This window comes from Bacillus sp. HMA207 (assembly GCF_003402455.1).
GTDB lineage: Bacteria > Bacillota > Bacilli > Bacillales > Bacillaceae_G > Bacillus_A > Bacillus_A cereus.
Map to the genome: position 1 here is coordinate 391,428 of NZ_BEZT01000001.1, position 57,671 is coordinate 449,098.

The following is a 57,671-nucleotide window of genomic DNA, read 5'->3' on the forward strand; positions in this document are numbered from 1 at the left end:
TATTTTAATTAGTTCAACTGGTGCATCTGAGTATGTCATTACGAAAGAGATGATGACAAAGGTGGAGAAAATGCGCTCTGGTCGTCCATTATTTATGGTTGACATTGCAGTGCCGCGTGATATTGATCCAGCGATTGATGAGCTAGAAGGTTCTTTCTTGTATGATATTGATGATTTACAAGGAGTAGTGGAGGCAAACCGTGCTGAGCGTTTGAAAGAGGCAGAGAAAATTCAATTTATGATTGAAGAGGAAATTGTTCTATTTAAAACGTGGTTAAGTACACTTGGTGTTGTTCCATTAATATCAGCTCTTCGTGATAAGGCACTTGCAATCCAAAGTGAAACGATGGTAAGCCTAGAGCGAAAAATACCAAACCTTAGTGATCGTGAGAAAAAAGTTATTAGTAAGCATACGAAAAGTATTATTAATCAATTATTAAAAGACCCAATTTTAGTAGCGAAAGAAATAGCTGCTGAAGAGGGAGCGAGCGAAAAATTAGCGTTATTTGCAAAGATTTTTGATTTAGAAACGGAAGAAGTAGAGAGTCGTGCGGAAGAAGTAGAACATAAAAGAGTGTGGACACCATCCGTTCCATCTTTATAATTTGGAAGGATGATCGGATGAGTTTTTTAAATAACAGTATTATTTATCATATTGCAATTATTTTATATGCTTGTAGCATTAGTTTATATTTTATAGATTATTTCCAAAGTAACCGAAAGGCGAACCGATTTGCTTTTTGGTTACTTGCGATTGTATGGGTCCTGCAGTCTATTTTTATGTTGCTTAGAGCTACAGATTCAGAAACGAATCCTATTTTAACTTTATTATCAGGGATTTATTTTTATGTTTGGTTATTGATTACGATGTCGTTAGTTATTAATCGATTTATGAGAATTGACTTTTTAGTCTTTTTTACAAATGTTGTAGCATTTGGCGTAAGCGCTTTTTCTATTTTTACACCGCTCGGAAAGATGTCGCCAGTACTTGCGGAACAATTAGTTTCAGAACTTGTATACGTGCATGTCGGTATGGCAATTATTTCTTACGCAACGTTTACTGTATCGTTCATTTTTTCTATTATGTATTTACTGCAATATCGCCTATTAAAAAAGAAAAAATGGAATGCGAGATTAAGAAGGTTAGGGAATTTACCGAAGCTAGAATCTATGTCTTACGGATTAAATTTATTTTCTGTTCCATTTTTCTTACTAGCAATTTTATTAGGATGTATATGGGGATATACAAAATTGGATAATTTCCATTGGTATGATACGAAAGTAATCGGATCTTTTGTCGTTCTATTTGTGTATTGCACAGGTTTATATTTACGAGCGGCAGATGTGTTGCAAGGTAAGAAAATTGTACAGTGGAATATCGGATCGTTTCTCGTAATGCTAGTAAACATTTTTCTATTAAGCAGTTTGTCCAATTTCCACTTTTGGTATTTATAATGAGGAGAGAGAATTATGCGCAAAATTATTGTAGGATCACGAAAGAGTAAACTAGCATTAACGCAAACAAACTGGTTTATTGATCAGTTAAAAGCCCTAGGTCTACCATATGAATTTGAAGTGAAAGAAATTGTCACAAAAGGTGATGTTATTTTAGATGTTACTCTTTCAAAAGTAGGCGGAAAAGGCTTGTTCGTTAAAGAAATTGAGCATGCGTTACTTACGAAAGAAATCGATATGGCTGTACATAGTATGAAAGATATGCCAGCCGTACTTCCAGAAGGTTTAATGATTGGCTGTACACCAAAGCGTGTTGACCCTCGTGATGCTTTTATCTCAAAAAATGGAGCATCGTTTAAAGAGTTAGCGGAAGGTGCTATTTTAGGTACGAGTAGTTTAAGACGTAGTGCACAGCTACTCGCTGCGAGACCAGATTTACAAGTGAAGTGGATTCGCGGGAATATCGATACACGTTTACGTAAATTAAAAGAAGAAGATTACGATGCGATTATTTTAGCGACAGCTGGATTACAAAGAATGGGCTGGGATAATGATGTTATTACAGAACATTTAGATGATACGTTATGTGTACCTGCTGTAGGACAAGGTGCATTAGCGATTGAGTGTCGTGAGGATGATAAGGATTTATTGCAGTTGTTAGCGCATATTAATGATACGATAACAGAAAGAACAGTGGCAGCGGAGCGAGTATTTCTTCATAAACTTGAAGGTGGATGCCAAGTTCCAATTGCTGGATATGCAACCCTTACAGAAAACGATGCAATCGAATTAACAGCTCTTGTCGGCTCTATGGATGGCTCTGTTTTATTAAAAGAGACAGTAGTGGGTACTAATCCTGAGGAAGTAGGGTTAGAGGCCGCGGACCGTTTAATTAAACAAGGCGCCAAAGAACTCATTCTTGCTGCAAATAAGGAGCAACAATAAATATGAACGCTCTCGCTGGAAAAACGGTATTGATTACACGTGCCCAGCATCAAGCGAAACAAATGAGTGTAGCAGTGAAAGAAAAGAGCGGAATTCCATTGGAAATTCCGCTTTTGCGTATGGAAGGTATGTCTCATAGGCAAATTCAACATATTGAAGAGCAGCTACATTCATACGACTGGGTTATTTTTACGAGCAGAAATGGTGTAGCTTTTTTTCTAGATAGTTTAAAAAAGAAACTACCGCTAACCATTAGAATCGCTGCGGTAGGTGTGAAAACAAAATTAGAGTTAGAAAAAAGGGGCTATCAAGTTCATTTTGTTCCGACTTCATTTGTTGCAGAAGCATTTGCAGAAGAGTTTCTAAAAGAATTAAGTGGAAACGAACGTATTTTATTTCCGAAAGGGAATTTAGCAAGAGAGGTAATTCCGGTTGCACTTCGGGAAATTGGTGTTTCTCTAGATGAGCTAATCGTATACGGTACGAAAGTGAATATAGAAAAAAAGCAAGAACTTATAGCAGCATTGAAGTTAGGGAAAGTAGACATTATTACATTTACGAGCCCTTCAACTGTTACTAGTTTTGTTCGTTTACTTGAGGGTACAAACTGGAGAGAATGGACAAAAAAATGTACAATTGCTTGTATAGGACCTATTACGGAAAAAGAGGCAAGTCTTTATTTTCCGTCTGTTATTGTGCCGAAAGAGTACACTGTAGAAGCATTACTACAATATGTTTGTGAATCTATAAAATGAAAGAATGGGGATAGAAATCTATGAACTCTTTACAATTTAATCGTCATCGTCGTTTAAGACAAAGCGGGGGCATGCGTGCACTTGTGCGTGAAACGTTTTTACATACGGAAGATTTTATTTACCCTATTTTTGTATTAGAAGGTGAAAATGTTCGTAATGAAGTTCCTTCTATGCCGGGCGTATATCAAATGTCTTTAGATTTATTGCAAGCTGAAATGCAAGAAGTTGTTGATTTAGGTATTCGTTCTGTTATTGTATTTGGTTTACCTGCTGAAAAGGATGAAGTTGGATCATCAGCATATTGTGATCATGGAATTGTACAACGTGCTATTCAGCAAATTAAAGGTAATTTCCCTGAGCTAGTAGTAGTTGCAGACACGTGTTTATGTCAATTTACAAGCCATGGTCATTGCGGTGTAATTGAAGATGGGATTATTTTAAATGACGAGTCTCTTGCAGTTCTTGCGAAAACAGCTGTAAGTCAAGCGAAAGCAGGAGCGGATATTATTGCGCCATCAAACATGATGGACGGCTTCGTAACAGCAATTCGTCATGCGTTAGACGAAAATGGTTTTGGACACGTGCCAGTTATGTCGTACGCTGTGAAATATTCATCAGCATTTTATGGACCATTCCGTGATGCTGCGCACGGTGCACCGCAATTTGGTGACCGTAAAACATATCAAATGGATCCGGCAAACCGTATGGAAGCATTCCGTGAAGCAGAATCAGATGTAATGGAAGGTGCAGATTTCTTAATCGTAAAACCAGCTCTTTCTTACTTAGATATCGTTCGTGATGTGAAAAATAACTTTAATTTACCAGTTGTCGCTTATAATGTAAGTGGTGAATATTCGATGATTAAAGCGGCAGCGCAAAATGGTTGGATTAATGAAAAAGAAGTTGTTCTTGAAAAATTAATTAGTATGAAACGTGCAGGGGCAGATTTAATTATTACGTATCATGCAAAAGATGCAGCAAGATGGTTACAAGAAGGAGGCGCTAAATAATGAAAAAGTTTGATAAGTCAATTGCAGCGTTTGAAGAGGCGCAAGACTTAATGCCTGGTGGCGTAAATAGCCCGGTTCGTGCCTTTAAGTCTGTTGGGATGAATCCGTTGTTTATGGAGCGTGGAAAAGGCTCTAAAGTATATGATATCGATGGGAATGAATACATCGACTACGTATTATCATGGGGGCCTTTAATTCATGGTCATGCAAATGATCGTGTTGTAGAAGCGTTAAAATCTGTTGCTGAAAGAGGTACAAGCTTCGGTGCACCAACAGAAATTGAAAATAAATTAGCAAAACTTGTTATTGAGCGCGTGCCATCAATTGAGATTGTGCGTATGGTTAACTCTGGAACGGAAGCAACAATGAGTGCACTACGTTTAGCTCGTGGTTATACAGGTCGTAATAAAATCTTGAAATTTATTGGTTGTTACCACGGTCATGGTGATTCGTTATTAATTAAAGCTGGTTCTGGTGTGGCGACTTTAGGTTTACCAGATAGTCCTGGTGTACCAGAAGGTGTAGCGAAAAATACGATTACAGTAGCTTATAACGATTTAGAAAGCGTAAAATACGCGTTTGAACAATTCGGTGATGATATTGCTTGTGTAATTGTAGAACCAGTAGCAGGAAATATGGGGGTTGTTCCTCCGCAGCCTGGATTTTTAGAAGGTCTTCGTGAAGTAACAGAAGAAAACGGTGCATTGCTTATTTTTGATGAAGTAATGACAGGGTTCCGAGTAGCTTATAATTGTGGCCAAGGTTATTATGGCGTAACGCCTGATTTAACATGCCTAGGTAAAGTAATCGGTGGTGGTTTACCGGTAGGAGCATACGGTGGTAAAGCGGAAATTATGCGCCAAGTTGCGCCAAGCGGACCGATTTACCAAGCTGGTACTTTATCAGGTAACCCACTTGCAATGGCGGCAGGTTATGAAACGTTAGTACAGTTAACGCCAGAATCATATGTAGAATTTGAGCGTAAAGCTGAAATGTTAGAAGCTGGATTACGTAAAGCAGCTGAAAAACATGGCATTCCGCATCATATTAACCGTGCAGGCTCTATGATTGGTATTTTCTTTACAGATGAACCCGTTATTAATTACGATGCAGCAAAATCTTCAAACTTAGAATTCTTTGCGGCTTACTATCGTGAAATGGTAGAACAAGGTGTATTCTTACCACCATCTCAATTCGAAGGTTTATTCTTATCGACAGCACATAGTGATGCAGATATTGAAGCGACGATTGCAGCAGCTGAAATTGCAATGTCAAAATTAAAAGCGTAGTGTATTAGAGAAAATCGCTCTCCATAAGGGGAGCGATTTTTTTTATTCATAAAGTAAGCTTCCCACACATAAATCTGTAATGACATATAGTTTGGGAGGGGGAAAAGAAGTGGCTACAGATCATTCATTACGATTTTCATTAAAAGAATCTGTGTGGTTCCAAAAAGGACAGGAAGTCGAAGAACTTTTGTCAATTTCGTTAGATCCAGACGTTGAGATAGAAGAGCTTGATCATGAAGTAATCGTGAGAGGACAATTAGATTTAACGGGAGAGTATGTTGCACGAAAAGATGATTCCGCGTATTCATTAAGAGAACTATCGCCAGCAAAGTCAATTGATTATGTAGAAACAAGAGAAGATGGGGTTAATGAACTTGTTCATTCCTTTCCACTTGAAATATCAATTCCGAGAAATCGAGTGAAAGTAATTGAAGAGCTATATGTATCAATCGAGGAATTTGATTATGAATTAAAGGGAAATGGTTGCTTACAATTATTAGCGGATATATCTATTACCGGTTTGTGTGATGAAGAGAGAAGCGAGGATGAAGTTGAAGAGGAAGAAACGGTGTATGCTGAGTTAGAAGAAGATTCAGCGCAAGAGGATGAAAATAGACCGGCGCCGCATGTAGAAGAACCAGCATATAAGGAATCAGATGAGTGGGAAGATTACGCGTTTGAACCGTTCCAATTAGAGGAAAGAAAAGAGCAGGAATTAGAAGAAGAGAAAATAGAAGAACATGAATTTGTGGAACGTGAAGAGGAGCAAGAAACAACGCCGCAATTTGAACTGTTCGGACGAAAAGATTTCAAGAAAGAAAAAGCGAAAAAGCAGGAAGAACAAGAAGAAGAGTACTCACAGCGAGATGAAAATGCGCTTTATTTAACAAAACTATTTACGAAAGAACCGGAAGAAGAATTTACAAAGTTAAGAATGTATTTCGTGCAAGAAGGGGATACAATTGAATCTATTGCAGACCGTTATGAAACGTCTGTACAAAATTTATACCGTGTCAATCAAACAGAAGATATATTTTTAAATACGGGGCAAATTATTTATATTCCCGTTTCAAGGGTAAAGGCGAAATAAGGAAGTGAGTGTTTTCACTCACTTCCTTTCTTAGAGGCTATGTTTTGAATAGAAAGGGTTATTCGTATGGATATTGAGTTGCGAAATCACTATGAACCTATCGTGAGGCAATATAGATTGGATACGCAGCATATGGAAGAGCACGGAAATGTAATGAAAATTTATACGAATCAAGGTCCATATGCACTCAAGAAAATAGAAGGCAGAAAGTTAGAGCGGAATAACTTTCTGCATCATATTCAATATTTGAAGGAGAAAGGTTTTTCAAATTATGTACCTATATATCATGCGACGGATGGAAGTTATATTTTAAGTGACGGGACGTATAATTATTATTTAATGCCTTGGTTAGAACGTGCAGAAGGAAACGGTGAGGACAATGATCAATACCATAAAATGTTTCAGACACTTGGAACGTTGCATCAAAAAACTGTGAAGGAAGAAACGTATACGGAAGAAGATTTAGAAAAACATTATACAAGTATATCCGATCGTTGGGAAAATGATGGTGAGATGTTAGAAGAGTTTCTCGTAGAATCTGAATCAAAATGGTATATGTCCCCGTTTGAATTGCAATATTGTACGTACTATCATCATGTAATGAGAGCGCGTGAATTTGCAACGAAGCAATTAAATGAGTGGAACGATGCGATGAAAGAAAAAGAGAAAACGCGTATTACTTTTGTGCATGGTAATGTGTCACTGAATCATTTTTTATTTGACTATGAGCGGAATGGCTATTTTATTAGTTTAGAAAAATCGAAGTTTGCAACGCCTGTGCAAGATATAGTAGGTTTTTATTCACGGTCTTTAAACACATATCCAATCGCAAGAAGTGATCGGTTTGAATGGTTTCAAATGTATCAAAAAAATTTCCCTTTTACGAAAGAAGAGCAACTACTTATGTTTGCGTATATGACGTATCCATCACAATTTATTCGGCAAATCCAGTCTTATAAGAAAAGAAGAGATAATCGCAACGAGGAAAATGAACTGCGCGGAGTAAAGAGTTTGCAACAATCGCATTGGCTCGTTAGCAATATAGAATATTTCCTGTCGCAATTACAAGCTGCCCAGCAAGGGAACGGATAAAGTAAACATTCCCCGCTGATGATTAGCCTTCACCAATTGGGCGTTTACGGGCAGCAGGGCTCCCATCTAACTTCTTTGCTTCAGCTGAGTTTTGAGGTGGAGGTCTTACTGCCCACAAATAGCGTGGTAAAGAAGATAAGTAGAGGATTCTACTTATCTTCTTTTTGGCACGAAAAGCTGTAGTTTTAAATTTATCTTGACGAATAAGGTTTCGTTTTTTACACTATTGTATATAATAATTAACAATCATATAAATGCCTTGAAGGGGAAGAGTATAACATGAAACGTCTTCAGAGAGGAGAATCATTAGCTGGGAGATTCTCTAGATAGTTATGTTAGAAGGTAGCCCTGGAGCATCTTTTCTGAACAGAATAGTTCTTATTAGGAAAAGACGGATTTGTCCGTTATCAAATTAAGAGTATAAGCAAATTATGAATTTGTTTGTAAATAAAGGTGGTACCGCGATGTCCCTCGTCCTTTTTGGATGAGGGACATTTTTTATTTTAAGGAGGGAAAATAATGTCAAACACGGAAAAGAATTTACCAACTAAATATGATCATATGTCCGTTGAAGAAGGCCTTTATCAATGGTGGCTTGAAGGCAAATATTTTGAAGCAACAGGAGACGAGAAGAAACAACCGTATACAATTGTAATTCCACCTCCGAACGTAACTGGTAAGTTACACTTAGGTCATGCTTGGGATACAACTCTTCAAGATATTTTAACTCGTACGAAGCGTATGCAAGGATACGATGTACTATGGCTTCCAGGAATGGACCATGCTGGTATCGCAACACAAGCGAAAGTAGAAGGAAAACTTCGTGAAGAAGGTATTTCACGTTACGATCTTGGCCGTGAAAAATTCCTTGAAAAAGCTTGGGAGTGGAAAGAAGAGTACGCTTCTCACATTCGTCAACAATGGGGGAAAGTTGGTTTAGGACTAGACTATTCTCGTGAACGTTTCACATTAGACAAAGGTTTATCAGATGCGGTTAATAAAGTATTCGTTCAATTATACGAAAAAGGCTTAATTTACCGTGGTGAATATATCATCAACTGGGATCCAGCTACACGTACAGCTCTTTCTGATATTGAAGTAATTCATAAAGAAGTTCAAGGTGCATTCTACCATATGAACTATCCGTTAACAGATGGTTCTGGTCATATTCGTCTTGCGACAACTCGTCCAGAAACGATGCTTGGTGATACAGCAGTAGCAGTTCATCCAGAAGACGATCGTTACAAACATTTAATCGGAAAAACAGTTACACTTCCAATCGTAGGCCGTGAGATTCCGATTATTGCTGATGAGTACGTAGAAAAAGATTTCGGAACGGGCGTTGTAAAAATTACACCAGCTCATGACCCGAATGACTTTGAAGTAGGTAACCGTCATGACTTACCACGCATTTTAGTAATGAACGAAGATGGAACAATGAATGAAAAAGCTGGTAAGTATAACGGTATGGATCGTTTCGAATGCCGTAAAGAATTAGTAAAAGACTTACAAGAAGCTGGCGTATTAGTAGAAATCGAGCCACATATGCATTCAGTAGGTCATAGTGAGCGTAGCGGTGCAGTTGTTGAGCCTTATTTATCAACGCAGTGGTTCGTAAAAATGGCTCCACTTGCTGAAAAAGCAGTAGCGCTTCAACAAAAAGAAGAAGAAAAAGTAACGTTCGTACCAGAGCGTTTTGAAAACACATATTTACGTTGGATGGAAAATATTCATGACTGGTGTATTTCTCGTCAATTATGGTGGGGACACCGTATTCCAGCTTGGTACCATAAAGAAACTGGTGAAGTATACGTAGGTACAGAAGCACCAGCAGATATTGAAAACTGGAATCAAGATAACGATGTACTTGATACATGGTTCAGTTCAGCGTTATGGCCATTCTCAACACTTGGTTGGCCAAATGAAGATTCAGCAGACTTCAAACGTTACTATTCAACAGATGCACTAGTAACGGGTTATGATATCATCTTCTTCTGGGTATCTCGTATGATTTTCCAAGGTTTAGAGTTTACAGGCGAGCGTCCATTTAAAGATGTATTAATTCACGGTTTAGTTCGTGACGAGCAAGGTCGTAAAATGAGTAAATCTCTTGGTAACGGTATTGACCCAATGGATGTTATCGAGAAGTACGGTGCAGATGCAATGCGTTTCTTCTTATCAACAGGAAGTGCACCAGGTCAAGATTTACGTTTCAGCATGGAAAAAGTAGAATCTACTTGGAACTTCATTAATAAAATTTGGAACGCATCACGTTTCGTATTAATGAACATGGATGATATGAAGTATGAAGAAATCGATTTAACTGGTGAAAAATCAGTTGCGGATAAGTGGATCTTAACTCGCTTAAACGAAACAATCGAAAGCGTAACACGTAACATGGATAAATATGAGTTCGGTGAAGCTGGTCGTTCATTATACAACTTCATTTGGGACGATTTCTGTGATTGGTATATTGAAATGGCGAAACTTCCACTATACGGTGAAGATGAAGCAGCTAAGAAAACAACTCGTTCTATTTTAGCTTACGTATTAGATCAAACAATGCGTCTATTACACCCATTCATGCCATTCGTAACAGAGAAAATTTGGCAACATTTACCGCATGAAGGAGAGTCTATTACAGTAGCTGCTTGGCCAACAGTTCGCGAAGATTTACAAGATACGGAGGCTGCGGCAGAAATGCACCTTCTAGTTGATATCATTCGCTCTGTTCGTAACATCCGTGCAGAAGTAAATACGCCAATGAGCAAAAAAGTTCAAATGCAAATTAAAGCAAAAGATGAGGCTGTACTTGCTCAACTTACGAAAAATAGCTCTTACATTGAGCGTTTCTGTAACCCAAGCGAATTAACAATTCAAACAGACTTACAAGCGCCAGAAAAGGCAATGACTGCAATCGTATCAGGTGCAGAGTTATTCTTACCGTTAGCTGATCTTATCAATCTTGATGAAGAGAGAGCTCGTCTTGAGAAAGAACTTGAGAAGTTCGATAAAGAAGTAGAACGTGTACAGAAGAAACTTTCTAACCAAGGTTTCGTAGCGAAAGCTCCTGCAGCGGTTATTGAAGGAGAGCGTGCGAAAGAGCAAGATTACCTAGAAAAACGCGAAGCAGTTCGTCAACGTCTAGCAGATCTTGAAAAGTAAAAATGTTTTTAGAGACTCACTATATTGGTGAGTCTCTTTTCTTTGCGTATAATAGAACTATGAAAGTTGTCTTTTGAAAGGGGAAAAACATACGTGATACATACATACGAAGAAGCGATAGGGTGGATCCATAGCCGATTGAAATTTGGAATTAAGCCAGGATTAGAAAGAATGAGATGGATGTTAGAAGAACTTGGAAATCCAGAGCGTCATATAAAATGTGTTCATCTTGCTGGTACAAATGGAAAAGGTTCAACGTTAACATATATGCGTTACATGTTAGAAGGCGCGAAATATAAGGTAGGAACGTTTACCTCTCCTTACATCGAATCATTTAATGAACGCATTAGTGTGAATGGAACACCAATTGCAGACGAAGAGATTACTGAACTTGTAAAGCTGGTAAAACCAGTCGTGGAAAAACTAGATGAAACGGATTTAGGGGAAGCGACAGAGTTTGAAATTATTACTGTTATGGCGATTTGCTATTTCGGCAAATTCAATTTCTGTGATGTTGTTTTATTTGAAACAGGGCTTGGTGGACGTTTTGATTCTACCAATGTTATACACCCTGTTCTCACGATTATTACGAATATCGGTCACGATCATATGCATATTTTAGGAAATACACTAGGAGAAATTGCATATGAAAAGGCGGGGATTATTAAGTCTGGCGTGCCGGTAATTACTGGTGTACAAGATGAAGAAGCTGTGCAAGTCATTCAAAATGTTGCAAAGGAAAATCATGCAAACTTATACGAGATGGGCAACCATTTTACAGCATTACATAAACAGTCTAGTGAAGATGGAGAACAGTTCGATTTCACTTGTCCTTTCGCCTCTTTTGAAGATGTGCGAATCACAATGAAAGGCAGCCACCAAGTAGGAAACGCAGCACTTGCGCTTATGGCAGTCATGTATGTAAAAACATACTTATCATTTTTAATTGAGGAAGAAGAAATAAGAACTGGATTACAGGAAGCGTATTGGGTGGGGCGCTTTGAAAAACTGCAAAGTAATCCAGATATTATTATAGATGGTGCTCATAATCCAGAAGGTATCGAAAGCCTTGTGAAAACAGTAGAAGCGCATTACAAAGATAAAAATGTAATAGTGTTATTTACTGCCCTTGGTGATAAACAATTACATAACATGGTAGGCCAATTAGCAACCATTGCAGATGAAATTATTTTTACAACATTCGCCTTTGATCGTGCTATTTCTGCTGATAAGCTTGCATCATATTCACAGAAAGAATCAAAATTAGTTTTTGAAAATTGGAAAGAGGCAATTGATACAAAAGTTGAAATGATAGCAGAAAATGATGTTTTTATCATAACAGGTTCTCTTTATTTCATTTCTGAAGTACGAAAATATATTCGCGAGAAAAACTAGATAGTCTTTGCTATCTAGTTTTTTTGTTCTACAAATGAAGTCAAATGCATACATATAAGATAAATATATAGGGTTATTTGGCGAATTCCTCTGACAAATATCTCGTTTTTTTATGAAATGAATATGATATGATGCGGACAACGATAAGAGGTGAGGTGTGAGTGTATGGACAAGCAATCACGAACGATCTCAGTGAAAGTGAATGGAACAGAAGCGAAGTATGAGGAAAAAAAGAAAGATGAATTTGAATGGATGGTAGTAGAAAGTGAACGACCGAAAAATGTTGTTCCGTTTCAAAAAGCGAAATCAATGTCTGTGGAAAAATACCGAAAGAAGTGGAGTAATACATTAATTGTAATCGTTGCAACTGCAATCATTATCGGTACGGCGTTTGGAATGGGGATGCTTCATTTACTTACTGGACAAGGAACGACAGGAGGAAGTGAAGTGACAGCTTCAAGGCCGACTGGAAATGGAGAATCAAAGGTGGGTGGAACGGCAGAACAAACACCAGCACCGAAAGAAGAAAAACAAAAAGCACAGGCAGGAACGTCATTGGATCCGATGAAATTATTTTTTGTTCAAGGGGGGCTTTATTCTTCTGAAGAAAAGGGACAGGCAGCTCTTGAAGAATGGAAAGGCAATGGGGGCATTGGTGCTTTGAGACCAAGCGGTGATAAGTATGCAATAGTTGTTGGTATTGCTAGCGATGAACAGTCTATAAATCAATTAATGACTAAGTATAAAAATGATGGTGTCCCCGTTTTAAAAAAGAACTGGGATATAACAGATAAAGCATTGCTGAAAGATGATAAAGAAGTAGGAACATTTTTAACAAAAGTGCAGCCATTATACACTCATTTAGCAAAATATGCTTCTAGCGTACAAGTTGGTGGAAAAAGCAGCGCAAAAGATATAGAAGCAATTGAAAAAGAATGGAAAAAGGTTGAAAAAGAAGGGAAAAGTATGAAACAAGAAGAAGCAAAGAAACTGTATATGTATACGTCGGTAGCTGTACAAACAGTAAAAGATGGGAAGATGGATAAGGAATCTTTGGCGAAATTAAATCAAGTTATTATTGATGGTTTACTCTCGTATGAAAAAATTGTTTCGTAGAAAGTGAAATGATAGGATAATAAAATGAGTAAGAAAGAAGTACATGTACTTCTTTCTTTTCTTTTGAATTTAGAGCAAAGTGCTTTCTCTATGACAGGAATATAATCGTATGCAATAAAGAAGTGTTATTTTAGTTAGAGAAATTAATATTTCTTTCATTTGTGGGCAAACTATTCCTTTGATACGATTAATATAAATTGTTCTGCTTCATGTGAGAAAGGAAGGAGAAAATATGAGAAAAATAATTTTAGCTTCAGGGTCACCTCGGAGGAAGGAATTGCTTGAGTTAGCTAGTGTGCCATTTGAAATCGTTGTAAGTGAAGTAGAGGAAACAATTGGTGCATATTCATCGCCTTCTGATATTGTAATGTCGCTTGCCTTGCAAAAAGCATCAGCGGTGGCAGAAAATAATAGTGATCACATTGTGTTAGGTGCAGATACAATTGTTACATATGAGTCGCGTATTCTTGGTAAGCCTTCTAATGAGGATGAGGCGAAAGAAATGTTACAATTACTATCAGGGAAAACACATGAAGTGTATACAGGTGTTGCGATTATAGCAAAAGAAAAAACGGTTACTTTTTATGAGCGTACAGAAGTTACATTTTGGGAGTTAACAGAAGAGGAAATTGATACATACGTCGCGTCGAAAGAACCTCTTGATAAAGCCGGTAGTTATGGGATTCAAGGTAAAGGATCTATTTTCGTTCAAAATATTCAAGGGGACTACTATAGTGTAGTTGGCTTACCAATTGCACGTCTCGTTCGGGAATTAAAACAATTTGATATTGATGTAACCCATGCGTAAAATTGCATGGGGTTTTCTTTGAGAGAACAAATAAAGGGGTGGAGAGATGAACGGTATTCGTGATGTTGTAAGAGAAGAACAGCCACGGGAGCGTTTATTGTTAGAAGGTGCTGGAAGTTTATCAAATCGAGAGCTTCTCGCAGTGTTACTCAGAACAGGTTCTAAAGAAGAAACAGTTTTAAAGTTGTCAGATAAAATTTTACATCAATTTGATGGCTTACGTATGTTGAAAGATGCAACATTAGAAGAGCTAATTAGTATACATGGTATTGGGATTTCAAAGGCATCGCAACTTATGGCAGCCTTTGAACTAGGCAGAAGAATGGTACGTTTAGAATATCAAAATAGATATAGTATTCGAAGTCCAGAAGATTGTGCGAAATACATGATGGAAGAAATGCGTTTTTTACAACAAGAGCATTTTGTTTGTTTATATTTAAATACAAAAAATCAAGTTATACATAGGCAAACGATCTTTATTGGAAGTTTAAACACGTCAATTGTACACCCGAGGGAAGTTTTTAAAGAAGCCTTCCGTCGTGCAGCAGCCTCTATCATATGTCTTCATAACCATCCCTCAGGAGATCCCACGCCGAGCCGTGAAGATATTGCAGTAACAAAACGCTTAGTAGAATGCGGCCAGATTATCGGAATTGAAGTGCTTGATCATATTATAATAGGTGACCATAAATTCGTGAGTTTAAAGGAAAAAGGTCATATTTAAGACTATGCTTTTTACTTATTTTGTTTTATAATGTGATTTATGAGTTTTTTGTAGAAATTTATCTACAAAAAGGATAAAGATATAAAAAACGTACTGTTTTTATAATATAAAGTAAGAAAAAATGAGTCCGTGAAAACAAGAAAGGAAGATAAATAATATGTTTGGATTTGGTGGATTTACTCGCGATCTTGGAATAGACTTAGGAACTGCGAACACGCTTGTATATGTAAAAGGAAAAGGTGTAGTTTTACGTGAACCTTCAGTAGTTGCGTTACAAACTGATACGAAACAAATCGTTGCTGTAGGTAGCGATGCAAAACAAATGATTGGTCGTACACCAGGGAACGTTGTGGCACTTCGCCCGATGAAAGACGGTGTAATTGCTGATTATGAAACAACTGCAACAATGATGAAATATTACATTCAACAAGCTCAAAAATCAAACGGTTTCTTCTCACGTAAGCCGTATGTAATGGTATGTGTACCATCTGGTATTACAGCTGTAGAAAGACGTGCAGTAATCGATGCGACTCGTCAAGCGGGTGCTCGTGATGCTTATCCTATCGAAGAGCCATTTGCAGCAGCAATTGGTGCAAACTTACCTGTTTGGGAACCAACTGGTAGTATGGTTGTTGATATCGGTGGCGGTACAACAGAAGTTGCAATTATTTCTCTAGGTGGTATTGTAACAAGCCAGTCAGTCCGTGTTGCTGGTGATGATATGGACGATTCAATCATTCAGTACATTAAGAAAAGCTATAACTTAATGATCGGTGAAAGAACAGCTGAAGCATTAAAATTAGAAATTGGTTCTGCAGGCGAGCCAGAAGGTATCGAGCCTATGGAAATTCGCGGTCGTGATTTAGTAAGTGGTTTACCAAAAACAGTACTAATTCAGCCAGAAGAAATTGCAGATGCATTAAAAGATACAGTAGATGCGATTGTAGAATCAGTTAAAAATACGTTAGAAAAAACTCCACCTGAATTAGCGGCTGATATTATGGACCGCGGTATCGTATTAACAGGTGGCGGGGCATTACTACGTAATTTAGATAAAGTAATTAGTGAAGAAACGAAAATGCCAGTTCTTGTTGCAGAAGATCCATTAGATTGCGTAGCAATTGGAACAGGTAAAGCATTAGACAATATCGATCTTTTCAAAACTGCTGCTCGATAATATTGCAAAATAAAAATCAGTGAAATTAAGAGGGTGTGAACGTGCCACAGTTTTTCTTAAACAAAAGATTAATTGTTTTGTTGGTTAGTATTATTCTTCTCGTGGCATTGATTGGAATCTCATTGAAAGAACGGAACAGTTTAACATGGCCAGAGCAGTTTGTTAAAGATACTGTCGGTGTTGTAGAACGTGTATTCCAAAAGCCAGCGAAATACGTAGCTGGATTCTTCGAAAATGTAGAGGATGTAAAGCGCACGTATGAAGAGAATAAAGAATTAAAAGCAAAATTAGATAATTATGCAGGTCTATCAGGGAAAGTAAAACAATTAGAAGATGATAACAAGAAGTTACAAGAGCTAACTGGTAAAAAAGAGTTAAATAGCGGGTATACTGAAATTCCAGCTACTGTTGTTTCTCGTAATCCAGATAAATGGTACGATTTAATTGGAATTGATAAAGGGGCACAGCAAGGAATTAAAAAAGATATGGCTGTAGTAACTTCACAAGGGTTAGTTGGAAGAGTGAAAAGTGTATCTCAATTTACATCATCAGTAGAATTACTAAGTTCTATGAGCCGAACAAATCGCGTTTCTGCTATTGTACAAGGGCAAGAGAAAATCTTTGGATTGATTGAAGGTTATGACAAAGAAAAGCAATTACTTCTTTTCACAAAGATTGGCTCTGATGCACCGGTAGAGAAAGATCAACTAGTTGTAACATCTGGACTGGGTGATATTTTCCCGAAAGGTCTTGTAATTGGAAAAATCGTTGAAGTTCAGCCGGATGCATATGGCTTAACAAAAACAGCTTATGTAAAACCTGCCGCTGATTTAAATGACGTAGAGCATATTACGGTTGCTAAACGTGCAACACCTTCAGCGCCATTAGAATAGGAGGAGAAGAAGAGATGATGAAGATATTAAAAAGAGCAGCTCTTCCTCTTTTGCTCCTTTTTGTGTTTCTATTTGAAAATATGTTTGCTACTGTTGTTCCAACGGATGTGTTTTGGAAAGACAGCATAGCAGCACCGCATTTCTTTATAATCGTCTTATGTTTTATTACAGTGTATTATAGTCCGGTCCAAGGGATTTATTACGGACTATTATTTGGCTTCTTATTTGATACCGTATACACAGAACTTGTCGGGATATATATTTTTGCTTATCCGATTTTAGCTTATTTAGTATATAGTGTGATGAAAGTACTACAATTGAATTTATTTATTGTTGTTTCTATCATATTAGCTAGCGTTGTAGCACTAGAGTATTATGTGTATGGATTCTTAACTTTATTAGGACGTACTCATATGCCAGCGTATGTCTTTTTCACAGATCGTCTCCTTTCTACTTTATTGTTAAATGCTATTTTCTTATTGATAGTTTGTTTCCCACTGAGACGATATATAGTGCGTCTTTCAAAAGCGATGGAAGAAAAAGAAAAAAGGATTTTCTAATTTTATGTCGAATTGAATCGGTGGGGTGAACTTTAGTGGAAGAAAAAAAGCAACAAAATGTAACGATAAAAGGGACAAAAGATGGGATAACGCTTCATTTAGATGATTGTTGTTCATTCTCAGAATTATTGATGGAATTAGACGAAAAACTTTCTACACATTACTACGATGGTGATGGGCGCTCTTTAATTGAAGTGCATGTGAAAGTAGGAAATCGTTATTTAACAGAAGTCCAACAAGAAGAGATTCGTACGTTAATTCGTAATAAAAAGAATCTTGTTGTGGATTCAATTGAAAGTGATGTTATCACTAAAGCAGAAGCAATAGCTTGGAAAGAAGAAACAGAAATTGTCCCGATTTCCAAAATTGTTCGCTCTGGACAAGTTTTACATGTAAAAGGAAATTTGTTGTTAATTGGAGATGTTAATCCAGGCGGAACGGTTATCGCTGGGGGGAATATTTTTGTCGTAGGATCATTAAGAGGAATTGCACATGCTGGGTATTATGGGGATTCGGATGCTGTAATCGCTGCATCTGTTATGAACCCGATGCAACTTCGAATTAGTGATGTGGCAATGCGGGCTCCGGAAGAGAAAGAAGACGGAGCGGAGGCGGCAGAATGTGCGTATATTAATGAGAACAATCACATTGTTGTCGATCGCCTGCAACTTCTCACTCATCTTAGACCTAATTTAACAAAGTTAGAAAGGGGAATTGTATAGCTGTGGGAGAGGCAATAGTAATTACATCTGGAAAAGGCGGAGTAGGTAAAACTACTACATCTGCGAACATTGGTACGGCCCTAGCGTTATCTGGAAAGAAAGTGTGCTTAATTGACACAGATATCGGTCTTCGAAATTTAGACGTAGTAATGGGGCTGGAAAATCGTATTGTATTTGATCTTGTTGATGTCGTTGAAGGGCGTTGCCGTTTACCTCAGGCTCTTATTAAAGACAAACGTTTTGATGATCTTTATTTATTACCTGCAGCACAAACGAGTGATAAATCAGCGGTAACACCTGAACAAATGGATGAATTAATACAAGTATTACGTCAAGATTATGATTACATATTAATTGATTGTCCTGCGGGGATTGAGCAGGGATTTAAAAATGCGGTAGCTGGTGCGGATAAAGCAATCGTTGTTACGACTCCAGAAGTATCCTCAATGCGCGATGCGGATCGTATTATTGGGCTTTTAGAAAAAGAGGATATTGAACCACCCAAACTTGTTATTAACCGTGTACGTAGTCATATGCTTCATGAACAGGATATGTTAGATGTTGATGAAATTGTACGTACATTGTCAATCGAGCTTCTTGGTGTTGTCGAAGATGACGATGAAGTTATTCGAGCTACAAATACAGGTGAACCTGTGGCGTTGCAACCAAGCGGAAAAGCAGCGTTGGCTTATCGTAATATTGCAAGACGCTTGTTAGGTGAGAATGTACCATTACAAGCATTTGAACAAGAAAAGGTATCGGTATTTGCAAAGGTGAAAAACTTCTTTGGAATCCGTTAAGAGCACTTCGCACATATGCGAGGTGCTTTCTTTTTTCTTCATACGAATATCTTTCTTTCTTAGCTCATACATATGTACAAACTGTATACAACTGTTTCTAAATGAAATTAGCTTAACGAAAGAAAGGAGACAGTATGAAGAATAGACGCGTAGAAGAAATTAAAAAGCGGATTGCAAAAAGGAAGGCCGAGCAAGAAAGGATGGAGGAAGAGCAGTATTTTAACGGAGGGAATTTTGATAGTGAAGCAGTATTTATTGAAGATGGAGAAAAGGAAATGCATCCCTTATTTCGAAAGGAAGTCTTTTTCTTCAAAGTTTTATTATCAGCAATATTAGTTCTTTCGGTTGCTATTTTATATAAGAATGCTCCTTCTTCATTCAATGGAGCTAAAGCTGTTACAGAAAAAGTGATGAAAGAGGAATTTCAGTTTGCTACTGTAGCGAAATGGTACGAAAAGCAATTTGGAAAACCGCTTGTATTCTATTCGCCGAACGAGAAAAAAGAAGGAAGTATTCAGCAAAAAGATTATGCAATTCCTGCTTCTGGAAAGGTAATGCAAGGGTTTCAAAAAAATGGCCAAGGTGTATTTGTCCAAACAGCTACAAATGCAAAAGTGGAGTCAGTAAATGAAGGGTTAGTTGTTTTTGCAGGCAAGAAAGAGGAACTTGGAAATACAGTTCAAATTCAACATGCAGATGGTACGGAGTCATGGTATGCAAACTTAAATGATATGTCAGTGAAATTATATGATTACGTTTCAAAGAAACAAAAAATTGGAACGGTGAGTAATGATACAAATGATAAAAATGGAAAGTTTTATTTCGCGATAAAAAAGAATGAGAAATTTATTGATCCGATCCAGGTGATATCATTTGATTAAATATAGGGACGTTTTAACGAAAATTTCCGTGCATCCATTATTTTGGGTTATTATTGTCATTGGTATTTTTACTGCGCGTTTTAAAGAGTTATTACTGTTATTTTGTATTGTTCTTATTCATGAACTTGGGCATGCTATTGCAGCAGCACACTATAATTGGCGTATAAAAAGAATTCAGCTTTTGCCGTTTGGTGGCGTGGCCGAGCTTGAGGAACATGGTAATAAGTCATTGAAAGAGGAACTTGTTGTCGTAATTGCAGGGCCGATTCAACATGTTTGGATGATGCTGGTAGGTTATATGTTGTTTGAAGCCGGTTGGTTGAATGCAGATTTATATTATTTCTTTATGTGGAATAATATAATTATTTTAGCGTTTAATTTACTCCCTATTTGGCCGTTAGATGGCGGGAAAGTATTGTTTAATATACTATCATATCGTTTTCCTTATTTACAAGCACATGAAAAGATGATGAAATTGTCATGTGTTTTTTTTGGTGTAATATTAGGATGGCAGTTGCTCTGGAATAGTAACAATATTATGATGTGGGTACTACTCATATTTTTGGCAGTGTCGTTATATCAAGAGTGGAAACAAAGACGGTATGCATTTATGCGTTTTTTATTAGAACGTTATTATGGAAATAAAAGAGGGATTGAAAAGATTGCACCTATTGAAGTGCAATCAGAAGATCATTTATATAAGATATTCACAAAATTTCGTAGAGGATATAAGCATTCTATTATCGTCCGTGGAAAATATAAAGAGCATTACACATTGGATGAAAATGAATTGCTCTATGCATATTTTACTGAAAAACGAACAACCTCATCAGTTGAAGAATTAATCGGTTAGTGTTGACGATAGCACTAACCTTTTATTATTGTAAAAGCAAAGAAGATTATAAAGTGAGGAAATAATTTTGAAAACGTTATATGTGAATTACGCTGGTTCGGAAAAGCGCGTTGCAATTGAAGAGAAGAAAAAGATTGTTGAGTTTTTATGGAAACGTAATGAAGAGCAAGAGATTGTTGGGCATATTTATGTTGGACGTATCGTAAGAACAATTGCTGGAATGAACGCAGCTTTTGTAAATATAGGTTTAGAAAAACATGCGTATCTTTCATACGATGATGTACCACCTTCTTATCGTATACATGAAGGGCAAGCGATACTCGTACAGGTTGTGAAAGAGGCAATTGATACGAAAGGGCCTAAATTGACAGCGAATATAGAATTTACCGGGAAATATGTCGTTTATATGCCGTTTGATGAGATGCGAGCTGTTTCTCGGAAAATAAAAAATAATAAAAGAAGACAACAGTTACTTGAAATTGAAGTAGAAGGAACGGGAGGTTACATTTTCCGCTCTGCTTCTGAAAAAGGGGGAATTGAAGAAATACAAGCTGAAATGCAAGGGTTACAACAGTTGTATGAAGAGTTAAAAAGAAAAGAGGATCAAGGAAAGGCGCCGTTATTACTTCATCGACCGGCGACCTTTTTAGATCGTGTATTTCAAGAGAACCCAATTGAAACAATTGAAAAAGTAGTTGTAGATACAAGAAGTATAGTAAAAGAGTTAGAAGACAAAGTTGGAAAAGAAAAAGTATCTTTTTATAATGAAAAGTCTTCGATGTTTAACCATTTTGGAATAGAGCGTGAAATTGAGAAAGCACTCCAAAAAATTGTGTGGCTTCCAAATGGTGCTTATTTAATTGTAGAGCAAATGGAGACGATGACTGTAATTGATGTGAATACGGGCAAGTTTACTGGAAAACAAAATTTACAAGATACAGTACTTCGCACAAATGAGATGGCAGCTGAAGAAATTGCACGCCAATTAAGACTTCGTGATATTGGTGGTATGATATTAATTGATTTTATTAATATGAAAAAAAGAGAAGATAAAGAAAAGGTAAGAGAATGTCTCATAGCTGCTATGAAAGATGATCGTACTTATACAAGAATACTTGGATTTACTGAGTTAGGAATTTTGGAGATGACACGAAAACGTAAAAAACATTCTTTACGTGACGTATTACTAGAAGAGTGTGTATCTTGCAAAGCGACGGGTTATGTGATGTCGCATGAAACAATTGCGTATGAGTTAGAGAGAGAACTAATCACATATGGCAATATAGAAGATGAAGCGGTATTAATCGCTGCGCCTAAAGAACTGCAAAAACAATTTTTGCAAAAAGAATTACAAAAAAATATTCCATTTGAAATTTATTTCAAAGATGATATTATCGAAAAGTACGCTATTATCCGTTTTGGAAGTAAAAAAGAAATTGTAGAACGGAAAAAATAGTTAGTAGAAGATTCATTGACAATACTCAATGAATTATGGTAACATCTTTATGTTATAGTTTATAGCACCTAAATGGCTATATGCTACAACCGCACAAGACAGGTTCCCTAAAGGCATTTATGTCTACCTCGTTTTTGGCGAGTCTTAGTAATTAAGAGGAGGTGCAAGTATGTACGCAATTATCGAAACAGGTGGAAAACAAATTAAAGTTGAAGCTGGTCAAGCAATCTACATTGAAAAATTAGATGTTGAAGCTGGTGAAACTGTTACTTTTGACAAAGTTCTTTTCGTTGGTGGCGAAAACGTTAAAGTTGGTAGCCCAGTTGTAGAAGGTGCAACAGTTACTGCGAAAGTTGAAAAACAAGGTCGCGCTAAGAAAATTATCGTTTTCAAATACAAAGCGAAAAAGAACAATCGTAAGAAACAAGGTCATCGTCAACCTTACACTAAGCTAGTTGTTGAAGCTATCAACGCTTAATTCTGGTTAACATGATTAAAATTACGATAAGTCGCACGAAATTAGGAAGTATCCAATCATTTAAAATGACTGGACATGCCGATTATGCGCCACATGGACAAGACCTTGTCTGTGCTGGAACTACAGCGGTTGTGTTTGGTTCTATAAATGCAGTGGAAGAACTTTGTAATGTGCAAGCAACTATTGAACTCGGAAGTGATGGCGGATTCTTAACGTATGAATTGCCTAATGATTTAGACGTTCATGCAGCAGAAAAAGCACAAACCCTTTTAGAAGGATTAGTTGTTTCGCTTAAGACGATCGAACTTGATTACGGAAAGTATATCCGTTTAATAGAAAAAGTGCAGGAGGTGTAACGTATGTTAAGATTAGATCTTCAGTTTTTCGCATCTAAGAAAGGTGTAGGTAGTACAAAGAACGGTCGTGACTCTCAGTCAAAACGTCTTGGTGCTAAACGCGCAGATGGTCAAACGGTTTCAGGTGGTTCAATTCTTTACCGTCAACGCGGTACAAAAATTTATCCAGGTGTTAACGTTGGTCGTGGTGGCGATGACACTTTATACGCGAAAGTTGACGGCGTAGTACGCTTTGAGCGTCTTGGCCGTGACCGCAAACAAGTGAGCGTATATCCTGTTGCTCAAGAAGCATAAGAACTCACGGAAAACTCTAACCTGAGTGCAGGTTAGAGTTTTTCTATATTAAGGGGTATCTAAATGAATGAAAAATGGACAATTATAGATGCATTGCGCCATTCAAGACATGATTGGCTCAATCGTATGCAGATGGTGAAAGGAAACCTTTCACTTGGAAAAGTGGAAGAAATTCATAGTCTCATCGATCGTTTTGTCCAAGAAGCGAGACAAGAATCCAATCTGATGGGGCTATCAATGCCTTTATTTTCAGAGTGGATTTTAACATATAATTGGAAACAGCAGCCGTGCTTATTGGAGTACGAAGTATTAGGGAAATTACATAACTTATCTCACTTGGATGAGACTGTATGTACATGGACGAATCAATTTTTCTCAATGCTTCAGCATAGTTTAGACGTATATGTTGAAAATTATGTTTGTATCACAATTGAATGTGACGCGGAGAATGCTCGTTTCTTTTTTGATTTTCGTGGTAAGCTAACGAGTGTAGAAGAACTACAGAATTGGCTTGCGACCCAAAACAATAAATGGTATTCCATTTCTTATACAGTGCGAGACGAAGAAGTCTCAGTTATATTACAACCAATTGAAAAAAGTGTGGTGAAATAATGTTTGTAGATCAGGTCAAGATATATGTAAAAGGCGGCGACGGTGGTAACGGTATGGTTGCGTATCGTCGTGAGAAGTATGTTCCTAAAGGTGGCCCAGCAGGTGGCGACGGCGGTAAAGGTGCAGATGTTGTTTTCGTAGTTGAGGAAGGCTTACGTACATTAATGGACTTCCGCTACCAACGTCATTTCAAAGCTGATCGCGGTCAGCACGGAATGAGTAAAGGTCAGCACGGACGTAAATCTGAAGATTTACTTGTAAAGGTTCCGCCAGGAACAGTAGTAAAAGATGAAAAAACTGGTCAAATTCTTGCCGATTTAGTAACGCATGGACAAACTGCTGTAATTGCAAAAGGTGGCCGTGGTGGCCGTGGTAACTCACGTTTCGCAACAGCTACGAACCCAGCGCCAGAAATCGCTGAGAACGGGGAACCAGGTCAAGAGCGTGATGTCATTCTAGAACTTAAAGTACTAGCAGACGTTGGACTTGTTGGATTCCCAAGTGTAGGTAAATCTACATTATTATCTGTTGTATCATCAGCGCGTCCGAAAATTGCAGAGTATCACTTCACAACAATCGTTCCGAATCTTGGTGTTGTTGAAACTGGTGATAACCGCAGCTTCGTTATGGCTGACCTTCCAGGACTAATTGAAGGCGCACATGCTGGCGTTGGACTTGGACACCAATTCTTACGTCATATTGAGCGTACACGTGTAATCGTGCATGTTATTGATATGTCTGGTTTAGAAGGCCGTGATCCATATGAAGATTACGTAACGATTAATAATGAATTGAAAGAATACAATCTTCGCTTAACTGAGCGTCCACAAGTTGTTGTTGCAAACAAAATGGATATGCCAGATGCAGAAGAAAACTTACAAGCATTTAAAGAGAAAGTGGGAGACGAAGTAAAAATCTTCCCAATCTCAGCTGTAACAAGACAAGGTGTTCGTGACTTACTGTTTGAAGTAGCAAACTTAATAGAAACAACACCAGAATTCCCAATACATGAAGTTGCGGATGAGTCTGATACAAGTGTAATGTACAAATTTGATACTGAAGGTGTTAAATTTGAAATTACACGTGAAAGTGATGGCACGTTTGTTATCTCTGGTTACGATATCGAGAAAACATTCAAGATGACAGACTTCTCACGTGATGAATCTATACGTCGTTTCGCTCGTCAAATGCGCGGAATGGGTATTGATGAAGCGCTTCGTGCACGTGGTGCAAAAGACGGAGATATTGTAAAAATTCTTGAATATGAATTTGAATTTATCGATTAAGACTGCCGAAATACGGCAGTCTTTTTTTATATCGTAAAAATCGGATTTATATAGGAAAAAATCCCCACTAATTAAATTTTCAATTTATAATGGAAAAAGGAGTAAATGTAGAAGAATTCTTTTATGGGGAGAAAAAGAACATGTATAAAATATTAATTGTAGAAGACGATGAGAAAATTGCGGGAATATTAGAGGAGCATTTAGAAAGGTATGGCTATCAATCATTTAGAGCAAGTGATTTACGTCATATAAAAGATGAGTTTGTAAAAATAAATCCTCATCTTGTGTTACTTGATATTAATTTACCGTACTTTGACGGTTTTTATTGGTGTCGTCAAATTCGTACTGTATCGAATGCGCCGATTATTTTTGTTTCTGCAAGAACAGGGGAAATGGATCAAGTAATGGCGATTGAAAATGGCGGCGATGATTATATTACGAAGCCATTCCATTTAGATATCGTAATGGCAAAGGTGAAGAGTGCGCTTCGCCGTGGCTATGGAGAGTATGCCTCTGCTGCTGAGAGTGATTGTTTAGGTGTAAATGGACTGTTGTTATTCCCGTCCCAGCATATCGTTGAGTGGCAGGGACAACAAACTGAACTGACAAAAAATGAGTTTTACTTATTAGAGTGTTTAATGAAACAGGTGAATCAATATGTAACGCGTGAAGAACTGTTAGAAGCTCTATGGGATGAAGTAGCATTTGTGGATGATAATACATTAACCGTAAATGTAAAACGTGTAAGGAAGAAACTAGAAGAGCTAGGCATTAAAAATGCAATTGTAACGAAACGTGGATATGGTTATGCGCTTCTTACAGAGTGGGGCGAAGGGCATGAAGGTTAAAAATTACCTCATGGACCGCTTTTCTTTAATACTTTCTTATATTGTTAGCCTTTGTTTATTTGGGCTTGTTTTGCAGTTGCAAAGTCTTTTAGAAAAGAAATCCATTGATTGGAGTACGTGGTTATATGGACTTTTATTAGGAACAGTTGTGTTTACTGTATACCTCATTTACGATTACCGAAAACGGAGTGTGTTTTTAAAGAGGATCGAAAAGTATGTTACTGGTGGAAATACATTACATGACTCTTTACTTATTGATGAATCTTATACATCAGAGCAAGAAATGGTCGTTGAATCTTTTACGTTATTAAGACAGCAATATATGAATGAAGTTCATAAACAGCATGCGAAAGAGCAACAGCAAATGATATTTATGAACCAATGGATTCACCAAATGAAAACACCAGTATCTGTTATTGAATTATTGCTGCAAAAGTTTGGCAAAGAGCATCGTGAGGCAAGAGCAACAGTTGAAAGTATTCGTGAAGAAAATAACCGTATACTAAATGGTTTAGATTTAGCGTTACATATGGCAAGACTAGAGCAGTTTGCGAAAGATTATAAGGTAGAAGTAGTAAATGTTATAGATGTCGTGCGAGGTATTATTAATGAAAATCGAAAATCCTTCATTCAATCGTCTGTATTTCCGAAAGTGATGTTTGAAGAAGATACTTGTATGGTTGCCTCTGATAGAAAATGGCTAAGTATTGCTATAGGTCAAATTGTTGTAAACGCAATTAAGTATACAAAAATTTCAGCGGCAGAGAAAAAAGAAATTCAATTTCAAATTGAAGAGAAAGACCAAAAGGTGTTATTACATATTAAGGACAATGGAATCGGTATTCCAGAGCAAGATGTAAAGCGCATATTTGATCCATTCTTTACGGGGGTAAATGGCCGTAAAACGAGAGAAGCGACTGGAATGGGTTTATATATTACGAAGGAAATTTGCGATAATTTACATCATGGAATGTATGTCCAATCGGCTGGAGGAGAAGGGACAACATTCACGTTCCAATTTGCAAAAGATGAAGAATATCATACATTGATGAGAAAAATGACAAAACTGTAAGATAACAAAACGTTTTGTAAGGGAAATCACTCGTTTCTTTTTCTTATTTTTCTTATAGTAAATGTAAGAAGAAAACACGTAGGGGGATTAGAAATGAGTGTTCTTGAAGTAAAAGGATTAACGAAGGTGTACCAATCAAAAGGTTCAGTAGCGACGACTGCTTTAAACGATATAAATTTTAAAATAGAAGAAGGCGAATTTGTAGGGATTATGGGTCCTTCAGGAAGCGGGAAAACGACGCTTTTAAATTTATTAGCAACAATTGATAAGCAAACTTCAGGTCATGTGCTTGTAAATGGTGAAGAAATTAATCAAATGCGTGCTGCAAAATTAGCGGAGTTTCGCCGTACACATTTAGGGTTCATCTTTCAAGATTTTAATTTACTTGATACGTTATCCATTAAAGAAAATATTATTTTACCACTTGTAATGGCGAAGAAATCTGTAAATGAAATCGATGCGAAAGTACTGGAAATTGCGAAGTTTTTAAACATCGAAGAAATTTTAAATAAAAAAGTATACGAAGTATCTGGGGGACAACAACAACGTGCAGCAGCAGCGAGAGCAATCATTCATGAACCGACGTTAATTTTAGCAGATGAGCCAACTGGAAACTTAGACTCGAAGTCAGCGAAATCGCTAATGGGCGCTCTGCAAGATTTACACGAGCAAAAGAAAGTAACGATTGCAATGGTTACGCACGATCCAGTAGCGGCTAGTTATTGTGAACGTATCCTTTTCATACGCGATGGGGAAATTTTCTCGGAAATACATAAAGGAAGAACGAAACAAGCCTTTTTCCAAGAAATTCTGGACGTACTTGCGATGCTAGGAGGAGAATATCATGAACTTTCGCCAGCTCGCGCTTAATAACGTAAAAGGAAATTGGCGTAACTATAAAGCGTTTCTTATTAGCAGTTGTTTATCGATTGTCGTATTTTTCATGTATGCTTCTTTTATTTATCATCCAGATGTTGTAAGCGGTAATATTAGTATGAGAAAGATGATCACAAAAGGATTAGAATCGATGAATTATATTGTGGTCATCTTCTCGGCACTCTTTATTTTATATGCAAATTCAACGTTTTTACGAGCAAGAAAAAAAGAGTTTGGTCTACTAACATTAATAGGCGGAACGAAATCGCAGCTCGGCCGAATGATTATATTAGAGCAACTGATGTTAGGTAGTATTGCAATTGTAATTGGTGTTGGGATTGGAATGCTTTGTTCAAAATTATTTTTCCAAGCGTTAAGCGTATTATTGAAAATAGATAAGACACTTCCACTTGTTTGGAATAGTAAAGCAGTTCTTATTACAGCTGGCGTATACTTTATCCTATTTTTAATCCTATCATTGTTTAGTGTTTGGACAGTAGGACGCTTGCAAATTATTGATTTATTAAGAGAAGCTAGAAAGCAAAAAGTAGAGCCGTTTGCATTTACATGGTTATGTGTAGTTGGTATAGGATGTATTATTGCTGCATATGTACTTAGCTTCCAAGTAACGTTTCTGAATTTCCTCATCCTCTTTTTACCGGTGGTAGGACTGACAATTGGCGGAACGTATTTATTATTTACACAAGGTAGTACAGTTGTATTAAAAGCATTACAAAAAAGAAAGCAATCTTTCTATACGTATCCAAATATGTTTGTTCTTAGCAATCTTATTTATAAAATGAAAGATAATGCTCGTTTTCTATTTGTAATTTCTATTATTACGGCGGTAGTATCTTCAGCAGTAGGTACACTGTACGTATATTTTGAAAATATGAGTGCGAAAACGGTAGAACTTACACCACATGCTATTTCATATGAGGAAAAGGGGTTAAATACGCATAATCTTATTAATGAAGAAAAGGTACAGGAGCTTGTGAAGAGACACGGGTTTGAAGATGCGCGAAAAGTAACCTACGTTAAACTACCGGCAACACAGAAAATAACGTTGTTTAATAGTGAACATGAAGTACCGATGACGATTATTTCAGAAAAAGAATATAATGCAGAAGTGCGCAAACAAAAGGGAGAGCAACCTACAGAAGTTCATAATGCACCAGGTAGTGCAACGATGGTTATGGTTGATATGTCAAATGAACTGATGAAGATAGATCGTACGAAACCGTATGAATTTACAATTAACGGGCAAAAGCAGTCTGTTCAATTAAATAATCCAACGCAGTATTCTGTTTTTAATGATAGTGAATATCTTATTGTAAATGATCAAGATTTTGAGAAATATGAAAAACTCGTACCAGATGAAGAAAAGACGAAATATTACGGTTATTATATCGAGGATTGGAAAAATACAGAAAATCTTGTATTAGATTTGAAAAATGAAATTGCACCAGAAAAGCAAGGAGAATTGAGAAATTCAGTGTTTGCGTATAAGGATATAAGAGAAGGTGGAGCAATTACAATGTTCATCGGTTTCTTCGTAGCGGTACTGTTCTTCTTCTTCGCTTGTAGTATGACATACTTTAAATGGTTTAACGATAAAGAACAAGATCGTATTCAATTTAAATCGTTAAAGAGAATCGGTATGACAGATAAAGAAATTCGCAAAATTGCGATTCGACAAATGGGAGTTATCTTCTTTATCCCAATTTTAATCGGTTCCATTCATAGTGGAGTTGCTCTTCATACGTTAGGGAAAATGCTTTATATTGATTTATGGAAATCAGGTGCGCTTGTAATTGGAGCATACATTTTAGCTTCTGCCATTTACTTTATGATCGCGCAAAGAGGATATTTAAAACACGTAAAAAGCTAGGGGAACCTCTAGCTTTTTACCTATGTAGTAAGTTACAGGAGGACGATAGATGAACATTTGGCAACTAGCGCTGCAAAATATAAAAGGAAATTGGCGTAATTATAAAGTGTTTTTCTTAAGTAGTTGTTTTGCAATATTTGCTTCTTACGCATATATGTCTGTCATTGTGCATCCGTATATGCAAGAGACGATGTGGTATCAAAACGTACGTTGGGGACTTATCATATGTAATGTTATAATCATTTCTTTTTTCGTCATATTTATTTTGTACTCTACTTCTATTTTCATAGAAGCACGTAAGAAAGAATTAGGGTTATATATGTTAATGGGAGCAACGAAATCTAACGTAATAGGAATGATTATGACCGAACAAATTTTAATCGGGGTCTTCGCGAATATTTTCGGTATTGTGCTCGGTATGATATTTTTAAAACTCTTTTTTATGGTATTTAGTATGTTACTGGGGCTTCCGAAAGAACTCCCTGTGATATTTGACGTAAGGGCGATTGGTGTAACATTTATTACATATATGGTCGTTTTTATTTTGTTATCTTTTATAAGTGCTTTACGTATATGGAATATAAAAATCATTCGGTTATTGAAAGAATTTCGAACAGATAAAAAAGAGAAGAAAACATCAAAGTGGCTTTGTTTATTCGGTTTTGCTTGTTTAGTGGGCGGGTATGCGTTGGCGCTACAAGTGACGATGACTACGATAGCAATATACTTTTTCCCTGTGTCTATACTTGTCTTTTTTGGAACGTACTTTTCTTTTACACATGGAGCTACCCAAGTGTTAGAAATGATAAAGCGAAATAAAAAGATTATGTATACATATCCGTATTTATTTATAGTGAATCAATTGTCACATCGAATGAAGGAAAATGGTCGCTTTTTCTTTCTGATGTCTATGGCAACGACGTTTGTAGTTACAGCAACAGGTACAGTGTTCTTATATTTTTCTAGCATGCAAGATATGTGGCGAACTGGAGGGGTACACTCGTTTTCGTACATAGAAAAAGGTATTTCTACTCATGAAGTCTTTGAAGAAGGTGCGGTTGAAAAATTACTGCATCAATATGAGTATGATGATTTTCAAGATATGAGTTTTGTTGGAGTTTATGCATCCTTTCAGTCTAATAAGGGAGAAACAACAATAGTACCGCTTATAAAAGAAAGTGAATATAACCAAGAAGCAAGGAAACAAAGACAGAAAACGTATCGTCCTAAAAAAGGTACAGTGACACTCGTTTATTATAATAAATACAATAATTCGAATGTATATAATCAAAAAGAGATTCAATTGCAAGTAATGAATCAACCATATCAATTCGTATTTAACGGTCAGAAAGAAGGGGTTCAATTTAACCATCACCCTTCGTACATTAATGGTCTGTTCTTCGTTATGAATGATGAAGATTTTGACAGTATAGCAAATCAGGTTCCTGATTCTGAAAAAATGATATATAGAGGCTACACATTATCAAATATCGAAAAGACGAAGAAATTAAATGAAGATTTACGGAGACATATAAAACAAGATAATAATAATGCATTTCGAAGCAATATGGAGTTGTATGTAAATATGAAAGAAGGCGGCGATATTACTCTATTTGTAGGCTCATTTATTAGTATATTATTCTTTCTCACTTCATGTAGTATCGTGTATTTTAAATGGTTCCATAATATTGCATCGGACCGAAAGCAGTATGGTGCACTCTCTAAACTTGGAATGACGAAGGAAGAAGTATGGAAAATTTCTCGTTGGCAATTATGTATGCTATTTTTTGCGCCAATTATAGTAGGGAGTATGCATAGTGCAGTTGCATTATATACGTTTCATAATACGCTTTTTATGGATGGATCATTAAGAAAAGTAGGTTTGTTCATTCTGTTTTATATCGCAGCATGTATCATTTATTTCTTCTTCGCTCAAAGAGAGTATAAGAAACATTTAGACTAGCGAATGCTAGTCTTTTTTAAATATTCGAAATTTACATAGAAGAATATAAAAAAGTATGGTATAACAGTAAGAAAACGAAAAAGAGGGGAAAAGACGATGATTCGAGTAGGATATTTAGGACCAGAAGCAACATTTACAAATATGGCGGTGAGTCGTTTTTTTCCGGAAGCAGAGCATGTACCGTATCGAACGATTCCAGATTGTATAGATGCAGCTGCAAATGAAAATGTAGACTTCGCAGTTGTACCGTTAGAAAATGCAATAGAAGGTTCAGTGAATATAACGGTTGATTACCTTGTACATGAGCAGCCGCTTTCCATTGTAGGAGAAATTACAGTACCAATTCAGCAGCATTTACTTGTACATCCGCAGTATGCAGAAGTGTGGGAAGAAGTATATGCAGTGCATTCTCATCCGCATGCCATTGCACAGTGCCATAAATTTTTAAATGAAGAATTAAAAGGAGTAACTGTTCGAGATATGACATCTACAAGTGCTGCTGCACAATATGTGAAAGAACATCCTGAAGAGAAAATTGCCGCTATTGCAAATGAAGCGGCTGCAGAAAAATACGGATTAACAATTGTGAGACGTAGTATTCATACGCATAAAAATAATCACACACGTTTCTTAGTACTCCATAAGAAAAAGAAAGCAGTACTCCCGAATAACGGAGAGAACCGCGGAGAGAAAACGACGCTTATGATAACGTTACCTGCAGATTATGCAGGTGCCCTATATCAAGTGTTATCAGCTTTCGCATGGAGAAAATTAAACTTATCAAAAATCGAATCGCGTCCGATGAAAACAGGTCTTGGAAATTACTTTTTCTTAATCGATGTCGATAAAGCATACGATGACGTATTATTGCCAGGCGTAACGATGGAACTTGAAGCACTCGGTTTTTCTGTTACTGTGCTGGGGAGTTATTCTTCTTATTGGTTGTAAGATGTAGATGGAATGTTGGTGTTTGTCTAATCGTCAATATCATTTCATTGCCTAATATATTTTTTAATAGATTAATAAAATCCCACCTGCAGAAGGTGGGATTCTTTATTTTAACTTCGCAAGACGATCTTCTAATTGACCACGCCAAATATCAGCTAGTTCTGGAACAGCAAGAATCTTCTCGATGCCATCTTTATCTTTTCTATTATGAAAATAAATTTCGTTAGAGAATAAAACAGAAACATTGCTTGATGGACGTTCTAGTAATGTAATTTTTGAATCTTTACGTACAGTACCTTCTTGAAGAACGCGGCATAGGTAGCCAGTAAATCCAGTTGCTACAATACGCGGCAGTATGCCAGGGATGCCAAGACGTTTTGAAATTGTGCTACAAGGTACGCGAGCTTGCGTTACTTGAATGATTGCTTCGCCTAGTTGATATGTATCTCCGATGCATACGTCATGCTCTAACATATTTGTTACGGTAATGTTTTCACCAAATGTGGAAGCGGGAAGCGTAGTTTGAAATTCCTCTTCCCATAGTGCGTAATGCTCGTGTGGGTACACACAAACAGCGCGATCAGGTCCGCCGTGATGTTTTAAATCCGCTACGTCATCACCACGAAATCCGTCTTTTGAGAGAAAGGCCTCTTCTGTAGGATCTTTACATATACCTGTTATCATTTCTTTATCTTCGCCATATTTCATTTGTTTCGGTTTGCCAATGCTAAAGTGAACGAGTTCAATTCCCATATTTGATCTCCTTTACGATTGATTACAATATTATAGCATTAAAAAAGCACAGAGAATGATAAAAACTCTGTGCTTTACATTAATAAACGAGAAATCCTGCTTTATCTAACGCCTCACAAGCAGCATCTAATTTTTCTTTAGAATCTGCCTCGATTGTATGTAAGTGAATACCATCTGTTAGTTGTGAAAGATAGGAAGCATTTGTGTTTTCGATTTTTTGTAAATATTGCTCTACATCAAAGCGATTGCTTACCATAATGGAGGCTGTTAAGTCACCGTATACAGGATGCTCAACTTTTACGTCTTTAATCGTAACGCCATGGTCAACAAGCATTGTAAGTTCCTGACGTACTTCTGCTGGTTTATGTTGGCATACGATTACGCGTTCAAAAGTTTGTTGCTTCTCTTGTGGCTTTAAATATAAATAACCTTGAGCAGTCGCAATAATTGGTTCGTTTCGTGCTTTAAGCAAGGAAATATCTTGCACGATAACTTGTCTACTTACGTTCGTCTTTTTCGATAGTTCATTCCCCGATAACGGTTCATTTGCAGCAAGAAGCCACTGGAGGATAAGTTGTCGTCTTTCTTCACCTAAAATCTTTTTTTGTTCATTTTGTTTCATTATGATTTAACACCTCTATAAAATTGATTTCCAATTGTGTGTAGTGCATGAATAGTAGTATCAATTTGATCTTTCGTTGTTTGTTGTCCGAAAGAGAAGCGGACATATTGTTTTGCCTCTTCATACGTTTTTCCAATTGCAAGCATAGTTTTCGAAGGTTCTTGTTTACCGACTTGGCAAGCACTTCCGGTGGAAATGGCGATACCATGGCGATTACATTCTAGCATAGTATATTGACCTTCTATTCCTTTTATTGTAACCCCAACAATATGTGGTAAACAAGAAGTAGAATGACCTTCTACTTCAATTTCTAGCGGAAGTGTTTGTATTTGCTCTAAAAAGTAGGATCGTAACTCTTTAAAACGTAAACTTTCTTCCCATTGAGTTTTTAATATATTTTCAGCAGCTGTTAAAAAAGATGCGATGCCGGGAACGTTCACTGTACCTGGGCGAAATCCTTTTTCGTGAGAAGTTCCTGGAAATACTTGTTCCCAGCGAGTTTGCGGATTTATGTAGCAAGCGCCGACACCTTTTGGTCCGTATATTTTATGTGCTGAAACAGAAAGACTATCAATCCCCATCTCAAAAACATGGATAGGCAGTTTACCAAACGTTTGCACACAATCCGTATGAAATAAAACATTATATTTTTTTAAAAGTGCCCCGATTTCTGTAATGTTTTGAACGGTTCCGATTTCAGAGTTTCCATGCTGTATACTTGCTAGCACAGTATCTTCCGTAATAGCTGCCTCTAAATCTACTAAACAAATGAGTCCATTTTTATCAACAGGAATTTCAGTGATCGTATAGCCTTTTGATTTTAGAGATTGAAAATAACTTCGAATGGATGCATGTTCCATAGGTGTCGTAATAATATGCTTCTTATTTCGGGCATTTAGAAGTGATTGAATCGCAAGATAGTTCGATTCCGATCCACCGCTTGTGAAAAATACTCCTTGTTCTTTGCCTCCAATCATTTCCGCAAATGTTTTTCGGCAAACTTGTAATAAAGAAGAAGCCGTTCCTCCAATATCATGTAAACTTTGTTCATTTCCGAAGTATTGCGATGCTGCTTTCATATATGTTTGTAACGCTTCCTCGCTCATAGGTGTAGTAGCTGCATAGTCAAGATATATCATCATGTAAGTTCCTCTCTCTAGTAAGAGTTACATTTCTTTTACTTTTTAAATGGTAGTGAAAATAAGAATTATAAAAAAACTCTTGTCATTATTTTAAAACTATGTAAATATAGGTGTCAAGACAGTTGAAAAGTGTAAAGTAGGAGGCAACAATTATGCCAAGCGCAGATGTCTTAATTATTGGAAGTGGCGTTGCGGCACTTCGTGTTGCAAAAGAGATTTGTCACGAAAAGAATGTGATTATTATCACAAAGGAGACGAAACGTAATAATAATACACATTTAGCTCAAGGTGGAATTGCCGCAGCGGTAGCTACATACGACAATCCTAATGATCATTTTGAAGATACGCTAGTAGCAGGGTGTCATTATAACAATGAAGAAGTGGTCCGTTATTTAGTCGAGGAAGGACCGAAAGAAATTAATAACCTTATTGAAAATGGAATGAAATTTGATGGAGATGAAACAGGTCCTCATCTTGGAAAAGAAGGAGCGCATCGAAAACGTCGTATTTTACATGCAGGTGGCGATGCAACAGGAAAGAATTTATTAGAGCATCTTATTCAAGAAGTAGCTCCATACGTTACGGTAGTGGAACAGGAAATGGTGCTCGATTTTATTATAGAAAAAGATAAATGTGTTGGGGCTTTAACTCGCAACAATAAAGGAGAATTGAAACGTTACAATGCAGATTATACGGTGTTAGCTTCAGGCGGTATTGGCGGTTTATACGCCTTTACTTCTAATGATGAGACGATTACAGGCGATGGACTTGCAATGGTGTACCGTGCAGGCGGAGAGCTTGTAGATTTAGAGTTTATACAATTTCATCCGACGATGTTATACGCGGGTGGGCGTTGTTCTGGTCTTGTGTCCGAAGCTGTTCGCGGAGAAGGAGCTGTCCTTATAAATGGAAAAGGGCAGCGTTTTATGATGGATATACATTCCGAACAGGATTTAGCGCCTCGTGATGTAGTCGCAAGGGCTATTCATGAACAGCTACTTGCGGGTGAAAAAGTGTACTTAAACATCGAAATGATTCAAAACTTTGAACAACGCTTTCCGACCGTGTCATCGATATGTAAAACAAATGGAGTCGATATAAATAAAAAACTTATTCCAGTCGTGCCTGGTACTCATTTTCACATGGGCGGCGTGAAAACGAACTGTGATGGAGAGACGTCTATTCCGAACTTATACGCAGTCGGTGAAGTAGCTTGTAACGGGGTTCATGGTGCAAATAGATTAGCGAGTAATTCATTATTAGAAGGTCTTGTGTTTGGAAAAAGAATCGGACGACACATTTTATCTAGAGAGACAAAAGAAAAGGTGAACATGCTAGCCGAAAAGGAAGCAAAGTTTATCGTTCTGAATCATTTACCGACGAAAGAAGAAATACAAAAATGCATGATGAAATATGTTGGGATTGTGCGAACAGAGCAAAGTTTATCTTATGCGAAGAGATGGCTTAGTAAGTATGGTGTTCGAAATATGATATTACAACATGATGTTCTTACGAATGAAGAGATAACGCTTATTAATATGTTAACGGTTTGTGAGCTTATAGTTGTGTCAGCCTTGCAAAGAGAAGAAAGTATTGGCGGGCATTACCGGAGTGATTATCCAGATAGAAATATAGGAAAGAAAGAGATTGTTCGAGTAAAGAGAAAACGACAACTTGTGTAATGAGGGGAAGAGGGGCTTTATGAACACGATAAAAGTTAAAGAAGCATTAAATCGATTTTTTTTAGAAGATATAGGGGAAAGAGATGTAACATCTCAGCTTATTTTTCCAGATAACTTGCTTTCGAAAGGAACGTTTCTTGCGAAGGATACAGGGGTCTTTGCAGGACGTTTAGTAATTGAATCGGGATTTAAATTAATTGATGAGAGAATTGAAGTAGAGCTTTATAAAAAAGATGGGGACCTTGTAGAAAAAGGCGAAATCATTGCAACTGTGCAAGGTCCAATTGCATCGTTATTAACAGCAGAGCGCGTTATATTAAATGTTATTCAGCGTATGAGCGGAATAGCGACGATGACGCGTAAAGCGGTTCTTGCTTTAGATAGCAGTCATACTCGCATTTGTGATACGCGAAAAACGATGCCAGGACTACGTATGTTTGATAAGCATGCAGTCGTGTGCGGCGGTGGATTTAATCATCGCTTCGGTTTATATGATGGTGTCATGATTAAAGACAATCATATTGCGTTTGCTGGTTCTATTACAAAAGCTGTTACATCAGTGAAAGAGAAGTTAGGACATATGGTGAAAGTAGAAGTAGAAACAGAAACTGAGGAACAGGTGAGAGAGGCTGTTGCTGCTGGTGCTGATATTATTATGTTCGATAATCGCACGCCAGATGAAATCCGGGAGTTTTCAAAAATTGTACCAAGTGCTATCGTTACAGAAGCTTCAGGGGGCATCACAATTGAAGATTTACCGAAATACGGAAAAACAGGGGTGGATTATATTTCACTTGGAGCGTTAACACATTCAGTAAAAGCACTTGATATTAGTTTCAATATTGAAGGATAAGGAAAATGGCTTAGAGGGGAGAAACGTATATGAGTATTTTAGAACAAGTACAGCCAATTGAAACGATGTTACCAGAGCGTTATTACACGATGTCAACGGAAGATATGGAAAAGCGTGTTCGTGAAATTAAAGAGAAAATGGGGAAAATGTTATTCATTCCAGGGCATCATTATCAAAAAGATGAAGTGGTACAATTTTCAGATGCAGCAGGGGATTCACTTCAGCTTGCGCAAGTTGCAGCGAGCAATAAAGACGCAAAATATATTGTGTTTTGCGGGGTGCACTTTATGGCGGAAACAGCAGATATGTTAACGACAGATGATCAAGTTGTCATCTTACCAGATATGCGTGCAGGTTGTTCGATGGCGGATATGGCAGATATTGAACAAACAGAAAGAGCATGGAAAGAGCTCACGAAATTATTTGGAGATACGATGATTCCGTTAACATATGTGAACTCTACAGCTGCAATTAAAGCGTTTTGTGGTCGTAACGGAGGAGCAACAGTAACATCTTCTAATGCAAAGCAAATGGTATCTTGGGCGTTTACTCAAAAAGAACGTCTTGTCTTTTTACCAGACCAACATTTAGGGAGAAATACAGCGTACGATTTAGGTATCCCGTTAGATAAAATGGCAGTATGGGACCCACACACAGATTCATTAGAGTACGATGGGGATATAGAAGAAATTCAAGTAATTTTATGGAAAGGGCATTGTTCTGTTCATCAAAATTTTACAGTGAAGAACATTGAGAGCGTACGAAAAAATCATCCTGATATGAATATTATTGTACATCCAGAATGTTGCTATGAAGTTGTAGCTGCTTCAGATTATGCAGGCTCAACGAAATATATTATTGATATGATTGAATCAGCGCCATCTGGTAGCAAATGGGCGATTGGTACAGAAATGAATTTAGTGAACCGAATTATTCAGCAACATCCAGATAAAGAAATTGTTTCACTTAATCCATTTATGTGTCCGTGCTTAACGATGAACCGAATTGATCTGCCTCACTTATTATGGGCACTTGAAACGATAGAAAGAGGAGAAGAAATTAACGTTATTAGCGTAGATAAACAAGTAACGACAGAAGCGGTTTTTGCATTAAATCGTATGTTAGAGCGTGTGTAAAGCAACGGTATTCCCGTTGCTTTTTTTCATACATATAATCATAACGGGAACGAAATGGGCATACATTGTTTTGAAGAAATCATTGTGGTTCTTTATGCTTATTCCGCTTCGAATGATATTGAAAATCGAAGAAGTGATAAAAGTGAAAAGAAGTTAATGTTATTTAGAAAGAGTTACTTCATGAGATTTGTTACTTATAGATAAGTTATACAGGAGGGGGAAAATTTGAAAATTCATATCGTGCAAAAAGGGGATACCCTTTGGAAAATTGCGAAAAAGTACGGAGTGGATTTTGACACGTTGAAAAAAACAAATACACAACTTAGTAATCCAGATTTAATTATGCCAGGTATGAAAATTAAAGTGCCATCCAAGAGTGTTCACATGAAACAACAGGCTGGAGCAGGTTCAGCGCCTCCAAAGCAATACGTAAAAGAAGTGCAGCAAAAAGAATTTGCAGCAACACCAACTCCGCTTGGAATAGAAGATGAAGAAGAAGTTACGTATCAATCAGCACCAATTACACAGCAGCCAGCTATGCAACAAACACAAAAAGAAGTGCAAGTAAAACCGCAGAAGGAGATGCAGGTAAAGCCGCAAAAAGAAGTACAGGTGAAACCACAGAAGGAGATACAGGTAAAGCCGCAAAAAGAGGTACAGGTGAAACCGCAAAAAGAAGTGCAAAAAGAACAGCCAATTCAAAAAGAAAAACCAGTTGAAAAACCGTCTGTTATTCAAAAACCACCTGTGATAGAAAAACAAAAACCGGCGGAAAAAGAAAACACGAAGTTTTCGGTAAATGTATTACCGCAGCCGCCACAACCACCAATAAAACCGAAAAAAGAATATAAAATTTCAGATGTAATAAAAAAAGGAAGCGAGTTAATTGCTCCTCAAATTAGTAAAATGAAACCTAACAATATCATTTCTCCGCAAACGAAAAAAAACAATATAGTATCGCCGCAAGTGAAGAAAGAAAATGTAGGAAATATAGTATCGCCGCAAGTGAAGAAAGAAAATGTAGGAAATATAGTATTGCCGCAAGTGAAGAAAGAAAATGTAGGAAATATAGTATCGCCGCAAGTGAAGAAAGAAAATGTAGGGAATATAATATCGCCACAAGTAAAGAAAGAAAATGTAGGAAATATAGTATCGCCTCAGGTGAAGAAAGAAAATGTAGGGAATATAGTGTCACCACAAGTGAAGAAAGAGAATGTAGGGAATATAGTATCGCCAAATGTATCGAAAGAAAATGTAGTTATTCCACAAGTCATACCGCCAAATATTCAAATGCCAAATATTCAAATGCCAATCATGGATAACAACCAGCCACCGAATATAATGCCAATTATGGATAACAACCAGCCACCGAATATAATGCCAATTATGGATAACAACCAGCCGCCGAATATGATGCCGATTATGGATAACAATCAAATGCCGAATATGATGCCAATCATGGATAACAATCAAATGCCGAATATGATGCCAATCATGGATAACAATCAAATGCTGAATATGATGCCGATTATGGATAACAATCAAATGCCGAATATGATGCCGATTATGGATAACAATCAAATGCCGAATATAATGCCAATTATGGATAACAATCAAATGCCGAATATAATGCCAATTATGGATAACAATCAAATGCCGAATATGATGCCAATCATGGATAACAATCAACCACCCAATATGATGCCCTATCAAATGCCGTATCAACAGCCCATGATGCCGCCGAATCCGTATTATCAACAACCAAATCCATATCAAATGCCATATCAGCAAGGAGCGCCGTTTGGACCGCAATATACGTCTATGCCAAACCCGAATATGATGCCAATGGATAATAATATGCCACCGCTTGTGCAGGGTGAGGAAGATTGTGGATGCGGAGGAGAAAGTAGACTATATAGTCCACAACCAGGCGGTCCGCAATATGCGAATCCTTTATATTATCAACCAACTCAGTCTGCATATGCACCACAGCCAGGAACGATGTATTATCAACCAGATCCACCGAATGTATTTGGAGAGCCCGTTTCAGAAGAAGAGGACGAAGAAGAAGTTTAAAAAGGCGGGAGTATTCCCGCCTTTTTTGCATTCCTGTTAATTAAGAAAATGAAGTTTTTTTATGAAGTGCTAGAAAATTCCTAGTGAAATATTAACAGTGTAAAAACCTTCTCGGTTACTCATCATAAGAGGGAGCTTTTCAGTAGAGAAGCTCATTCTAACAGAGGGGGTTTTTGTATTGAATACGAAAGTAAAAGTGATTGCTGCTTCTTTGTTAGTTACCAGTGCATTAGCTGCATGTGGTACACCGAAAGATAACAATGCAATGGATGGACGTAACTACAATTACGAGCGTACATCTTATAATGATACACACCAGTATCGTGATAATGTGACACGTAATGATCGTTATACAGATTATGTAACATATAGAAATGGTCGTAACGATACAGGATACAATTATTATCGAGATGTAAATTACAATGGACAAATTGCTAATCCGCATCCAACTCGTAATATTACAATGAACAATTCATACATTAACAATGATGGTAAAACAGCTGAAAGAATAACAAATCGTGTGAAACGTATGAATAACGTAGACCGTGTGTCTACAGTTGTATATGGAAACGATGTAGCGATTGCGGTAAAACCACGTAACACAGTGACAAATGAAACGGCGATGGCGAACGAAATTCGTCAAGCGGTTTCAAATGAAGTTGGAAACAGAAACGTATATGTTTCTGTAAGAAATGATATGTTTACTCGTGTCGATGCAATGAGTACGCGTCTACGTAACGGTACAGTTACAAACGATTTTAATCGTGACATAGTGAATATGTTCCGAGACATTCGTTACGGTTTAACTGGTACAGTGCGATAACAAAACAAAAGAGGAAGGGATAGCCCTTCCTCTTTATTCATCGTTGTCTTGTAAGCGACGTTTTTTAATAAAATAACTAACGGAATAAGAAACTAAAAAGCATATGAAAAGAATACTACCTGTTAAAATAGCTTCAAACAGTGGTCTTTCTGGACTGAAAATAATATAAATAATAGCCGTAACGATTCCTACAATAAGGGAGTGGAAGACAAGTTTGTAATAAGGAGTTAACTGTATTTCCTTTTCGCCTTCTTCTATATCGATTGAAACACTTAACTGTAAATAAGCAAGTAAAATACTTGTAAACATAAATAATAGCCACAATGGAGATTTCGTAATTTGATCCATTCCTTCAGTGAATCCGATGTAGCTTAAAATTCCAATTATACCAAGTGACTGAAAAAGAAAGGCGATACGCACGTTTTTTAATGTTTGCAGAATGAGACGTTCATCCTTTATTTTTTTCATAATATCCATCTCCTGTTTTATGATGATTTCGCTGTTACATTAATTGTAACATATATGTTGCAATTATCAATTTATAATTTACATATTGTTCGTTTGGATAACAGAGGAAATAAAATATTTTTATAAACATGTTGCACTTATACTTTATTAATGTTATATTAGCAAAGCGATGAGCTAATTTACGTAAGACGAGAGATATGCTTAAGTGCTAAACACGCGAATGTGGTCGCCTGGTCTCTCGCCGTAAACGCATCAAGACGCCTGCTTTGCAGGCGTCTTTCATTTTATATAAAAGTAAATGATACATACAGATGAGGTAAATCCTAATCTGTATTTTTTATTTTTCGAAAGAAATGTAATGTGGATAAAACCCCCATTTCCGGAAAAACTACTAATGAAAGTTTGATTTTGCCTAAAAGAGGTGAACGGAAATGAAATGGATACTGATTGCGATGCAAGCTTTCGTTATGATGTTTTGTTTCGTTTATGAAACGAATGTGAAGGCGGAAGGGCCAGTACCAGAAGTAACGAAAAAAGAACCTGAGGTTACAATTTTATTAGAGCGTATGTATGTTGATGGCGAAGTAAGCGAAGAAATACTTACAGAAAAAGTGACGGATTTAGAAAAGTTTTTACAGCAGTATAAAGAATGGCAGCTCGTTGATCGTGATGATGTACAAATTGTATTGCAAAAGAAAGTTGATGATATTTCTCCGTTATTGAAAACGAGCGGGTATTTTGGTGTTTCAGAGGAAGGGATATTACAAATTTTCAAAGGTGTACCGAAAAGTGATAATGCGATCCATTCTTTCTTTCAAATTGATATGAAAAAGCTTGAGAGCTATGAACGTGCGAAATTGAAACGTGGCATTCGTATTAAATCAAAAGAAGGTTTTGTGAAGACGATTGAAAAAATGAAGCAATACGCAGTTCAAAGTAAGAAAAAAAGCAGCTCATGGTGAGCTGCTTTTTTTTTCTTATTTGTTTTTAGCTAAAATTTCTTTTGCGATTTCATCAATTAGCATATCTTTTCCGATTGGATTGAATGCTTTCGTATTGAAGACTTCATTTGATACTTCATATACGTGATTATTTTTAACTGCTTTATTGTCTTTCCAAACGGCACTGTTTTTGTAGTCTTCGTAAACTTTATCAGCTTCGCCGCCGAAGTTTACAATAAACATTTGGTCAGGCTGGAATGCAACTAAACCTTCTAGTGATACTTGCGCCATCGTTTGTTTTAAATCCGTACCTTTTGTTGCTGGAAGTTTTAAGTCATTAAAGATGATGTCACCGTATCCGAAGCTACCGTATACACGGAAGTTTTGTGGTGTAACTGCAACGAACATAAAGTTCTCATCTTTTGTTTTCTCTTTAATTTTTTTAGATAAAGAGTCTGCTTTCTTATCGTAGTCTGCAATCCATTTGTCTGCTTTCTTCTCTTCGTCAAATAGCTTACCTACTTCTTTAAACTTACCACGCCAGTCTTCTAAGTTTGTTTCTAGAACAACTGTAGGTGCAACCTTTTCTAGTTGATCATAAATTTTTAATTGACGGTTGTTTAAAATAATTAAGTCTGGTTTTAAAGCAGTAACAGCTTCTAAATCAACTTTAGGTGCCCAGTACCAACCTACTGCTTTTACTCCATCTAACTTGTCTGTTAAGTGATTTTGGATTTTATCTTTATATGTATTTGCTGTACCAACAGGTTTGTGTCCAAGAAGTAATAGTTCTTCTGTTGATCCAGATAAGTCAACAATTCTCTTTGGATTTACTGGAATTGTAGCTTCACCTTTAGCATGTTTTACAACTTTTGTTTTCGGTTGTTCTTTTGCCTTCGATTCTTCTTTTTGAGAAGAACAGCCAACGATAGAAAGAACAACGAGCATAATAGTAAATAAAATAAATAGCTTACGTTTCATCCTGATGTAACCCCTTTAATTAGTATTGATAATCATTATCGACTTCTGTATATTAAGGTGCTTTAACCTTTCTGTCAATGGAAAATAACAGAAGTTTCAAGTGGAGAACATTTGTTGGGGTAGTCTCGCTTTTCTATCATTAAATATGTTAAAATGGAATACATGATTTAAGAGGGAGAGATCGTATTTTGTTTGAATATGTTACAGGTTACGTGGAGTATGTAGGGCCGGAATATGTCGTAATTGATCATAATGGAATTGGTTATCAAATTTTCACACCGAATCCGTATGTATTTCAAAGAAGTAAGCAAGAAATCCGTGTCTATACATATCATTATGTAAGAGAAGATATTATGGCACTTTACGGGTTTAAAACACGTGAAGAGCGTTTATTATTTACAAAGTTGTTAGGCGTGTCTGGCATTGGGCCAAAAGGAGCTCTTGCAATTTTAGCTTCTGGTCAAACAGGACAGGTCGTTCAAGCGATTGAGCATGAAGATGAGAAGTTTTTAGTGAAATTCCCAGGCGTCGGAAAGAAAACAGCACGCCAAATGATTTTAGATTTAAAAGGAAAACTAGCAGATGTCGTACCAGATGCATTTGTTGATTTATTCTCAGACACAGAACGTTTTGATGAGAAGAAAGGTTCATCAGCTGAGCTTGATGAGGCACTGGAAGCTCTGCGCGCACTTGGATACGCAGAACGCGAAGTTTCTCGTGTTGTACCAGAGTTATTAAAAGAATCATTAACGACGGATCAGTATATTAAAAAGGCACTTAGTCTTTTACTAAATGGTAAGAGGTGAGTATAATGGACGAACGTCTCCTTTCAGGGGAATCTGCATATGAAGATGCGGATTTAGAATATTCATTACGGCCACAGACGCTCCGTCAGTATATTGGCCAAGATAAAGCAAAACATAATTTAGAAGTATTTATTGAAGCGGCGAAAATGCGTGAAGAAACGTTAGATCACGTGCTTTTATATGGACCACCAGGTCTTGGTAAAACGACGCTTGCGAATATTATTGCCAATGAGATGGGCGTTAATGTTAGAACAACTTCAGGTCCCGCAATTGAAAGACCAGGAGATTTAGCTGCTGTATTAACAGCGCTTCAGCCAGGGGATGTATTATTTATTGATGAAATTCATCGTTTGCATAGATCAATTGAAGAAGTATTGTATCCTGCGATGGAAGACTTTTGCCTTGATATTGTAATTGGAAAAGGGCCTTCAGCACGTTCTGTACGCCTAGATTTACCGCCATTTACATTAGTTGGAGCAACAACACGTGCTGGAGCATTATCGGCACCGCTTCGTGACCGCTTCGGTGTACTTTCAAGGTTAGAGTACTACACAGTAGATCAGCTTTCTGCGATTGTTGAACGTACAGCAGAAGTATTTGAAGTTGAAATCGATTCGTTAGCTGCATTAGAAATTGCAAGACGTGCTCGTGGTACACCTCGTATTGCGAATCGTCTTTTAAGACGTGTACGTGATTTCGCGCAAGTTCGTGGTAACGGAACGGTTACGATGGAAATTACACAAATGGCATTAGAGCTACTGCAAGTAGATAAATTAGGTCTAGATCATATTGATCATAAATTACTGCTTGGTATTATTGAGAAATTCCGTGGCGGTCCAGTTGGATTAGAAACGGTTTCAGCAACAATTGGAGAAGAATCTCATACGATTGAAGATGTGTATGAGCCGTATTTATTACAAATTGGTTTTTTACAACGAACGCCAAGGGGCCGAATTGTAACGCCGCTTGCGTATGAACATTTCGGAATGGAGATACCAAAAGTATGACGGAGATGCCAAAGCTGCTTATTACAGCCGGGATCTTACTCATCGTTGTTGGATTAGCTTGGAAGTTCATTGGAAGGCTTCCAGGCGATATTTTTGTGAAAAAAGGAAACGTTACCTTTTATTTTCCTATCATTACATGTATTGTGTTAAGTATTGTATTATCTTTTATTATGTATATAATAAATCGATTTAAATAAGAAATAGGTGGATATAGCTATGGATATAAATCTGTTTGATTTTCATTTACCAGAAGAACTTATTGCACAAGTCCCGTTAGAAGAGCGTGAAACATCAAGATTAATGGTGTTAGACCGTGAAACAGGTGATATTGAGCATAAACATTTTACGGATATTCTTTCTTACTTACATGAGGGGGATTGCTTAGTTTTAAATGAAACGAAAGTTATGCCTGCTCGTTTGCACGGTGTGAAAGAAGATACAGGCGCGCACATTGAAGTACTTCTTTTAAAACAAGAAGAAGGTGATAAGTGGGAAACGCTTGTAAAGCCAGCGAAACGTGTAAAAGAAGGAACTGTTATCTCTTTTGGCGAAGGGAAATTAAAAGCAACTTGCACAGGAACTGCAGATCAAGGTGGACGTCAGCTTGAATTTTCATATGACGGCATCTTCTATGAAATTTTAGATGAACTTGGGGAAATGCCACTTCCTCCATATATTAAAGAGACGCTAGAAGATCGCGATCGCTATCAAACAGTATATGCGAAAGAAATCGGTTCAGCAGCAGCGCCGACTGCGGGACTTCACTTTACAGAAGAGTTACTTGAGAAGTTAAAGCAAAAAGGCGTTCAGTTAGCATTCATTACACTTCACGTAGGACTTGGAACATTTAGACCAGTTTCTGCAGACACGATTGAAGAACACCATATGCACGCAGAATATTATCATATGTCTGAAGAGACAGCGGCATTATTAAATCGTGTGAAAGAGAATGGTGGACGTATTATTACTGTAGGTACGACATCAACTCGTACGTTAGAAACAATTGCAACAGATCATGAAGGTAAGCTTTGCGCCGCTTCTGGATGGACAGATATTTTCATGTATCCGGGATATGAATTTAAAGCAATTGATGGTTTAATTACAAACTTCCATTTACCGAAATCAACATTAATTATGCTTGTAAGTGCATTTGCAAATAGAGATAATGTACTTCATGCTTATAATGAAGCAGTAAAAGAAAAATATCGTTTCTTTAGCTTCGGTGATGCAATGTTCGTTGCATCTCACGCTAAAATGAGAAACAAATAAAAGGAGTAAGTTATGACAGCAATTCGTTATGAATTTATTAAGACATGTAAACAAACGGGTGCCCGTTTAGGTCGTGTGCATACGCCGCACGGTTCATTTGATACACCAACATTTATGCCAGTTGGTACACTTGCAACAGTTAAGACAATGTCACCAGAAGAATTAAAAGCAATGGATTCTGGCATTATTTTAAGTAATACGTATCATTTATGGCTACGTCCAGGTCATGAAATTATTCGTGAAGCAGGCGGCTTGCATAAATTTATGAACTGGGATCGTGCAATCTTAACAGACTCTGGTGGTTTCCAAGTATTCAGTTTAAGTGACTTCCGTCGTATTGAAGAGGAAGGCGTTCACTTCCGTAATCACTTAAATGGAGATAAATTATTCTTATCACCAGAAAAAGCGATGGAAATCCAAAATGCATTAGGTTCAGATATTATGATGGCATTTGATGAGTGTCCACCATTCCCGGCTACTTTTGAATATATGAAGAAATCTGTAGAGCGTACGAGCCGCTGGGCAGAACGTTGCTTAAAAGCGCATGAACGTCCGCAAGATCAAGGTTTATTCGGTATTGTACAGGGCGGGGAGTACGAAGAACTTCGTCGTCAAAGTGCGAAAGATCTTGTTTCAATGGACTTCCCTGGTTACGCTGTAGGTGGTTTATCTGTTGGTGAACCGAAAGATATTATGAACCGTGTTCTTGAGTTTACAACACCACTTCTTCCAGATAATAAGCCTCGTTACTTAATGGGTGTAGGTTCTCCTGACTCGTTAATCGATGGCGCAATTCGTGGTATTGATATGTTTGACTGTGTACTTCCAACTCGTATCGCTCGAAATGGTACATGTATGACAAGTGAAGGTCGCCTTGTTGTAAAAAATGCGAAATTCGCAAGAGACTTCGGTCCGCTTGATCCAAACTGTGATTGCTACACATGTAAAAACTACTCACGTGCGTACATTCGTCACTTAATGAAATGTGATGAAACGTTCGGAATTCGTTTAACGTCTTATCACAACCTTCATTTTCTGTTAAACTTAATGGAGCAGGTGAGACAAGCTATTCGTGAAGACCGTCTTGGCGATTTCCGCGAAGAGTTCTTTGAACAGTATGGCTTTAATAAACCGAATGCTAAAAACTTCTAATACATAATTTAAAAGGAGGAACAAAAGATGAATGCAGGTATGATGAATATCGTTATGATCGTTGCGATGTTTGCGATTTTCTATTTCTTATTAATTCGCCCGCAACAAAAACGTCAAAAAGCAGTTGCTCAAATGCAAAGTGAGTTAGCAAAAGGTGATGCTATCGTAACAATCGGTGGTTTACACGGTACAATCGAATCAGTAGATGAGACAAAAATCGTTATTAAATCTGGTGGTTCACACTTAACTTTCGATCGCAATGCGATTCGTGAAGTTGTGAAAAACTAATGTGGAAGGCCCTGCATGAAATGTGCAGGGCCTTTTTTAGTTACTTTGCTTTGACATATTTACACCGAAAATACCACCGAGTGTACTCGCCCCCATTAATGCTAATTGATAAAGTAATTGTGAGTTCGATAAAGTTTGAGAAAAGCCTAAATAGTTAACTAAAAAAACGAGTATAGTGAACGTGAGACCTGTTGTGAGACCTACTAGCCAACCTTTTCCTTGAGCCTTTTTGCCGGCAGTAAATCCAGACATAAGCATAGATAAAAGAGCGAGTATAAAAATAGTAACGGTTAATGTCCCTTCGTTTATATTCGTAAACTTTAATAAAAGAGCCATAATCATGCTAGTAATAGATGCGAGAATTAGTAGTGTAACAATACCGAAGCCAATTGCAGTTGATAATTTTTTCGTTCCATCCATTTATGCATTCCCCCTTTTTAATACAAGCATATTTTCCTTTTGTCTAAGTTAGACTAGTTTCTTTTTTATAGGGGAGTCTATACGTAAAAAAGGAGATGTAGAAATGGAATGGATATCAATAATTGGACGGACAATGCTTTTGTATATCATCATCTTAATTATTTTTCGTCTTATGGGTAAACGTGAGATAGGAGAGCTAAGTGTATTAGATTTAGTCGTATTTATTATGCTTGGAGAAATGGCTGTAGTGGCAATTGAAAATACCGATAAATCACTTTGGCATCAATTAGTTCCGATGACTTTTCTTATGTGCATCCAAATTATTTTGTCAGTCATTTCCCTAAAGTATCAACGCTTTCGGCATTTAATAGAAGGTGAGCCGGCTATTCTTGTAAACGCGGGAAAGATTGATGAAAAGAAGATGAGAAAGCAACGTTATAATATAGATGATTTAATGATGCAATTAAGGGAACAAGGAGTTGGAGATATTCGGGATGTAGAATATGCTATTTTGGAACCGTCTGGGAAGTTATCTGTCTTTCAAAAACAAAAAAATAAACAAGATACATTGCAGTTTACGCTTCCTCTTATTATTGATGGAGAAATTCAATCTAGTCATTTACAAATGATTGAACATACAGATGCATGGCTTATTGAGAAATTAAAAAACTTAGGTTATAACGATGTAACACAAATTTTATACTGTAGTTTTCAAAACGGAAAATTTTTTGTTGATGTAAAAGAAGATTAGAGATTTATCCTTTGAAAGAGTAAGAATGATTAGTTTAACTAATAATCAGTGGAGATTACCCCACTGATTAAAGTTTCATCTTATTTCAAAAATGAAAGTTTACGAATGATAGGGAGACGACTTAACTCTTCTTTTCGAATGAGTTTGAAAGTGAAGAGAAGTACGATATAAACAATTGTTGTTAAAGTGATTTCCCATAATGTTTGTATGCCAAGGGAATGAGAGAAAATAATATATTTATGAAGATAAAAACCGAAGGCGCCTGCGATACCGATGGCAAGTCCGCCGAAAATATAGTCTTTTGCGTAAATGGTAAATGTAATCTTTTTTAAAACAGTAGCGTAGTGAAGAAATGTTACTGTTACAATATTTGCGGCGATAGCAAGTGCAACCCCCATCATTTGAAATTCTGGCCTTGATGCTAGTACAAAAATAACGATTAATTTCACGATGGCACCAATAAATGTATTCATCATTGCAGCCCTTGCTAAGTTTAAAGCTTGCAAAACAGAGGTAAGTGGACTTTGGAAATAATGAAATAAAAAGCAAGGCGCAAGAAGTTGAATGAATGCTGTTGCGCTGTCTGATCCATACATAAGAGTTAAAACAGGAGAAGCGAATACGTATAATATAACGACAGACCATCCGCCGGTAATTAATGAAATTCGAAGTGCTTGTTGTAAACGGTGCTCCACTAATTTATGTTGTCTTTTTGCCATTGCTTCACTAATAGAAGGGATGAGCGCTGTAGAAAGAGCGTATGTAATAAAGGCGGGTAGTGATAGAAGCGGGAATGCATAACCGTTTAATATACCGTATTGCTGGGTTGCAACAGAAGCAGCGACACCAGCGATTGCTAAGCTTTGCATAACGACAATAGGTTCAAAAAAATATGAAACGGAGCCGATTAAACGACTTCCTGTAGTTGGAAGGGCAATATCCATCAGAGAATAAAATGTCCCTTTGCTTTCCTTTACAGTAGTGAAAAATCCAGAGCGTATTGATAAATGTTTTTCTCGCTGAAATAACGTGAGTAAAAATAATAAGGATGCAACTTCACCGAGAACAGCTGATAACATAGCGCCGGCTGCAGCGTATTCTATGCCGTAAGGTAAAAATAACTGGATGCATATAGCGATAATGGTAATGCGGACGACTTGTTCTAGAACTTGCGCATAAGCGCTAGGTTTCATGTTTTGTTTCCCTTGAAAGTAACCACGCAAAACAGAAGAAACAGCAATAACCGGGACAACGGGCAAAATGGCCATTAATGGATAGTACGTTCTTTCGTCGGTTAATAATGTTTTTGCTAAAATAGGCGTGAGGAACATAATTCCGATTGTTAAAATGATACTAATAACGGATGTAACAGCTAGTGATACGGTTAATATTTTTTTAACTCTTTGTTTATCGTTTACAGCTTCCGCTTCTGCTACAAACTTTGCGATTGCGACAGGAAGACCAATTTGTGTCAATGTAATTGCTAAAATGAATGTAGGAACGGCCATCATATAAAGACCAACGCCTTCTTCTCCTAAAATACGTGCCATTACTATGCGGTTGATAAAGCCAAGTATTTTTGTAATAAAGCCGGCTATCATTAAAATAAATGCGCCTTTTAAAAAGCTTTGTCTCGTCATGTTCTTCTCCTACCTTCTCAAAATCAATGGAATGATTTACAATAATTTATATGCACGTACGAGACAAGAATGACAAGCATTTAAGAGAGTGAAGTATGATAGTGCTCTTGAAAGTAGTTATTGCTGTCCATTAGAGCGGGATTAAAGCGACTTTTTCGTGCTGAAATAAGAAGGAGATGTTATAAATGTTAGATAGAGAGGCTTTGGTAGAATCATACCGCGGACAGTTACAAGTCGTTTTAGAAAGTAAAGTAGAAGAGTTTCAAATGTTCGGTTACGACCGAGTGACAGATGATGACATTTGGAAGTTTCTCAAAGTGAAAAAGTGGAAGAAGATAGACAGCGATGTTAGATTGTATGAATTAGTTAATGACGTATTAACAGTAAGTACTAATGAATATATGACATATTTAACTGTTGAAGCATATCAAGCGCCACTTTGGTCATTTGATGAATATGAAAATAAATAACTGACTGCAATTGGTTTGTTCTTCCTTTTGCAGTATAATGATAGGTATTGATAATCAGGAAATAATTATGTCTAAGATCATATATAAAGGAGGTAGTGAAGAGAGAAAACAAATAATGAAAGTGCAGGTATCGTGAAAACGTACCGGCACAGCTAGTGATGAGCTAGCAAAATTATAGAAAGGAAGTCTACTAACTAGACGTATGCACACGTGTAAAAGTGAATCGTAAGAGATTTATTTAAAGTGTTAGTAGCGGAAAGAGGGTACATATGGCAAAGCGTGGTACGAGAATTGCCGCCTTTTTCCTCATCGTTTTATTAATCGGTGGAGTAATTGGTGCGGCAGGAAAAGACATAGCAAAAGGAATTAGTCTAGGACTAGACCTTCGCGGTGGTTTTGAAATTCTGTATGAAGTAAAACCAGCCAAAAAAGGTGACAAAATCGATCGAGACGTACTTGTAAGTACAGTAGGTGCTCTTGAGAATCGTGTCAATGTTCTCGGTGTAAGTGAGCCGAACATTCAAATCGAAGGGCAAGATCGAATTCGTGTACAGCTTGCTGGTGTACAAGATCAGCAAAAAGCACGTGAAATGTTATCAACACAAGCGAAATTAACATTCCGTGATGTAGATGATAATCTTCTTATGGACGGAACGGATTTAAAAGGCGGCGGAGCGAAGCAAACATTTGATGAGCAAGGCCGTGCGAGCGTAGGTCTTACACTAAAGAGCGCTGAAAAATTCCGTGAAGTAACTGAAAAAATTTCAAAAATGCCACCACCAACGAATTTAATGGTAATTTGGCTTGACTTTGAAGAAGGAAAAGATTCGTATAAAGCAGAATCTGCAAAACCGAATCCGAAGTTCTTATCAGCGGCAACAGTAAGTCAAGTATTTAACCAAGCTGAAGTATCTATCGTAGGTGGAAACTTTACAGTTGAAAGTGCGAAACAACTTTCATCTTTATTAAATGCAGGTGCACTTCCTGTTGATTTAAAAGAAATGTATTCAACATCTGTTGGAGCGAAATTTGGTCAGCAAGCGTTAGAGCAAACGATTTTCGCTAGTGCGATTGGTATCGCTCTTATTTTCTTATTTATGCTTGTATTCTACCGTTTACCAGGACTTGTAGCGGTTATTATGTTAGGTTTATACATTTTCGTTACATTACTTGTCTTTAACTGGATGCATGCAGTTCTGACATTACCAGGTATTGCAGCGTTAGTACTCGGAGTAGGTATAGCAGTTGATGCGAATATTATTACGTACGAGAGACTGAAAGAAGAGCTGAAAATCGGTAAGTCCATGATGTCGGCATTCCGTGCTGGTAACCATCGTTCATTAGCAACAATTTTAGATGCGAACGTTACGACCCTTGCAGCTGCTGGTGTGTTATTCGTTTATGGTAATAGCTCTGTAAAAGGATTCGCAACAAGTTTAATCGTAAGTATTTTGGTTGGTTTTATTACGAACGTATTCGGTACTCGTTTCTTACTAGGTCTACTTGTAAAGAGCCGTTACTTTGATAAAAAACCAGGATATTTTGGTGTGAAACAAAAGGATATTATTCCATTAACAAAAGGTGTAGTACATCCGCCAACGAGATTTGATCGTATTAATTTCGTAAATATCGGTCATAAATTCCTTATCTTCTCGATTGTAGTTGTAATTGCGGGTGCAATTATCTTACCAATTTTCAAATTGAATCTTGGTATTGACTTTGCGAGTGGTACACGTATCGACTTGCAATCAAAACAAGCCGTTACTGTGTCTGATGTTCATAAAGATTTTAAAGAATTGAACATTGATGTGAAGGAAGAAAATATTGTACCGACTGGAGATGACAATAAAGGTTTCGCAGTTCGTACATTAGGTGTTTTATCAAAAGATGAAATTGCGAAAACAAAAACATTCTTCCACGATAAATATGGTACAGATCCAAACGTAAGTACAGTTTCACCGACAATCGGTAAAGAAATTGCACGAAATGCATTTATCGCTGTACTGATTGCTTCTGCGGTTATCATTTTATACGTAAGTATTCGTTTCCGATTTACGTATGCGCTATCTGCAGTACTTGCATTATTACATGACGCATTCGTTATGATTGTTATGTTTAGTATTTTCCAATTAGAGGTAGACTTAACGTTTATCGCTGCAGTACTAACAATCATCGGTTATTCTATTAATGACTCGATTGTTACATTTGATAGAAACCGTGAATTATACAAACAGAAAAAACGAGTGCGCGATATAAAAGATCTAGAAGAAATCGTAAATGCAAGTATTCGCCAAACGCTTGGTCGCTCGATTAACACCGTATTAACAGTGTTATTCCCAGTAATTGCACTGCTTATCTTCGGTAGTGAGTCACTACGTAACTTCTCGTTTGCGTTACTTGTTGGATTAATAGTAGGTACGTACTCTTCTGTTTTCGTTGCCTCTCAAATTTGGTTAATGCTTGAAAACCGTCGTTTGAAAAAGGGGAAAAACAAGAAGAAGGTTGAGAAAGTAGAATCTGAACCGCAAGTATAGAAAAGATGATGCCTTATTATGAGGCATCTCTTTTTTCGTTTGTGGATACAATAAGATAGCAACTTTTTGATGGGAAGAAGATGGAAGAAAGTGGTGGTGTTATTGCTGTTTTTGTTAAAATAAAAAGATAGGTTAAGAAAAGAAGGGATTTTAATTATGGAAAAAGATGAACGTTTTAAACAGGCCGAGTTTGGTGCTATTGTCGGGATCGTTGGTAATATTATATTAGCAATTGTAAAGGCGGTAATTGGTTATATTGGGAACAGTAAAGCACTGCTAGCAGATGCGGTGCATTCTGCATCAGATGTAATTGGTTCGCTAGCTGTACTTTTTGGATTGCGAGCGGCAAAGCAGCCACCTGATGAAGATCATCCGTATGGTCATGGTAAAGCGGAATCGATTTCAGCGATTATTGTTGCGGTATTATTATTTATTGTGGGACTTGAAATCGCGATTTCATCTATAAAAGCTTTTTCGCAAGAACTAGAACCGCCGAAAGGAATTACGATTTTTGCTGTTGTTCTTTCAATCGTCGTGAAAGAAGGAATGTTTCAATATAAATTCCGATTAGGGAAAAGGGTAAATAGTGATGCAATTATTGCAAATGCATATGAGCACCGTTCGGATGTATTTTCTTCAATTGCAGCTTTAATCGGTATTTGTGCAGCTATACTCGGTGGTAAGCTTGGTATAGACTGGCTTGTATATGCTGATCCGATTGCAGGATTAGTTGTTTCGCTTCTTGTTGTAAAAATGGCATGGAGCATTGGAGCGGAAGCAATTCATGCAACGCTTGACCATGTTCTTCATGAGGAGGATGTTATTCCGCTTAGAGAAGCAGTCCTTCAAGTAGATGGTGTGAAAAAAATTGGTTCTTTATATGCACGGGAGCATGGTCATTATGTTATTGTCGATATTAAAGTGTCTGTAGATCCATACATTACTGTAGAAGAAGGACACCGTATTGGAAAACATGTGAAAGAAATACTTATGAAACAAGATAATGTACAAAATGTATTCGTACATATAAATCCGTATTCTCCAAATTAAACATCATTAACATTTTAGTATATAGATATTGCATCGTAGTTTGCATTATATTGTCACCCCTTAATCTGTCTTGTATAATGAACAGGTTAAGGGGTGATTTCGTGTTACAACCGAAGACGCGTTGGAAAGAAAAAGAATATAATGACGAACGAGTGAGTGAATTAGCAAGTAAATTACAGTTATCGCCACTTGTCGTTTCATTATTCCTCGGTAGAGGACTAGATACAGAAGATAAGATTTTAGATTTTTTAAATACAGAAAATCAAGAATTTCATGATCCATTTTTATTAGAAGGAATGGATAGAACGGTAGAACGTGTAAATAAGGCGATTCAAAATGGAGAACAAATATTAATATTTGGTGATTACGATGCAGACGGAGTAAGTAGTACAACTGTGTTATATCTTGCTCTTCAAGAATTAGGTGCAGAAGTAGAATTTTATATTCCAAATCGTTTTACAGAAGGGTATGGACCGAACGAAGAAGCATTTCGTTGGGCGCATAGCGCAGGGTTCTCGCTAATTATTACTGTCGATACTGGTATTGCAGCGGTACATGAAGCGAATGTAGCGAAAGAGCTTGGAATAGATCTAATTATTACAGATCACCATGAGCCACCGCCAGAATTGCCAGAAGCACTTGCGATTATACATCCGAAATTAGATGGCGGTGTATATCCGTTTCACTATTTAGCTGGTGTAGGTGTTGCGTTTAAAGTTGCGCATGCGCTATTAGGCCGTGTACCAGAACATTTATTAGAGATCGCAGTAATCGGTACAGTAGCCGATTTAGTATCACTTCATGGTGAAAATAGGTTGCTAGTGAAACGCGGTTTAAAACATATGCGTATGACGAGAAATATTGGTTTGAAGGCATTGTTTAAAGTTGCTAACGTTTCGCAAAGTGAAATTACCGAAGAGAGTATTGGCTTCTCAATTGCACCTCGTATTAATGCGGTCGGGCGTTTAGAAGATGCTGCGCCGGCTGTACACCTTTTATTATCAGATGATCCAGAGGAAGCGAAAGAGCTAGCTGAAGAAATTGATGAGCTGAACAAACTGCGAAAAGATATTGTAAAGCAAATTACAGAAGAAGCTATCGCTGAAGTGGAAAATAACTTCCCACCAGAAGAAAATAAAGTATTAGTACTTGCAAAAGAAGGTTGGAATCCGGGTGTAATTGGGATTGTCGCTTCTAAATTAGTTGAACGTTTTTATCGTCCGACTATTGTATTATGCATTGATCCTATAAAAGAAACAGCAAAAGGCTCAGCGCGTAGTATTGCAGGATTTGATTTGTTTGCAAATTTATCAGATTGTAGAGAGTTATTGCCACACTTTGGAGGGCATCCGATGGCAGCGGGAATGACGCTACATATGAATGATGTAGATGAATTACGTCGCCGCTTAAATGAACAAGCAGATGCAATTTTAACAGAAGAAGATTTTATTCCAATTACAGCAGTTGATGTTTTTTGTAAAGTAGAGGATGTAACACTAGCGGCAATTGAAGATATGCAAAAACTAGCCCCGTTTGGTGTTGGAAATCCGAAACCACGTATTGCAGTGAAAGATGCAGAGTTAGAAAGTATTCGCGCGATCGGATCAGATGGCTCTCATTTAAAAATGGCTCTTCGTGATGGACAAGCAACACTGGATACAATTGGATTTGGTTTTGGTGCATATGCGAAAGAAATCTCTCCAGTTGCAAAAGTATCTGTAATAGGAGAAGCATCCATCAATGAATGGAATAATTTTAAGAAGCCACAATTAATGGTACAAGATATTGCTGTAGAGGCGTGGCAATTATTTGATTGGCGTAGTATGCGTAATGCAGAAGCAAATTTAGCAGAACTTCCGAAAGAAAAAATAACAATGGTGTATTTTTCTGAAGAGGTATTGAATAAATTTTCTTTAGAGAGCTATAAAGAAAAGCTCATGCATGCTTCAGAAGTAACGCATTTAGATGATCAATATATCGTGTTACTTGATTTACCA

At 37.1% G+C, this 57,671-nt stretch carries 55 protein-coding genes, 1 pseudogene and 2 other annotated features (2 of these 58 cut by a window edge); of the genes and pseudogenes, 49 read left to right on the forward strand and 7 right to left on the reverse strand.

The window, feature by feature from the left end; genetic code table 11:
- The 32 genes from hemA to pheA all read left to right on the forward strand — a co-directional run.
- Positions 1-604: the 3' portion of a glutamyl-tRNA reductase gene (gene hemA / locus HMAS_RS02165; RefSeq protein WP_000547868.1), read on the forward strand. It extends 731 nt beyond the left edge of the window; 604 of the gene's 1,335 nt are visible here — the last part of the coding sequence; its start codon lies beyond the left edge, outside the window; it ends in the stop codon at positions 602-604.
- A gap of 17 nt (positions 605-621) precedes the next feature.
- On the forward strand, positions 622-1,455 hold the full coding sequence (locus tag HMAS_RS02170) for a cytochrome c biogenesis protein (RefSeq protein WP_000008991.1): 834 nt from the start codon (positions 622-624) through the stop codon (positions 1,453-1,455).
- A 15-nt stretch (positions 1,456-1,470) separates the two neighbouring features.
- Positions 1,471-2,400 (forward strand): hydroxymethylbilane synthase, encoded by a 930-nt coding sequence (gene hemC / locus HMAS_RS02175; RefSeq protein WP_001226407.1) that lies wholly within the window; start codon positions 1,471-1,473, stop codon positions 2,398-2,400.
- 2 nt (positions 2,401-2,402) lie between these two features.
- Positions 2,403-3,155, forward strand: a complete 753-nt coding sequence (hemD, locus tag HMAS_RS02180; RefSeq protein ID WP_000992353.1) for a uroporphyrinogen-III synthase — start codon at positions 2,403-2,405, stop codon at positions 3,153-3,155.
- Positions 3,156-3,175: 20 nt separating this feature from the next.
- Positions 3,176-4,165 carry a porphobilinogen synthase gene (hemB, locus tag HMAS_RS02185; protein ID WP_074618847.1) on the forward strand — a complete coding sequence of 330 codons (990 nt, stop codon included), beginning with the start codon at positions 3,176-3,178 and terminating at the stop codon, positions 4,163-4,165.
- Entirely contained in the window at positions 4,165-5,454 is a 1,290-nt protein-coding gene (gene hemL / locus HMAS_RS02190) for a glutamate-1-semialdehyde 2,1-aminomutase (protein ID WP_000712937.1), read from the forward strand. Before hemB ends, hemL begins: the two co-directional genes overlap by 1 nt.
- Before the next feature lie 79 nt (positions 5,455-5,533).
- Positions 5,534-6,544, forward strand: coding sequence for a stage VI sporulation protein D (spoVID, locus tag HMAS_RS02195; RefSeq protein WP_116344693.1), 1,011 nt, complete (start codon positions 5,534-5,536; stop codon positions 6,542-6,544).
- 66 nt (positions 6,545-6,610) lie between these two features.
- On the forward strand, positions 6,611-7,636 hold the full coding sequence (gene ysxE / locus HMAS_RS02200; protein WP_000350658.1) for a spore coat protein YsxE: 1,026 nt from the start codon (positions 6,611-6,613) through the stop codon (positions 7,634-7,636).
- Positions 7,637-7,886: 250 nt separating this feature from the next.
- Positions 7,887-8,118 (forward strand) — a binding site (T-box leader).
- A 37-nt stretch (positions 8,119-8,155) separates the two neighbouring features.
- Positions 8,156-10,801 carry a valine--tRNA ligase gene (locus HMAS_RS02205; RefSeq protein ID WP_000072250.1) on the forward strand — a complete coding sequence of 882 codons (2,646 nt, stop codon included), beginning with the start codon at positions 8,156-8,158 and terminating at the stop codon, positions 10,799-10,801.
- Between the two features lie 93 nt (positions 10,802-10,894).
- A complete protein-coding gene (locus tag HMAS_RS02210; RefSeq protein ID WP_116344694.1) occupies positions 10,895-12,196 on the forward strand; it encodes a bifunctional folylpolyglutamate synthase/dihydrofolate synthase in 1,302 nt (433 codons plus the stop codon).
- A gap of 165 nt (positions 12,197-12,361) precedes the next feature.
- Positions 12,362-13,312: a hypothetical protein gene (locus HMAS_RS02215; RefSeq protein WP_044306540.1), complete on the forward strand. Its 951-nt coding sequence runs from the start codon at positions 12,362-12,364 to the stop codon at positions 13,310-13,312.
- A gap of 232 nt (positions 13,313-13,544) precedes the next feature.
- A complete protein-coding gene (locus HMAS_RS02220; protein WP_001226291.1) occupies positions 13,545-14,120 on the forward strand; it encodes a Maf family protein in 576 nt (191 codons plus the stop codon).
- 46 nt (positions 14,121-14,166) lie between these two features.
- A complete protein-coding gene (gene radC / locus HMAS_RS02225; RefSeq protein WP_001013390.1) occupies positions 14,167-14,844 on the forward strand; it encodes a RadC family protein in 678 nt (225 codons plus the stop codon).
- A 157-nt stretch (positions 14,845-15,001) separates the two neighbouring features.
- Entirely contained in the window at positions 15,002-16,021 is a 1,020-nt protein-coding gene (gene mreB / locus HMAS_RS02230) for a cell shape-determining protein MreB (RefSeq protein WP_000466736.1), read from the forward strand.
- 41 nt (positions 16,022-16,062) lie between these two features.
- Positions 16,063-16,914 carry a rod shape-determining protein MreC gene (gene mreC, locus HMAS_RS02235; RefSeq protein WP_001135488.1) on the forward strand — a complete coding sequence of 284 codons (852 nt, stop codon included), beginning with the start codon at positions 16,063-16,065 and terminating at the stop codon, positions 16,912-16,914.
- 14 nt (positions 16,915-16,928) lie between these two features.
- Entirely contained in the window at positions 16,929-17,474 is a 546-nt protein-coding gene (gene mreD, locus HMAS_RS02240) for a rod shape-determining protein MreD (protein WP_000975766.1), read from the forward strand.
- A gap of 35 nt (positions 17,475-17,509) precedes the next feature.
- Positions 17,510-18,196 (forward strand): septum site-determining protein MinC, encoded by a 687-nt coding sequence (minC, locus tag HMAS_RS02245; RefSeq protein ID WP_000391521.1) that lies wholly within the window; start codon positions 17,510-17,512, stop codon positions 18,194-18,196.
- Between the two features lie 2 nt (positions 18,197-18,198).
- Positions 18,199-18,996 (forward strand): septum site-determining protein MinD, encoded by a 798-nt coding sequence (minD, locus tag HMAS_RS02250; protein WP_000503309.1) that lies wholly within the window; start codon positions 18,199-18,201, stop codon positions 18,994-18,996.
- A gap of 134 nt (positions 18,997-19,130) precedes the next feature.
- Complete coding sequence (gene spoIVFA / locus HMAS_RS02255) at positions 19,131-19,877, forward strand: stage IV sporulation protein SpoIVFA (protein ID WP_000797471.1); 747 nt, start codon at positions 19,131-19,133, stop codon at positions 19,875-19,877.
- Positions 19,870-20,730 carry a stage IV sporulation intramembrane metalloprotease SpoIVFB gene (gene spoIVFB / locus HMAS_RS02260; protein ID WP_000599064.1) on the forward strand — a complete coding sequence of 287 codons (861 nt, stop codon included), beginning with the start codon at positions 19,870-19,872 and terminating at the stop codon, positions 20,728-20,730. The genes spoIVFA and spoIVFB overlap by 8 nt, the downstream gene beginning before the upstream one ends.
- 67 nt (positions 20,731-20,797) lie before the next feature.
- Positions 20,798-22,186, forward strand: a complete 1,389-nt coding sequence (locus HMAS_RS02265) for an Rne/Rng family ribonuclease (protein WP_000855481.1) — start codon at positions 20,798-20,800, stop codon at positions 22,184-22,186.
- Between the two features lie 77 nt (positions 22,187-22,263).
- Positions 22,264-22,341: a sequence feature (ribosomal protein L21 leader region), on the forward strand.
- Positions 22,342-22,355: 14 nt separating this feature from the next.
- Positions 22,356-22,664 carry a 50S ribosomal protein L21 gene (gene rplU, locus HMAS_RS02270; RefSeq protein WP_000270907.1) on the forward strand — a complete coding sequence of 103 codons (309 nt, stop codon included), beginning with the start codon at positions 22,356-22,358 and terminating at the stop codon, positions 22,662-22,664.
- Positions 22,665-22,675: 11 nt separating this feature from the next.
- Positions 22,676-23,020, forward strand: coding sequence for a ribosomal-processing cysteine protease Prp (locus tag HMAS_RS02275; RefSeq protein WP_001973720.1), 345 nt, complete (start codon positions 22,676-22,678; stop codon positions 23,018-23,020).
- 3 nt (positions 23,021-23,023) lie between these two features.
- The gene (rpmA, locus tag HMAS_RS02280; RefSeq protein ID WP_000944957.1) at positions 23,024-23,314 is read left to right on the forward strand and encodes a 50S ribosomal protein L27; all 291 of its coding nucleotides are present in this window, start codon (positions 23,024-23,026) and stop codon (positions 23,312-23,314) included.
- A gap of 63 nt (positions 23,315-23,377) precedes the next feature.
- Positions 23,378-23,926, forward strand: coding sequence for a sporulation initiation phosphotransferase B (locus HMAS_RS02285; protein ID WP_001003587.1), 549 nt, complete (start codon positions 23,378-23,380; stop codon positions 23,924-23,926).
- Positions 23,926-25,212, forward strand: a complete 1,287-nt coding sequence (obgE, locus tag HMAS_RS02290; protein ID WP_000497127.1) for a GTPase ObgE — start codon at positions 23,926-23,928, stop codon at positions 25,210-25,212. Before HMAS_RS02285 ends, obgE begins: the two co-directional genes overlap by 1 nt.
- Before the next feature lie 140 nt (positions 25,213-25,352).
- Positions 25,353-26,060, forward strand: a complete 708-nt coding sequence (locus tag HMAS_RS02295; RefSeq protein ID WP_002082113.1) for a response regulator transcription factor — start codon at positions 25,353-25,355, stop codon at positions 26,058-26,060.
- A complete protein-coding gene (locus tag HMAS_RS02300; RefSeq protein WP_025710189.1) occupies positions 26,050-27,132 on the forward strand; it encodes a HAMP domain-containing histidine kinase in 1,083 nt (360 codons plus the stop codon). The genes HMAS_RS02295 and HMAS_RS02300 overlap by 11 nt, the downstream gene beginning before the upstream one ends.
- Before the next feature lie 93 nt (positions 27,133-27,225).
- The gene (locus tag HMAS_RS02305) at positions 27,226-28,002 is read left to right on the forward strand and encodes an ABC transporter ATP-binding protein (RefSeq protein WP_000114529.1); all 777 of its coding nucleotides are present in this window, start codon (positions 27,226-27,228) and stop codon (positions 28,000-28,002) included.
- Positions 27,977-29,899 carry an ABC transporter permease gene (locus tag HMAS_RS02310; protein ID WP_001011415.1) on the forward strand — a complete coding sequence of 641 codons (1,923 nt, stop codon included), beginning with the start codon at positions 27,977-27,979 and terminating at the stop codon, positions 29,897-29,899. Before HMAS_RS02305 ends, HMAS_RS02310 begins: the two co-directional genes overlap by 26 nt.
- Before the next feature lie 49 nt (positions 29,900-29,948).
- Entirely contained in the window at positions 29,949-31,862 is a 1,914-nt protein-coding gene (locus tag HMAS_RS02315; protein ID WP_025710188.1) for an ABC transporter permease, read from the forward strand.
- 96 nt (positions 31,863-31,958) lie between these two features.
- Entirely contained in the window at positions 31,959-32,810 is an 852-nt protein-coding gene (gene pheA, locus HMAS_RS02320) for a prephenate dehydratase (protein WP_000621705.1), read from the forward strand.
- Between the two features lie 105 nt (positions 32,811-32,915).
- On the opposite strand, the gene HMAS_RS02325 is transcribed toward pheA, so the two are convergent.
- The 3 genes from HMAS_RS02325 to HMAS_RS02335 all read right to left on the reverse strand — a co-directional run bounded on the left by HMAS_RS02325 (position 32,916) and on the right by HMAS_RS02335 (position 35,327).
- Positions 32,916-33,563 carry an MOSC domain-containing protein gene (locus HMAS_RS02325; RefSeq protein WP_000510666.1) on the reverse strand — a complete coding sequence of 216 codons (648 nt, stop codon included), beginning with the start codon at positions 33,561-33,563 and terminating at the stop codon, positions 32,916-32,918.
- A gap of 79 nt (positions 33,564-33,642) precedes the next feature.
- A complete protein-coding gene (locus HMAS_RS02330; RefSeq protein WP_000812275.1) occupies positions 33,643-34,185 on the reverse strand; it encodes a transcription repressor NadR in 543 nt (180 codons plus the stop codon).
- Entirely contained in the window at positions 34,185-35,327 is a 1,143-nt protein-coding gene (locus HMAS_RS02335) for an IscS subfamily cysteine desulfurase (protein WP_000973777.1), read from the reverse strand. Before HMAS_RS02335 ends, HMAS_RS02330 begins: the two co-directional genes overlap by 1 nt.
- Positions 35,328-35,479: 152 nt before the next feature.
- Here HMAS_RS02335 and nadB point away from each other — a divergent pair, with 152 nt between their 5' ends.
- The 5 genes and pseudogenes from nadB (at position 35,480) to HMAS_RS02360 (ending at position 41,897) form a co-directional block, all read left to right on the forward strand.
- Positions 35,480-37,009 (forward strand): L-aspartate oxidase, encoded by a 1,530-nt coding sequence (gene nadB, locus HMAS_RS02340; RefSeq protein WP_001138531.1) that lies wholly within the window; start codon positions 35,480-35,482, stop codon positions 37,007-37,009.
- Between the two features lie 19 nt (positions 37,010-37,028).
- Positions 37,029-37,862, forward strand: coding sequence for a carboxylating nicotinate-nucleotide diphosphorylase (gene nadC, locus HMAS_RS02345; protein WP_025710187.1), 834 nt, complete (start codon positions 37,029-37,031; stop codon positions 37,860-37,862).
- A gap of 29 nt (positions 37,863-37,891) precedes the next feature.
- The gene (gene nadA / locus HMAS_RS02350; RefSeq protein WP_006927543.1) at positions 37,892-38,998 is read left to right on the forward strand and encodes a quinolinate synthase NadA; all 1,107 of its coding nucleotides are present in this window, start codon (positions 37,892-37,894) and stop codon (positions 38,996-38,998) included.
- A 225-nt stretch (positions 38,999-39,223) separates the two neighbouring features.
- Positions 39,224-39,380: pseudogene (gene safA, locus HMAS_RS28385) on the forward strand (SafA/ExsA family spore coat assembly protein); the annotation flags it as partial.
- Between the two features lie 1,872 nt (positions 39,381-41,252).
- Positions 41,253-41,897, forward strand: coding sequence for a YhcN/YlaJ family sporulation lipoprotein (locus tag HMAS_RS02360; protein WP_001093537.1), 645 nt, complete (start codon positions 41,253-41,255; stop codon positions 41,895-41,897).
- Positions 41,898-41,930: 33 nt separating this feature from the next.
- Here HMAS_RS02360 and HMAS_RS02365 read toward each other — a convergent pair whose 3' ends face one another.
- Entirely contained in the window at positions 41,931-42,365 is a 435-nt protein-coding gene (locus tag HMAS_RS02365) for a branched-chain amino acid ABC transporter substrate-binding protein (protein WP_025710400.1), read from the reverse strand.
- Positions 42,366-42,796: 431 nt separating this feature from the next.
- Here HMAS_RS02365 and HMAS_RS02370 point away from each other — a divergent pair, with 431 nt between their 5' ends.
- Complete coding sequence (locus HMAS_RS02370; protein WP_000871175.1) at positions 42,797-43,327, forward strand: BofC C-terminal domain-containing protein; 531 nt, start codon at positions 42,797-42,799, stop codon at positions 43,325-43,327.
- Positions 43,328-43,342: 15 nt separating this feature from the next.
- On the opposite strand, the gene HMAS_RS02375 is transcribed toward HMAS_RS02370, so the two are convergent.
- Complete coding sequence (locus tag HMAS_RS02375; RefSeq protein WP_000823606.1) at positions 43,343-44,287, reverse strand: iron-hydroxamate ABC transporter substrate-binding protein; 945 nt, start codon at positions 44,285-44,287, stop codon at positions 43,343-43,345.
- A 188-nt stretch (positions 44,288-44,475) separates the two neighbouring features.
- Between HMAS_RS02375 and ruvA the strand changes: the two genes are divergently transcribed.
- From ruvA to yajC, 6 genes are read left to right on the forward strand one after another with little or no spacing between them, the layout of a single operon-like run.
- Positions 44,476-45,093: a Holliday junction DNA helicase RuvA gene (gene ruvA, locus HMAS_RS02380; RefSeq protein WP_000464511.1), complete on the forward strand. Its 618-nt coding sequence runs from the start codon at positions 44,476-44,478 to the stop codon at positions 45,091-45,093.
- A 5-nt stretch (positions 45,094-45,098) separates the two neighbouring features.
- The gene (gene ruvB, locus HMAS_RS02385) at positions 45,099-46,100 is read left to right on the forward strand and encodes a Holliday junction branch migration DNA helicase RuvB (RefSeq protein ID WP_000344449.1); all 1,002 of its coding nucleotides are present in this window, start codon (positions 45,099-45,101) and stop codon (positions 46,098-46,100) included.
- Positions 46,097-46,297, forward strand: coding sequence for a DUF2905 domain-containing protein (locus tag HMAS_RS02390; protein ID WP_000138162.1), 201 nt, complete (start codon positions 46,097-46,099; stop codon positions 46,295-46,297). The genes ruvB and HMAS_RS02390 overlap by 4 nt, the downstream gene beginning before the upstream one ends.
- A gap of 19 nt (positions 46,298-46,316) precedes the next feature.
- Positions 46,317-47,369, forward strand: a complete 1,053-nt coding sequence (queA, locus tag HMAS_RS02395) for a tRNA preQ1(34) S-adenosylmethionine ribosyltransferase-isomerase QueA (protein WP_000354034.1) — start codon at positions 46,317-46,319, stop codon at positions 47,367-47,369.
- Positions 47,370-47,381: 12 nt separating this feature from the next.
- Positions 47,382-48,521, forward strand: a complete 1,140-nt coding sequence (tgt, locus tag HMAS_RS02400; RefSeq protein ID WP_000125365.1) for a tRNA guanosine(34) transglycosylase Tgt — start codon at positions 47,382-47,384, stop codon at positions 48,519-48,521.
- 27 nt (positions 48,522-48,548) lie between these two features.
- Entirely contained in the window at positions 48,549-48,809 is a 261-nt protein-coding gene (gene yajC, locus HMAS_RS02405) for a preprotein translocase subunit YajC (RefSeq protein ID WP_000991115.1), read from the forward strand.
- A gap of 36 nt (positions 48,810-48,845) precedes the next feature.
- Here yajC and HMAS_RS02410 read toward each other — a convergent pair whose 3' ends face one another.
- Entirely contained in the window at positions 48,846-49,229 is a 384-nt protein-coding gene (locus tag HMAS_RS02410; protein ID WP_000349150.1) for a TIGR04086 family membrane protein, read from the reverse strand.
- A 103-nt stretch (positions 49,230-49,332) separates the two neighbouring features.
- Here HMAS_RS02410 and HMAS_RS02415 point away from each other — a divergent pair, with 103 nt between their 5' ends.
- Entirely contained in the window at positions 49,333-49,980 is a 648-nt protein-coding gene (locus HMAS_RS02415) for a DUF421 domain-containing protein (protein WP_000454817.1), read from the forward strand.
- An 80-nt stretch (positions 49,981-50,060) separates the two neighbouring features.
- On the opposite strand, the gene spoVB is transcribed toward HMAS_RS02415, so the two are convergent.
- On the reverse strand, positions 50,061-51,620 hold the full coding sequence (spoVB, locus tag HMAS_RS02420) for a stage V sporulation protein B (protein ID WP_006926732.1): 1,560 nt from the start codon (positions 51,618-51,620) through the stop codon (positions 50,061-50,063).
- Between the two features lie 185 nt (positions 51,621-51,805).
- Here spoVB and HMAS_RS02425 point away from each other — a divergent pair, with 185 nt between their 5' ends.
- The 4 genes from HMAS_RS02425 to recJ form a co-directional block, all read left to right on the forward strand.
- Entirely contained in the window at positions 51,806-52,090 is a 285-nt protein-coding gene (locus tag HMAS_RS02425) for a post-transcriptional regulator (RefSeq protein WP_000886979.1), read from the forward strand.
- Between the two features lie 269 nt (positions 52,091-52,359).
- On the forward strand, positions 52,360-54,624 hold the full coding sequence (secDF, locus tag HMAS_RS02430; RefSeq protein ID WP_001119081.1) for a protein translocase subunit SecDF: 2,265 nt from the start codon (positions 52,360-52,362) through the stop codon (positions 54,622-54,624).
- A gap of 156 nt (positions 54,625-54,780) precedes the next feature.
- The gene (locus HMAS_RS02435; protein WP_000409746.1) at positions 54,781-55,674 is read left to right on the forward strand and encodes a cation diffusion facilitator family transporter; all 894 of its coding nucleotides are present in this window, start codon (positions 54,781-54,783) and stop codon (positions 55,672-55,674) included.
- Positions 55,675-55,775: 101 nt separating this feature from the next.
- Positions 55,776-57,671, forward strand: partial view of a single-stranded-DNA-specific exonuclease RecJ gene (recJ, locus tag HMAS_RS02440; RefSeq protein WP_025710399.1) — the 5' portion only. It continues 444 nt past the right edge of the window; the window shows 1,896 of its 2,340 coding nt (coding positions 1-1,896); its start codon is at positions 55,776-55,778; its stop codon lies beyond the right edge, outside the window.

Excerpts from the sequence above, each read along its gene's own strand:
- HMAS_RS02170 (WP_000008991.1), top strand. The coding sequence starts at position 622 with ATGAGTTTTTTAAATAACAGTATTATTTATCATATTGCAATTATTTTA.
- hemC (WP_001226407.1), top strand. The coding sequence starts at position 1,471 with ATGCGCAAAATTATTGTAGGATCACGAAAGAGTAAACTAGCATTAACG.
- hemD (WP_000992353.1), top strand. The coding sequence starts at position 2,403 with ATGAACGCTCTCGCTGGAAAAACGGTATTGATTACACGTGCCCAGCAT.
- hemB (WP_074618847.1), top strand. The coding sequence starts at position 3,176 with ATGAACTCTTTACAATTTAATCGTCATCGTCGTTTAAGACAAAGCGGG.
- hemL (WP_000712937.1), top strand. The coding sequence starts at position 4,165 with ATGAAAAAGTTTGATAAGTCAATTGCAGCGTTTGAAGAGGCGCAAGAC.
- spoVID (WP_116344693.1), top strand. The coding sequence starts at position 5,534 with ATGACATATAGTTTGGGAGGGGGAAAAGAAGTGGCTACAGATCATTCA.
- ysxE (WP_000350658.1), top strand. The coding sequence starts at position 6,611 with ATGGATATTGAGTTGCGAAATCACTATGAACCTATCGTGAGGCAATAT.
- HMAS_RS02205 (WP_000072250.1), top strand. The coding sequence starts at position 8,156 with ATGTCAAACACGGAAAAGAATTTACCAACTAAATATGATCATATGTCC.
- HMAS_RS02215 (WP_044306540.1), top strand. The coding sequence starts at position 12,362 with ATGGACAAGCAATCACGAACGATCTCAGTGAAAGTGAATGGAACAGAA.
- HMAS_RS02220 (WP_001226291.1), top strand. The coding sequence starts at position 13,545 with ATGAGAAAAATAATTTTAGCTTCAGGGTCACCTCGGAGGAAGGAATTG.
- radC (WP_001013390.1), top strand. The coding sequence starts at position 14,167 with ATGAACGGTATTCGTGATGTTGTAAGAGAAGAACAGCCACGGGAGCGT.
- mreB (WP_000466736.1), top strand. The coding sequence starts at position 15,002 with ATGTTTGGATTTGGTGGATTTACTCGCGATCTTGGAATAGACTTAGGA.
- mreD (WP_000975766.1), top strand. The coding sequence starts at position 16,929 with ATGATGAAGATATTAAAAAGAGCAGCTCTTCCTCTTTTGCTCCTTTTT.
- spoIVFA (WP_000797471.1), top strand. The coding sequence starts at position 19,131 with ATGAAGAATAGACGCGTAGAAGAAATTAAAAAGCGGATTGCAAAAAGG.
- rplU (WP_000270907.1), top strand. The coding sequence starts at position 22,356 with ATGTACGCAATTATCGAAACAGGTGGAAAACAAATTAAAGTTGAAGCT.
- HMAS_RS02275 (WP_001973720.1), top strand. The coding sequence starts at position 22,676 with ATGATTAAAATTACGATAAGTCGCACGAAATTAGGAAGTATCCAATCA.
- rpmA (WP_000944957.1), top strand. The coding sequence starts at position 23,024 with ATGTTAAGATTAGATCTTCAGTTTTTCGCATCTAAGAAAGGTGTAGGT.
- HMAS_RS02285 (WP_001003587.1), top strand. The coding sequence starts at position 23,378 with ATGAATGAAAAATGGACAATTATAGATGCATTGCGCCATTCAAGACAT.
- obgE (WP_000497127.1), top strand. The coding sequence starts at position 23,926 with ATGTTTGTAGATCAGGTCAAGATATATGTAAAAGGCGGCGACGGTGGT.
- HMAS_RS02295 (WP_002082113.1), top strand. The coding sequence starts at position 25,353 with ATGTATAAAATATTAATTGTAGAAGACGATGAGAAAATTGCGGGAATA.
- HMAS_RS02300 (WP_025710189.1), top strand. The coding sequence starts at position 26,050 with ATGAAGGTTAAAAATTACCTCATGGACCGCTTTTCTTTAATACTTTCT.
- HMAS_RS02305 (WP_000114529.1), top strand. The coding sequence starts at position 27,226 with ATGAGTGTTCTTGAAGTAAAAGGATTAACGAAGGTGTACCAATCAAAA.
- HMAS_RS02310 (WP_001011415.1), top strand. The coding sequence starts at position 27,977 with ATGAACTTTCGCCAGCTCGCGCTTAATAACGTAAAAGGAAATTGGCGT.
- HMAS_RS02315 (WP_025710188.1), top strand. The coding sequence starts at position 29,949 with ATGAACATTTGGCAACTAGCGCTGCAAAATATAAAAGGAAATTGGCGT.
- pheA (WP_000621705.1), top strand. The coding sequence starts at position 31,959 with ATGATTCGAGTAGGATATTTAGGACCAGAAGCAACATTTACAAATATG.
- HMAS_RS02325 (WP_000510666.1), bottom strand. The coding sequence starts at position 33,563 with ATGGGAATTGAACTCGTTCACTTTAGCATTGGCAAACCGAAACAAATG.
- HMAS_RS02330 (WP_000812275.1), bottom strand. The coding sequence starts at position 34,185 with ATGAAACAAAATGAACAAAAAAAGATTTTAGGTGAAGAAAGACGACAA.
- HMAS_RS02335 (WP_000973777.1), bottom strand. The coding sequence starts at position 35,327 with ATGATGATATATCTTGACTATGCAGCTACTACACCTATGAGCGAGGAA.
- nadB (WP_001138531.1), top strand. The coding sequence starts at position 35,480 with ATGCCAAGCGCAGATGTCTTAATTATTGGAAGTGGCGTTGCGGCACTT.
- nadC (WP_025710187.1), top strand. The coding sequence starts at position 37,029 with ATGAACACGATAAAAGTTAAAGAAGCATTAAATCGATTTTTTTTAGAA.
- nadA (WP_006927543.1), top strand. The coding sequence starts at position 37,892 with ATGAGTATTTTAGAACAAGTACAGCCAATTGAAACGATGTTACCAGAG.
- HMAS_RS02365 (WP_025710400.1), bottom strand. The coding sequence starts at position 42,365 with ATGAAAAAAATAAAGGATGAACGTCTCATTCTGCAAACATTAAAAAAC.
- HMAS_RS02370 (WP_000871175.1), top strand. The coding sequence starts at position 42,797 with ATGAAATGGATACTGATTGCGATGCAAGCTTTCGTTATGATGTTTTGT.
- HMAS_RS02375 (WP_000823606.1), bottom strand. The coding sequence starts at position 44,287 with ATGAAACGTAAGCTATTTATTTTATTTACTATTATGCTCGTTGTTCTT.
- ruvB (WP_000344449.1), top strand. The coding sequence starts at position 45,099 with ATGGACGAACGTCTCCTTTCAGGGGAATCTGCATATGAAGATGCGGAT.
- HMAS_RS02390 (WP_000138162.1), top strand. The coding sequence starts at position 46,097 with ATGACGGAGATGCCAAAGCTGCTTATTACAGCCGGGATCTTACTCATC.
- queA (WP_000354034.1), top strand. The coding sequence starts at position 46,317 with ATGGATATAAATCTGTTTGATTTTCATTTACCAGAAGAACTTATTGCA.
- tgt (WP_000125365.1), top strand. The coding sequence starts at position 47,382 with ATGACAGCAATTCGTTATGAATTTATTAAGACATGTAAACAAACGGGT.
- yajC (WP_000991115.1), top strand. The coding sequence starts at position 48,549 with ATGAATGCAGGTATGATGAATATCGTTATGATCGTTGCGATGTTTGCG.
- HMAS_RS02410 (WP_000349150.1), bottom strand. The coding sequence starts at position 49,229 with ATGGATGGAACGAAAAAATTATCAACTGCAATTGGCTTCGGTATTGTT.
- HMAS_RS02415 (WP_000454817.1), top strand. The coding sequence starts at position 49,333 with ATGGAATGGATATCAATAATTGGACGGACAATGCTTTTGTATATCATC.
- spoVB (WP_006926732.1), bottom strand. The coding sequence starts at position 51,620 with ATGACGAGACAAAGCTTTTTAAAAGGCGCATTTATTTTAATGATAGCC.
- HMAS_RS02425 (WP_000886979.1), top strand. The coding sequence starts at position 51,806 with ATGTTAGATAGAGAGGCTTTGGTAGAATCATACCGCGGACAGTTACAA.
- secDF (WP_001119081.1), top strand. The coding sequence starts at position 52,360 with ATGGCAAAGCGTGGTACGAGAATTGCCGCCTTTTTCCTCATCGTTTTA.
- HMAS_RS02435 (WP_000409746.1), top strand. The coding sequence starts at position 54,781 with ATGGAAAAAGATGAACGTTTTAAACAGGCCGAGTTTGGTGCTATTGTC.